General features: G+C 65.2%; 54 protein-coding genes and 1 tRNA gene (2 of these 55 only partly in view). 40 read left to right on the forward strand and 15 right to left on the reverse strand.

All coding sequences use genetic code 11. The annotated features are described in order from the left end of the window. The 21 genes from ACXJ16_RS00310 to ACXJ16_RS00410 form a co-directional block, all read left to right on the forward strand. Positions 1–1,294 carry the 3' portion of a peptidoglycan D,D-transpeptidase FtsI family protein gene (locus tag ACXJ16_RS00310; protein WP_185996795.1) on the forward strand. The gene continues 482 nt to the left of window position 1, outside the view, so only the last 1,294 of its 1,776 coding nucleotides appear in the window; its start codon lies off the left edge, out of view; it ends in the stop codon at positions 1,292–1,294. 10 nt (positions 1,295–1,304) lie between these two features. After that, positions 1,305–2,768 (forward strand): UDP-N-acetylmuramoyl-L-alanyl-D-glutamate--2,6-diaminopimelate ligase, encoded by a 1,464-nt coding sequence (locus tag ACXJ16_RS00315; protein ID WP_324696563.1) that lies wholly within the window; start codon positions 1,305–1,307, stop codon positions 2,766–2,768. Between the two features lie 6 nt (positions 2,769–2,774). After that, on the forward strand, positions 2,775–4,322 hold the full coding sequence (locus ACXJ16_RS00320) for a UDP-N-acetylmuramoyl-tripeptide--D-alanyl-D-alanine ligase (protein WP_324696561.1): 1,548 nt from the start codon (positions 2,775–2,777) through the stop codon (positions 4,320–4,322). A 17-nt stretch (positions 4,323–4,339) separates the two neighbouring features. Beyond that, complete coding sequence (gene mraY / locus ACXJ16_RS00325) at positions 4,340–5,410, forward strand: phospho-N-acetylmuramoyl-pentapeptide-transferase (protein WP_054439234.1); 1,071 nt, start codon at positions 4,340–4,342, stop codon at positions 5,408–5,410. Between the two features lie 10 nt (positions 5,411–5,420). Beyond that, positions 5,421–6,800 carry a UDP-N-acetylmuramoyl-L-alanine--D-glutamate ligase gene (gene murD / locus ACXJ16_RS00330; RefSeq protein WP_443477940.1) on the forward strand — a complete coding sequence of 460 codons (1,380 nt, stop codon included), beginning with the start codon at positions 5,421–5,423 and terminating at the stop codon, positions 6,798–6,800. Continuing rightward, positions 6,800–8,005 (forward strand): FtsW/RodA/SpoVE family cell cycle protein, encoded by a 1,206-nt coding sequence (locus ACXJ16_RS00335; protein ID WP_054439239.1) that lies wholly within the window; start codon positions 6,800–6,802, stop codon positions 8,003–8,005. Before murD ends, ACXJ16_RS00335 begins: the two co-directional genes overlap by 1 nt. Beyond that, positions 8,002–9,291, forward strand: a complete 1,290-nt coding sequence (murG, locus tag ACXJ16_RS00340) for an undecaprenyldiphospho-muramoylpentapeptide beta-N-acetylglucosaminyltransferase (RefSeq protein WP_463920968.1) — start codon at positions 8,002–8,004, stop codon at positions 9,289–9,291. Before ACXJ16_RS00335 ends, murG begins: the two co-directional genes overlap by 4 nt. Next, positions 9,288–10,709 (forward strand): UDP-N-acetylmuramate--L-alanine ligase, encoded by a 1,422-nt coding sequence (gene murC / locus ACXJ16_RS00345; protein WP_463920969.1) that lies wholly within the window; start codon positions 9,288–9,290, stop codon positions 10,707–10,709. Before murG ends, murC begins: the two co-directional genes overlap by 4 nt. Next, complete coding sequence (gene murB / locus ACXJ16_RS00350) at positions 10,706–11,641, forward strand: UDP-N-acetylmuramate dehydrogenase (protein ID WP_463920970.1); 936 nt, start codon at positions 10,706–10,708, stop codon at positions 11,639–11,641. Before murC ends, murB begins: the two co-directional genes overlap by 4 nt. Further along, the gene (locus ACXJ16_RS00355) at positions 11,638–12,609 is read left to right on the forward strand and encodes a D-alanine--D-alanine ligase (RefSeq protein ID WP_463920971.1); all 972 of its coding nucleotides are present in this window, start codon (positions 11,638–11,640) and stop codon (positions 12,607–12,609) included. The genes murB and ACXJ16_RS00355 overlap by 4 nt, the downstream gene beginning before the upstream one ends. Beyond that, complete coding sequence (locus tag ACXJ16_RS00360) at positions 12,606–13,568, forward strand: cell division protein FtsQ/DivIB (protein ID WP_054439245.1); 963 nt, start codon at positions 12,606–12,608, stop codon at positions 13,566–13,568. Before ACXJ16_RS00355 ends, ACXJ16_RS00360 begins: the two co-directional genes overlap by 4 nt. Then, positions 13,568–14,848: a cell division protein FtsA gene (ftsA, locus tag ACXJ16_RS00365; RefSeq protein WP_132469268.1), complete on the forward strand. Its 1,281-nt coding sequence runs from the start codon at positions 13,568–13,570 to the stop codon at positions 14,846–14,848. Before ACXJ16_RS00360 ends, ftsA begins: the two co-directional genes overlap by 1 nt. Before the next feature lie 169 nt (positions 14,849–15,017). Continuing rightward, entirely contained in the window at positions 15,018–16,583 is a 1,566-nt protein-coding gene (gene ftsZ, locus ACXJ16_RS00370) for a cell division protein FtsZ (protein WP_324696548.1), read from the forward strand. A gap of 162 nt (positions 16,584–16,745) precedes the next feature. Further along, positions 16,746–18,713, forward strand: coding sequence for an SPOR domain-containing protein (locus ACXJ16_RS00375; protein ID WP_463920972.1), 1,968 nt, complete (start codon positions 16,746–16,748; stop codon positions 18,711–18,713). 207 nt (positions 18,714–18,920) lie between these two features. After that, the gene (locus ACXJ16_RS00380) at positions 18,921–19,427 is read left to right on the forward strand and encodes a type III secretion system chaperone family protein (RefSeq protein ID WP_054439354.1); all 507 of its coding nucleotides are present in this window, start codon (positions 18,921–18,923) and stop codon (positions 19,425–19,427) included. Positions 19,428–19,569: 142 nt separating this feature from the next. Further along, positions 19,570–20,376: a pyrroline-5-carboxylate reductase family protein gene (locus tag ACXJ16_RS00385; RefSeq protein ID WP_463920973.1), complete on the forward strand. Its 807-nt coding sequence runs from the start codon at positions 19,570–19,572 to the stop codon at positions 20,374–20,376. Between the two features lie 163 nt (positions 20,377–20,539). Then, positions 20,540–21,280: a Bax inhibitor-1/YccA family protein gene (locus ACXJ16_RS00390; protein WP_463920974.1), complete on the forward strand. Its 741-nt coding sequence runs from the start codon at positions 20,540–20,542 to the stop codon at positions 21,278–21,280. Between the two features lie 160 nt (positions 21,281–21,440). Then, a complete protein-coding gene (locus tag ACXJ16_RS00395) occupies positions 21,441–22,139 on the forward strand; it encodes a hypothetical protein (RefSeq protein ID WP_207906118.1) in 699 nt (232 codons plus the stop codon). A gap of 143 nt (positions 22,140–22,282) precedes the next feature. Continuing rightward, positions 22,283–22,358, forward strand: a tRNA-Ala gene (locus ACXJ16_RS00400). A gap of 187 nt (positions 22,359–22,545) precedes the next feature. Next, positions 22,546–23,601, forward strand: coding sequence for a GTPase ObgE (obgE, locus tag ACXJ16_RS00405; RefSeq protein WP_054439254.1), 1,056 nt, complete (start codon positions 22,546–22,548; stop codon positions 23,599–23,601). Positions 23,602–23,699: 98 nt separating this feature from the next. Beyond that, positions 23,700–24,626: an alpha/beta hydrolase gene (locus ACXJ16_RS00410; RefSeq protein ID WP_324696538.1), complete on the forward strand. Its 927-nt coding sequence runs from the start codon at positions 23,700–23,702 to the stop codon at positions 24,624–24,626. Between the two features lie 24 nt (positions 24,627–24,650). Here ACXJ16_RS00410 and ACXJ16_RS00415 read toward each other — a convergent pair whose 3' ends face one another. Further along, on the reverse strand, positions 24,651–25,982 hold the full coding sequence (locus ACXJ16_RS00415; protein WP_324696536.1) for a family 1 glycosylhydrolase: 1,332 nt from the start codon (positions 25,980–25,982) through the stop codon (positions 24,651–24,653). Between the two features lie 218 nt (positions 25,983–26,200). Here ACXJ16_RS00415 and ACXJ16_RS00420 point away from each other — a divergent pair, with 218 nt between their 5' ends. The 3 genes from ACXJ16_RS00420 to ACXJ16_RS00430 all read left to right on the forward strand — a co-directional run bounded on the left by ACXJ16_RS00420 (position 26,201) and on the right by ACXJ16_RS00430 (position 29,305). After that, the gene (locus ACXJ16_RS00420; RefSeq protein WP_463920975.1) at positions 26,201–27,148 is read left to right on the forward strand and encodes a DMT family transporter; all 948 of its coding nucleotides are present in this window, start codon (positions 26,201–26,203) and stop codon (positions 27,146–27,148) included. Between the two features lie 85 nt (positions 27,149–27,233). Then, on the forward strand, positions 27,234–28,364 hold the full coding sequence (gene proB / locus ACXJ16_RS00425) for a glutamate 5-kinase (protein WP_054439265.1): 1,131 nt from the start codon (positions 27,234–27,236) through the stop codon (positions 28,362–28,364). Continuing rightward, positions 28,361–29,305, forward strand: coding sequence for an NAD-dependent epimerase/dehydratase family protein (locus ACXJ16_RS00430; RefSeq protein WP_324696532.1), 945 nt, complete (start codon positions 28,361–28,363; stop codon positions 29,303–29,305). Before proB ends, ACXJ16_RS00430 begins: the two co-directional genes overlap by 4 nt. A gap of 65 nt (positions 29,306–29,370) precedes the next feature. On the opposite strand, the gene fahA is transcribed toward ACXJ16_RS00430, so the two are convergent. Together fahA and ACXJ16_RS00440 are read right to left on the reverse strand one after the other, a co-directional pair. Then, a complete protein-coding gene (fahA, locus tag ACXJ16_RS00435) occupies positions 29,371–30,687 on the reverse strand; it encodes a fumarylacetoacetase (RefSeq protein WP_324696530.1) in 1,317 nt (438 codons plus the stop codon). 60 nt (positions 30,688–30,747) lie between these two features. Next, positions 30,748–31,515, reverse strand: a complete 768-nt coding sequence (locus tag ACXJ16_RS00440; protein WP_324696528.1) for a TonB family protein — start codon at positions 31,513–31,515, stop codon at positions 30,748–30,750. A gap of 188 nt (positions 31,516–31,703) precedes the next feature. Between ACXJ16_RS00440 and ACXJ16_RS00445 the strand changes: the two genes are divergently transcribed. Both ACXJ16_RS00445 and ACXJ16_RS00450 read left to right on the forward strand, forming a co-directional pair. Then, complete coding sequence (locus ACXJ16_RS00445) at positions 31,704–31,973, forward strand: GlsB/YeaQ/YmgE family stress response membrane protein (RefSeq protein WP_054439274.1); 270 nt, start codon at positions 31,704–31,706, stop codon at positions 31,971–31,973. 85 nt (positions 31,974–32,058) lie between these two features. Further along, complete coding sequence (locus ACXJ16_RS00450) at positions 32,059–32,346, forward strand: hypothetical protein (protein ID WP_054439356.1); 288 nt, start codon at positions 32,059–32,061, stop codon at positions 32,344–32,346. On the opposite strand, the gene ACXJ16_RS00455 is transcribed toward ACXJ16_RS00450, so the two are convergent. Further along, positions 32,330–32,656 carry a hypothetical protein gene (locus ACXJ16_RS00455; protein ID WP_443477937.1) on the reverse strand — a complete coding sequence of 109 codons (327 nt, stop codon included), beginning with the start codon at positions 32,654–32,656 and terminating at the stop codon, positions 32,330–32,332. The genes ACXJ16_RS00450 and ACXJ16_RS00455 overlap by 17 nt on opposite strands. Between ACXJ16_RS00455 and ACXJ16_RS00460 the strand changes: the two genes are divergently transcribed. Both ACXJ16_RS00460 and ACXJ16_RS00465 read left to right on the forward strand, forming a co-directional pair. Next, complete coding sequence (locus tag ACXJ16_RS00460) at positions 32,655–33,257, forward strand: superoxide dismutase (protein WP_054439275.1); 603 nt, start codon at positions 32,655–32,657, stop codon at positions 33,255–33,257. The two genes, ACXJ16_RS00455 and ACXJ16_RS00460, sit on opposite strands and share 2 nt — an antisense overlap. Positions 33,258–33,381: 124 nt before the next feature. Beyond that, positions 33,382–34,248, forward strand: a complete 867-nt coding sequence (locus ACXJ16_RS00465) for an NAD(P)-dependent oxidoreductase (RefSeq protein WP_324696523.1) — start codon at positions 33,382–33,384, stop codon at positions 34,246–34,248. 40 nt (positions 34,249–34,288) lie between these two features. On the opposite strand, the gene ACXJ16_RS00470 is transcribed toward ACXJ16_RS00465, so the two are convergent. Together ACXJ16_RS00470 and ACXJ16_RS00475 are read right to left on the reverse strand one after the other, a co-directional pair. After that, entirely contained in the window at positions 34,289–34,879 is a 591-nt protein-coding gene (locus ACXJ16_RS00470; RefSeq protein WP_082370448.1) for a sigma-70 family RNA polymerase sigma factor, read from the reverse strand. Further along, entirely contained in the window at positions 34,872–35,054 is a 183-nt protein-coding gene (locus ACXJ16_RS00475) for a NepR family anti-sigma factor (protein ID WP_132469274.1), read from the reverse strand. The genes ACXJ16_RS00470 and ACXJ16_RS00475 overlap by 8 nt, the downstream gene beginning before the upstream one ends. A 266-nt stretch (positions 35,055–35,320) precedes the next feature. Here ACXJ16_RS00475 and ACXJ16_RS00480 point away from each other — a divergent pair, with 266 nt between their 5' ends. Together ACXJ16_RS00480 and ACXJ16_RS00485 are read left to right on the forward strand one after the other, a co-directional pair. Continuing rightward, positions 35,321–36,979: a CHASE domain-containing protein gene (locus ACXJ16_RS00480; protein WP_132469275.1), complete on the forward strand. Its 1,659-nt coding sequence runs from the start codon at positions 35,321–35,323 to the stop codon at positions 36,977–36,979. A 137-nt stretch (positions 36,980–37,116) separates the two neighbouring features. After that, positions 37,117–37,488, forward strand: a complete 372-nt coding sequence (locus ACXJ16_RS00485; protein WP_054439283.1) for a PilZ domain-containing protein — start codon at positions 37,117–37,119, stop codon at positions 37,486–37,488. A gap of 64 nt (positions 37,489–37,552) precedes the next feature. Here the strand turns inward: ACXJ16_RS00485 and ACXJ16_RS00490 are convergent, their stop codons facing one another. Next, complete coding sequence (locus tag ACXJ16_RS00490) at positions 37,553–38,347, reverse strand: response regulator (RefSeq protein WP_054439286.1); 795 nt, start codon at positions 38,345–38,347, stop codon at positions 37,553–37,555. A 511-nt stretch (positions 38,348–38,858) separates the two neighbouring features. Between ACXJ16_RS00490 and ACXJ16_RS00495 the strand changes: the two genes are divergently transcribed. Together ACXJ16_RS00495 and ACXJ16_RS00500 are read left to right on the forward strand one after the other, a co-directional pair. Further along, positions 38,859–39,539 carry a sigma-70 family RNA polymerase sigma factor gene (locus ACXJ16_RS00495; protein WP_082370454.1) on the forward strand — a complete coding sequence of 227 codons (681 nt, stop codon included), beginning with the start codon at positions 38,859–38,861 and terminating at the stop codon, positions 39,537–39,539. 23 nt (positions 39,540–39,562) lie between these two features. After that, complete coding sequence (locus tag ACXJ16_RS00500; RefSeq protein ID WP_185998701.1) at positions 39,563–39,982, forward strand: response regulator; 420 nt, start codon at positions 39,563–39,565, stop codon at positions 39,980–39,982. A gap of 62 nt (positions 39,983–40,044) precedes the next feature. Here the strand turns inward: ACXJ16_RS00500 and ACXJ16_RS00505 are convergent, their stop codons facing one another. Then, positions 40,045–40,509: a pyridoxamine 5'-phosphate oxidase family protein gene (locus ACXJ16_RS00505; RefSeq protein WP_185996813.1), complete on the reverse strand. Its 465-nt coding sequence runs from the start codon at positions 40,507–40,509 to the stop codon at positions 40,045–40,047. A 97-nt stretch (positions 40,510–40,606) separates the two neighbouring features. Next, positions 40,607–41,089: a hemerythrin domain-containing protein gene (locus ACXJ16_RS00510; RefSeq protein ID WP_185996814.1), complete on the reverse strand. Its 483-nt coding sequence runs from the start codon at positions 41,087–41,089 to the stop codon at positions 40,607–40,609. A gap of 169 nt (positions 41,090–41,258) precedes the next feature. On the opposite strand from ACXJ16_RS00510, the gene ACXJ16_RS00515 reads away from it, so the two are divergent. Beyond that, complete coding sequence (locus ACXJ16_RS00515; protein ID WP_054439290.1) at positions 41,259–42,257, forward strand: DNA topoisomerase IB; 999 nt, start codon at positions 41,259–41,261, stop codon at positions 42,255–42,257. 48 nt (positions 42,258–42,305) lie between these two features. Here the strand turns inward: ACXJ16_RS00515 and ACXJ16_RS00520 are convergent, their stop codons facing one another. Then, positions 42,306–44,855, reverse strand: a complete 2,550-nt coding sequence (locus ACXJ16_RS00520; protein WP_463920976.1) for an HWE histidine kinase domain-containing protein — start codon at positions 44,853–44,855, stop codon at positions 42,306–42,308. Positions 44,856–44,859: 4 nt separating this feature from the next. Continuing rightward, on the reverse strand, positions 44,860–45,024 hold the full coding sequence (locus tag ACXJ16_RS00525; RefSeq protein ID WP_156336691.1) for a hypothetical protein: 165 nt from the start codon (positions 45,022–45,024) through the stop codon (positions 44,860–44,862). 256 nt (positions 45,025–45,280) lie between these two features. Here ACXJ16_RS00525 and ACXJ16_RS00530 point away from each other — a divergent pair, with 256 nt between their 5' ends. The 3 genes from ACXJ16_RS00530 (at position 45,281) to ACXJ16_RS00540 (ending at position 50,253) form a co-directional block, all read left to right on the forward strand. After that, positions 45,281–46,009, forward strand: a complete 729-nt coding sequence (locus tag ACXJ16_RS00530) for a Crp/Fnr family transcriptional regulator (RefSeq protein WP_054439366.1) — start codon at positions 45,281–45,283, stop codon at positions 46,007–46,009. A gap of 150 nt (positions 46,010–46,159) precedes the next feature. Next, the gene (locus ACXJ16_RS00535; protein ID WP_463920977.1) at positions 46,160–48,628 is read left to right on the forward strand and encodes a PhoX family protein; all 2,469 of its coding nucleotides are present in this window, start codon (positions 46,160–46,162) and stop codon (positions 48,626–48,628) included. A gap of 260 nt (positions 48,629–48,888) precedes the next feature. Further along, positions 48,889–50,253, forward strand: a complete 1,365-nt coding sequence (locus tag ACXJ16_RS00540; protein WP_463921742.1) for an aromatic ring-hydroxylating oxygenase subunit alpha — start codon at positions 48,889–48,891, stop codon at positions 50,251–50,253. Between the two features lie 40 nt (positions 50,254–50,293). Here ACXJ16_RS00540 and ACXJ16_RS00545 read toward each other — a convergent pair whose 3' ends face one another. Then, complete coding sequence (locus ACXJ16_RS00545) at positions 50,294–50,755, reverse strand: Lrp/AsnC family transcriptional regulator (protein ID WP_054439292.1); 462 nt, start codon at positions 50,753–50,755, stop codon at positions 50,294–50,296. 107 nt (positions 50,756–50,862) lie between these two features. Between ACXJ16_RS00545 and phhA the strand changes: the two genes are divergently transcribed. From phhA to maiA, 4 genes are all read left to right on the forward strand, one after another. Then, on the forward strand, positions 50,863–51,720 hold the full coding sequence (gene phhA / locus ACXJ16_RS00550; RefSeq protein WP_463920978.1) for a phenylalanine 4-monooxygenase: 858 nt from the start codon (positions 50,863–50,865) through the stop codon (positions 51,718–51,720). Then, positions 51,717–52,856, forward strand: coding sequence for a 4-hydroxyphenylpyruvate dioxygenase (gene hppD, locus ACXJ16_RS00555; RefSeq protein WP_463920979.1), 1,140 nt, complete (start codon positions 51,717–51,719; stop codon positions 52,854–52,856). The genes phhA and hppD overlap by 4 nt, the downstream gene beginning before the upstream one ends. 141 nt (positions 52,857–52,997) lie before the next feature. Further along, positions 52,998–53,564, forward strand: coding sequence for a VOC family protein (locus ACXJ16_RS00560; RefSeq protein WP_185996819.1), 567 nt, complete (start codon positions 52,998–53,000; stop codon positions 53,562–53,564). 4 nt (positions 53,565–53,568) lie between these two features. Next, on the forward strand, positions 53,569–54,204 hold the full coding sequence (maiA, locus tag ACXJ16_RS00565) for a maleylacetoacetate isomerase (RefSeq protein ID WP_054439300.1): 636 nt from the start codon (positions 53,569–53,571) through the stop codon (positions 54,202–54,204). 21 nt (positions 54,205–54,225) lie between these two features. On the opposite strand, the gene ACXJ16_RS00570 is transcribed toward maiA, so the two are convergent. The 3 genes from ACXJ16_RS00570 to ACXJ16_RS00580 form a co-directional block, all read right to left on the reverse strand. Next, on the reverse strand, positions 54,226–54,426 hold the full coding sequence (locus ACXJ16_RS00570) for a hypothetical protein (RefSeq protein WP_054439302.1): 201 nt from the start codon (positions 54,424–54,426) through the stop codon (positions 54,226–54,228). 104 nt (positions 54,427–54,530) lie between these two features. Beyond that, positions 54,531–55,232 (reverse strand): HAD family hydrolase, encoded by a 702-nt coding sequence (locus ACXJ16_RS00575; protein WP_324696500.1) that lies wholly within the window; start codon positions 55,230–55,232, stop codon positions 54,531–54,533. Positions 55,233–55,357: 125 nt separating this feature from the next. Further along, on the reverse strand, positions 55,358–56,106 hold the 3' portion of the coding sequence (locus tag ACXJ16_RS00580) for an N-succinylarginine dihydrolase (protein WP_185996822.1). The gene runs 514 nt beyond the window's last position; the window shows 749 of its 1,263 coding nt (coding positions 515–1,263); its start codon lies beyond the right edge, outside the window — the gene reads right to left on this strand; it ends in the stop codon at positions 55,358–55,360.

Here is a 56,106-nt window from a genome sequence, read left to right on the forward strand (position 1 = left end):
GGGCGAGCCGGCGCTCGAATACCCGCAGGAAGCCACGCGCTTCTACCCGCAGGGTTCGATGGCGGCCTCGGTGCTCGGTTATGTCGATACTTTCGGCAAGGGCCAGGTCGGCATGGAGCAGGCTTTCGACAAGCAGCTCACCAGCCCTGAAGGGCGTGCCAACCCTGCAGTGCTCTCGATCGACTTCCGCGTGCAAAGCGCGCTGGAAGATGAACTGGGCAAGGGCATGGCGCTGAGCAAGGCGAAGGGTGCGGCCGGCGTCATTCTCGACGTGGATACCGGCGAGATCCTGGCGCTGGCGTCGCTGCCCTCGTTCGATCCGAACCACGTCCAGCCCAGCGATCTCGTCATCACCGAGGAGCAGGCGCGGGACGGCAACGTGCCGCGTGGTTTCAACCGCGTGACCAACCAGGTCTACGAACTCGGTTCGACCTTCAAGCCGATCACCGTCGCTGCCGCGCTCGACGCGGGCACGATCACCGACTTGCGCCGTCGCTGGCCGGCAACGCCGCTTCACGTCGGCAAGTTCACGATCCATGACCTGCACAACTACGGCAGTTCGCTGAACGTGCTGGAAACGCTGATCCACTCGTCGAACACGGTCACGGCCCATATCGCGGACGAGCTTGGCGGCGAGCGGCTCAAGAAGACCATGGAATCGCTGGCGATGAACCAGCGTCCCTATGTCGAGCTGCCTGCGCGCGGCTTCCCGCTGTGGCCGCGTGGTGAATGGCCGCGTCTGCGTACGATGACGGTTGCTTATGGCCACGGTATCGCCGTGACGCCGCTGCATCTCGCCTCGGCTTATGCCTCGCTCGTCAACGGCGGCATCTGGCGTCCGGCGACGCTCAAGAAGCTTGAGCCATCGCAGGTTCCTGCCGGTCGCCGCGTGTTCACCGCCGCGACCAGCGCGCGCATGCGCCAGCTCCTGCGCATGATCGTGTCCTACGGCACCGGCCGCAAGGCCGACGCGCCGGGATTCCGTGTCGGGGGCAAGACCGGATCGGCCGAAAAGCCGGGCGTCGGCGGTTACCGCAAGCACTCGCTGGTGGCGACCTTCGCCGCCGCCTTCCCGATGGACCGCCCGCGCTACGTCGTCATCGCCATGATGGACGAGCCACAGGGTACCGAGGCAACCTCGTTCCAGCGCACTGCCGCGTGGAACTCGGCGCCGGTGATCCAGCGCGTGGTCCCGCGCATCGGGCCGCTGCTGGGCATCATGCCCGACGAAACCCGCGACATCGACATTTCCGACCTCAAGCCGCTGATCCCGGCCGGAACCGCTGAAGAGTGAGCCTGGAAGAATGAAATTGACTGCCCTCTGCGCTGCTGCCGATGTTCCTCTGGCCGAGGGCGCTGATGCCAATGTGACCGGCTTTGCCATCGATCACCGCAAGGTCGCGCCCGGCACGGTGTTCGGCGCGTTCCGGGGCGCCAGGTTCAACGGCGAAGATTATATCACCGCCGCCATCGAGGCTGGCGCCGTAGCTGTCGTGGCGCATCGCGATGCCAGGGTCGAAGGTGCGGTGCACTTCGCCGATCCCGAGCCGCGCCGTCTCTTCGCGCGACTTGCCGCGCCGTTCTTCCAGCCCGTGCCGGAGACGCTGGTGGCCGTCACCGGCACCAACGGCAAGACCTCGACCGTGGAACTGACCCGTCAGATCTGGCGCATGGCCGGCCAGCGCGCCGCCTCGATCGGTACGCTCGGCGTCACCACCAGCGACGAAACGGTTTCCACCGGCCTCACCACTCCGGATATCGTGACTTTCCTGGCCAACCTCACTGGTCTTGCGCGCGAGGGTGTTTCCCACGTCGCTTACGAAGCGTCGAGCCACGGTCTTTCGCAGTTCCGCATCGAGGGACCGCGCGTGGCGGCGGGCGCCTTCACCAACCTCTCGCGCGACCATCTCGACTACCACGCAGACATGGACGACTATTTCGCGGCGAAGATGCGCCTGTTCGACGAAGTGGTCGTCGATGGCGGCACCGCCGTGATCTGGGCCGACGATCCGTGGTCCGACAAAGCCATTGCCCACGCCGAGCAGCGCGGGCTCAAGACGTTCACCGTGGGTGCCAAGGGCACCAGCATCCGCCTCTCGGGTCGCAAGCCGGGCGGACTCGGCCAGAAGCTGGAGCTCGAGCATGAGGGCAAAGCCTACGTGCTCGAGCTCCCGCTGATCGGCGCCTATCAGGCGGCAAATTCGCTTGTCGCGGCGGGGCTGGTGCTGGCCAGCGGCGGCGATGCGCACACGACGTTCGATGCCCTGAAGCGGCTCGTGACCGTGCGCGGGCGGCTGGAGCGTGCGGCGATTTCCTCGGTAGGCGCGCCGGTCTATGTCGACTATGCGCATACGCCCGATGCGCTGGAAGCGGCGATCGCGGCGCTCCGTCCCCATGTGGAAGGACGCCTGATCGTGGTATTCGGCGCGGGCGGCGACCGGGACCAGGGCAAGCGGCCGGAAATGGGCCGGGTGGCCAGCGAGGGTGCGGACGTGGCGATCGTCACTGACGACAACCCGCGCGGGGAAGACCCGGCGGCAATTCGCGCCATGATTCTCGCCGGAATGAGCGGCGGCGCGCGAGAAATCGGCGATCGGCGCGAGGCGATCGGTGCGGCCATCGCCGAAGCCGGGCGGGGGGACATCGTCCTCATCGCCGGCAAGGGGCACGAACAGGGGCAGATCATCGGCAGCGGCGATGCAGTGCGCGTCCTGCCATTCGACGACGTCACCGTGGCCAGGGAAATGTCTGGTCCGCAGGGAAGGTAGTAGGCGATGAATGCTGTAGCCCGGATCCTCGAGTGGCCCAGCGATGCGGCCGAGGAAAACCCGCTCTCTCCGTGGCCTCTCGCGCTTTGGGACTCGGCCACGCTGGCGCGGGTTCTGAAGGGTACGGCCAGCGGTGACTTCACCGTTTCCGGCGTCGAGATCGACAGCCGCGACGTCGAGCCCGGCGACCTGTTCTTCGCGCTCAAGGGCGAGGCCATGGACGGTCATCGCTTCGTCGATGGGGCTTTTGCCAAGGGTGCGGCTGCAGCCGTGGTCGATCGGCCGGTCGATGGTCCCCACATCCTGGTGGAGGACACGACCGAGGCGCTGGAGCGGCTGGGGGCCGCCGCGCGCATCCGGTCGCGCGGGCCGATCATCGGCGTGACGGGTTCGGTCGGAAAGACCGGCGTGAAGGAGGCGATCTGGGCTGCGCTCGACCGCGCCAGCCGGGGTGATGCCCATCGTTCGGTCAAGAGCTACAACAACCATGTCGGCGTTCCGCTGAGCCTTGCGCGAATGCCCGCGCGTGCGCGTTTCGGCATTTTCGAGATGGGAATGAACCACGCCGGCGAAATTGCCGGGCTGACCCGCCAGGTCCGTCCGAACGTCGCGGTCATCACTACCATCGCGCCCGCCCACATCGAGATGTTGGGTTCGATGGAGGCCATCGCCGACGCCAAGGCGGAAATCTTCGAAGGGCTGGAGAAGGGCGGCGTGGCCGTGATCCCGGCCGACAGCCCCTATTTCAACAGGCTGAAGGAAGCCGCGCTCGAAGCGGGCGCGCAAGTGGTCTCCTTCGGCAAGGCGCGAGACGCCGACGTGCGGTTGCTGGATGCGGTTCCGGCGATCGGAGGCGGCTCGCTGGTGACGATCGACATGGGGGACCGGCGGGTTTGCTACACCGTCGCCTCGCCCGGTGAACATCATGTGATCAATTCGCTCGCGGTCATGGCCGCGGTGCGCGGGGTCAAGGGAGACCTCGGTGCCGCAGGCGTGGCGCTCGCCGAAATGGGCGGGTTGCCTGGGCGCGGCGCCCGGCTTCAGATCGACGTTCCGGGTGGGGAGCCCGGCGCCGAACCCAATGCTGACGGGCGCCGCGCCGCTTCCGCGAAGGCCTTGCTGATCGACGAGAGCTACAACGCCAATCCCGCCTCCATGCGCGCGACGCTGGACCAGCTTGGCCGCACGCCGGCGCACCGCCGTATTGCCGTGCTCGGCGCGATGAAGGAACTGGGCAGCCACGGCCCTGACTATCACGCCGCGCTTGCCGGCCCGATCCGCGAAGCGGGTGTCGATTACGCCGTGCTGGTGGGCGAGGAGATGGCCCCGCTCGCAAAAGCCCTTGAAGCGGGGGAGAATTCCGGGGAACTGGGGAAATCCGGGGCGCTTCCGCTTGGCAAGGACGTGCCCTTCGCGCATTGCCTGACTGTGCGGGAAGCTGTCGACGCTCTGCGCGAATTCGGTCTCGAACGGGATGACGTCATCCTGGTCAAGGGCTCGAACTCGGTGGGCCTGGCTTCCCTGGTGACCGCGCTCGACAAACAGGAAGGGTAGGGGGGCTCCCCCGCAAGATGCTGTATCTCATCGCAGAATGGTTCCATTTCGAGGGACTGTCCAACCTCTTCCGATACCAGTCGTTCCGGTCGGGCGCGGCGCTGATGACGGCGCTGGGCATCGGGCTGCTGATCGGCCCGCGCTTCATCAACATGCTGCGCGTACGTCAGGGCAAGGGGCAACCGATCCGCGAGGACGGCCCGCAAAGCCACCTTGCCAAGCGCGGCACCCCCACGATGGGCGGGCTCATGATCCTCACTGCGCTGGTCAGCGCGATGATCCTGTTCATGGACGTGAAGAACCCGTTCGTCTGGGCCTGTGTCGCCGTCACGGTGGGCTTCGGCATCATCGGCTTCCTCGACGATTACGACAAGGTGGCCAAGCGCAGCACGGCCGGCCTGTCGAGCAAGCTGCGGCTGGCGCTCGAATTCGTGGTTGCGGGGATCGCCTCGTACATCATCGTCAGCCAGCTCAATACGAACCTCTACGTGCCGTTCCTTTCGGGGCGCTATATCCCGCTCGGCCCGTTCTATTACGTCTTTGCGGCCGTGGTGATCGTGGGCGCCGGCAATGCGGTGAACCTGACCGACGGTCTCGACGGCCTTGCCACGATGCCGGTGGTGATCGCGGCCGGCACTTTCGCGATCATCTGCTACCTTGCCGGCCGCGTGGACTATGCCAACTACCTTGGCATCCCGCACGTGCCGCGCGCAGGTGAACTGGCGGTATTCTGCGCCGGCATCATCGGGGCCTGCCTCGCCTTCCTGTGGTTCAACGCGCCGCCTGCAGCCGTTTTCATGGGCGACACCGGCAGCCTTGCACTGGGCGGCGCACTGGGCGCCATCGCCGTTGCCGCGCACCACGAGATCGTGCTGGCCATCGTCGGCGGCCTGTTCGTGCTGGAGGCTGTTTCGGTCATAATCCAGGTCTTCTGGTTCAAGCGGACCGGTCGCCGCGTGTTCCGCATGGCGCCGATCCACCACCACTTCGAGCAGAAGGGCTGGAAGGAATCCACCGTTGTCATCCGCTTCTGGATCATTTCGATCGTCCTTGCGGTGATCGGCCTTTCGACGCTCAAGCTACGATGAGGCGCCCGACGTGATCGTCTCCCCCGCCTTCGCCGGAAAACGCTATGCGGTCCTAGGGCTCGCGCGCTCGGGCCTCACCGCGGTCGAGACGCTGCTGGCGAGCGGCGCTCACGTCATGGCCTGGGATTCGCGCGAGGAACCGCGCCAGGCGCTCTGCGCACGCAGCCAGGACGAGAGCATCGAAGTGGCCGATCCGGTCACGGCTGATCTTACCGGCTATGACGGCGTCATCGTCTCGCCCGGCGTTCCGCTGAACAAGCATCCGATCGCCGAGGTCGCGCGCCGTCAGGACGTGCCGGTAATCGGCGATATTGAGCTTTTCGCACTGGCGCGCACGATCGCGCCCGGCGAGGGCGGTTTGCCTGCGCACCGCGTGGTGGGCATCACCGGCACCAACGGCAAGTCCACCACGACCTCGCTGGTCCACCACCTTCTCGAAAGCGCCGGAGTGCCCGCGCGCGTCGGCGGCAACATCGGCGTGCCGGTGCTTGGCGAAGTTCCGCTGCCCGAGGGCGGCGTCTATGTGCTGGAACTGTCGAGCTACCAGATCGACCTCACCCGCAGCCTCGATTGCGACGTGGCGGCGCTGCTCAACATCACGCCCGACCATCTCGATCGCTACGATGGTTTCGAGGCTTATGCGGCCTCGAAGGCCCGCCTGTTCGAGATGCAGGATGCCGCCCGTCCGGCCATCTTCGGCACGGGCGACCGCGAGACTTCCGATGTTGCCGAGGCAGAGGAGGCGCGCCGCGCGGCCGGCCTCGTGCGCCGGGTCGACGGGCAGGGTCTCGTCGCGCTGCAAAAGGACTGGCCTTCGCTGCAAGGCCCGCACAACCTTCAGAACGCGGCCGTAGCGGTCGCCATCGTAGAGGCGCTGGGCATTCCCGCCGAGCAGTGGGAACCGGCGCTGCGCACGTTCAGCGGATTGCCGCACCGCATGGAGCGCGTGGCCGAGGCGAACGGCGTCCTTTACATCAATGACAGCAAGGCCACCAACCCGGCCTCGACCGCGCCTGCGCTTGCTGCGTTTCCGCCTGATCCGGCGCCGCGCATCCACTGGATTCTGGGCGGTCTGCCAAAGGGCGACGACCTTGACGAGTGCGCGCCTTTCTTCGGCAATGTGGCGGCCGCCTATACCATCGGCGATGCCGGCCCGCGCTTCGCCGAGATCCTGACGCCATTTACTGAAGTCCATCGCAGCGAGATGATGGCCGAGGCAATCCGCGAGGCCATGGCCCGCGCGAAGCCCGGCGATGTCGTCATGCTGTCTCCGGCTTGCGCCAGTTTCGATCAGTTCCGCGACTATGAGGCGCGCGGCCTGGTGTTCCGCCAGATCGTCGAGGCGCTGCTCGAGGCGCAGGGCGAAGATGCCGATGGGGTGAAACACTGATGGCCACGATCGCGCCCGGCACCGGAGCGGTTCCCGCGAACACACGCTACAACCGCAACCGCCGGGGGCAACTCGCGATCTGGTGGCAGGAGATCGACCGCAGCGTGCTTGCGCTGGTGCTGATCCTGATGGGGATCGGCGCGGTGGCGGTGGCGGCGGGCTCTCCGGCGAGCGCGCGGCGCCTTTCGACGGCGCACGAGAAGCTTTCGCAGCTGCACTTCTTCTGGCTGCACCTGCGGTGGCAGTTCGTGGGCCTTTGCGCGATGTTCTGGGCTTCCAGCCTGTCGAAGGACAGTGCGCGCCGGGTCGGCATCCTCATCGCGGCCGTCATGCTTGTCGGGCTTGTGCTGGTCCCGGTGGTCGGTTCCGAAGTGAATGGCGCGCGGCGCTGGCTGAAGCTGGGGATCTCGATCCAGCCTTCGCAGTTTCTGGGATCGGGCTTTCCGATCCTGCTGGCCTGGATCCTCTCGTGGCGCGCGCGTGATCCGCATATTCCGGTGGTTGCGATCTGCTTCTGCCTGATGGGCCTGCTGGGCGCGCTGCTGATGGCGCAGCCCGATTTCGGTTCGACCATGCTGTTTTCAGGCACGTTCTTCGTGATGATCCTGCTGGCCGGTATCCAGCTCAAGCGCATCGGCATGTTCGCGGGCGTGGGCATCGGCGGCCTTGTCCTGATGTACTTCACCTATGACAACGGGCGTAATCGCATCGATTCCTTCCTGTCGGGCGGGAATGCCTTCGATCAGGTGGACCTCGCGCAGCGCACCTTGCTCAACGGTGGATGGTTCGGACAGGGTTTCTGGATGGGCATCAGGAAGATGGCGCTGCCCGAAGCCCATACCGACTATATCTTCTCGGTGATCGGTGAGGAATTCGGCCTGATCGCCTGCATCATCATCGTTATGATCTATCTTGCGCTGCTGACCCGCGTGATGCTGCGCCTGGTGGACGAGGAAGACCTGTTCACGGTACTGGCGGCAGCCGGGATCGGCTCGCAGTTCGGGGGGCAGGCCTTCATCAATATCCTGGTCAACCTGCAACTCTTCCCTTCCAAGGGCATGACCCTGCCGCTGATCAGCTATGGCGGTTCGTCCACCGTCGCCATGTGCATGACGGTGGGGCTGCTGCTGGCGATCACGCGCCGCAATCCTTTCATCAAGCGCGAGAGGTTCTCGCTTCGCGCCGTTGGAGACTTTTCTTCATGAGTTCGGCCGTAAAAGGCTCGGTAAGCCGCCACTACGTTCTTGCCGCGGGCGGGACGGGCGGGCACCTCATTCCGGCTTTCGCGCTCGCCGCCGAACTGGACCGGCGCGGGCATCATGTTGCGCTCATCACGGACGAGCGGGGCGCGGCGATTCCGGGCAAGCCTGACTATCTGCCTGCCCATGTCCTGCCGCAGGGCCGGATCGCTGGGAAAAACCCGCTGAACTGGCTCAGGGGTGCCAAGGGCATTCTTTCCGGCCGCGCCATGGCGCTGCGCCTGTTCGAAAGCTTCGAACCGACCGCCGTGGTGGGCTTCGGCGGCTATCCCGCGCTGCCGACGATGCTGGCCGCCAACTCGGCTAAAATCCCGACTATCCTGCATGAGCAGAATTCGGTGCTGGGCCGTGTGAACCGTTACTTTGCGGGCAAGGTGGACGCCATCGCCACGGCTTTCGAGCAAGTTGACGTGCTCGATCCGAGGTTTTCGGATAAGGTGACGCTGGTCGGCAATCCGGTGCGGGACGAAGTCCTGGCCCTGCGTGACGCGCCGTTCCCCGAATTCGGCGAGGACAGCCTGCTGCGCATCCTCGTGACCGGCGGAAGCCAGGGCGCTCGCGTGCTGTCGCAAGTCGTGCCCGATGCTCTCGCGATGCTGCCACCCACCTTGCGTTCGCGCCTCCAGGTCATCCAGCAGTGCCGCGCCGAGGATATCGAAGGCGTCCGTGCGCGCTATGTAAACCACGGTATTCCGGCCGAACTTGCGACCTATTTCGAAGACATGGCCGAGCGCCTTGCCGGTGCGCACTTGTTCATCGGACGCTCTGGCGCGTCGACCATCGCGGAACTGACCGATGTGGGCCGTCCTGCGATCCTGATTCCGCTGCCTTACGCAACCGACGACCACCAGACCGCCAATGCGCGCGAGATCGTGGCTGCGGGCGGTGCGCGGGTGATCCGCCAGCCGGCGATCACCACTGAAGATGCGGACACTTACAGCGGCGAACGGCGCAATGCGCTTCTGAAGGAGCAGGCCGACCTGTTCCAGAAGATGGCCAAGGAAGTCTGCCTGCAGATCCAGGCCATCGCCCAGAATCCCGAAACGCTGGCCAATGCCGCGCATGCCGCATGGAACTGCGGCTATCCCAATGCCGCCAGCGATCTTGCCGATCTTGTCGAAGGCTTCGGCGCCACCCCGATAATGGACGTAATTCGAATGGAGAAGGCCATGCCCGCCAAGGGCGGCGAAGCCCTTGCCAAGAGCAAGCTGGTCAAGGAATCCGTGCAGTGAGGGGCGTCGGCACTGACATCGGCACGATCCACTTTGTGGGCATCGGTGGCATCGGCATGTCGGGCATCGCCGAAGTGATGCACAACCTCGGCTACTCGGTGCAGGGCTCCGACATCGCCGAGGGCTATGTGGTCGAGGGCCTGCGCGGGCGCGGGATCAAGGTCATGATCGGGCAGTCGGCGGAGAACGTCGAAGGCGTGGCCGTGGTCGTCACCTCGACCGCCGTGAAGCGCGATAATCCCGAAGTTGTCCATGCGCTCGAAAACCGCATTCCCGTGGTCCGCCGCGCCGAGATGCTGGCCGAGCTGATGCGCCTCAAGAACACCGTGGCGGTGGCCGGCACTCACGGCAAGACCACGACCACGTCCATGGTTGCGGCGCTGCTCGATGCGGGCGGGGTAGATCCCACAGTCATCAACGGCGGCATCATCAATTCCTACGGTTCGAACGCGCGCCTCGGCGCCTCGGACTGGATGGTGGTGGAAGCCGACGAGAGCGACGGCTCGTTCCTGCGCCTCGATGGGACTATCGCCGTCGTCACCAATATCGATCCCGAGCATCTCGATCACTACGGTTCGTTCGACAAGGTGAAGGATTCCTTCGTCGAATTCATCGAGAACGTGCCCTTCTACGGCGCGGCGATGCTCTGCATCGACCATCCGGAAGTGCAGGCGATCATCCCCAAGATCCGCGACCGCCGCGTGGTGACTTACGGCTTCTCCGCTCAGGCCGACATTCGGGGCGAGAACGTGACGCCCATTCCCGGCGGCAACCGCTTCGACGTGGCGCTGCGCCAGCGGGACGGCTCGTTCCGCAGGATCGAGGGCATCGAACTGCCGATGCCGGGCCGCCACAACGTCCAGAACGCGCTCGCCGCTGTCGGCGTCGCGGTGGAGATGGGTTGCTCGGAAGAGTGCATCCAGACCGGTTTCTCGAAGTTCGGCGGCGTGAAGCGCCGCTTCACCAAGGTCGGCGAAGTCGAGGTGGATGGCGGTGTCGTCACCGTGATCGATGACTATGGCCACCATCCGGTCGAGATTCGCGCCGTGCTCGCCGCTGCGCGCGAAGGCGTGCGAAATCGCGTGATCGCCGTGGTCCAGCCGCACCGCTTCACGCGCCTGCGTGACCATATGGAAGACTTCGAAGGCGCCTTCAACGATGCCGACGTGGTCTATGCCGCGCCGGTCTACGCAGCGGGCGAGCAGCCGATCGAAGGCGTCGATTCCGAACACATGGTTTCGGGCATGAAGGCGCGCGGCCACCGTTCCGCGCAAGTCATTGCCGGGCCGGACGCACTGGCCGATGCGCTGGCGACGTCGATCCAGCCGGGCGACATGATCGTCTGCCTCGGCGCAGGTGACATTACCAAGTGGGCGGCAGGTCTCGCCGACGCGATCCGGGCGCGGAGGGCCGCTTGAGCCAAGCCGCGCATCTTCCGCAGGTTTCCGGCAAGCTGAAAGCCGACGCGCCGCTGGCGCCGCTCGTCTGGTTCAAGTCTGGCGGGGCGGCCGAATGGCTGTTCGAGCCGAAGGATCTGGCCGATCTTCAGGGATTCCTGCGCGATCTCGATCCGTCGGTCCCGGTGATGGCGCTGGGCCTTGGTTCGAACATGATTGTGCGCGACGGCGGCGTTCCGGGCGTAGTGATCCGCCTCGGCAAGGCGTTCGCGAAAGTCACCCGCGCCGATGAGGTCACGCTCGAATGCGGCGGCGGGGCCAGCGGCATTCTCGTCTCCTCCACCGCGCGGGACAACGGTATTGCCGGCGTCGAATTCCTGCGCTCGATCCCCGGCACTGTCGGCGGCTTCGTGCGGATGAACGGTGGCGCCTATGGCGGCGAGGTCAAGGACGTGCTTGTCGATTGCGACGTGGTTCTGCGCGACGGTTCGCTGGTCACGCTCGGCAATGTCGATCTCGGCTATACCTATCGCCACTCCGAACTCCCCGAAGGCGCCGTCGTTGTCGCTGCGCGCTTCAAGGGCCGTGCCGGTGAACCGGAAGCGATCCAGGCCGAGATGGACCGCATTTCCGCCAGCCGCGAGGCCAGCCAGCCGCTGCGCAGCAAGACCGGCGGCTCGACCTTCAAGAACCCCGAAGGCCACAAGGCCTGGCAGCTTGTGGACGAAGCCGGATGCCGCGGCCTGACCCTCGGCGGCGCGCAAGTGAGCGAGAAGCACACCAACTTCCTGCTGAACGTCGCCGACGCCACCAGCAGCGATATCGAGGCCCTGGGCGAGGAAGTCCGCCGCCGGGTCAAGGAAAAGTCGGGCGTCGCGCTCGAATGGGAAATTCAGCGCGTGGGCATGTTCGCCGACGCGTCAGACCAAGCACGAGTAGGTATCCAGAAGTGACTCTCCCCAAACTCCACGTCGCAGTCCTGATGGGCGGTTGGTCGAACGAACGGCCGGTCTCGCTGATGAGCGGCGAGGGCGTGGCCAAGGCGCTCGAGTCCAAGGGCCACAAGGTCACCCGTATCGACATGGACCGCGATGTCGCGCTGCGTCTGTCGGAAGTGAAGCCGGACGTCGTGTTCAACGCGCTCCACGGCGCGCCGGGCGAGGACGGCACGGTGCAGGGCATGATGGACCTGATGGGCCTCACCTACACGCATTCCGGCCTCGCCACTTCGGTGATTGCCATCGACAAGGAACTGACCAAGCAGGCGCTGGTCCCCCACGGCATTCCGATGCCCGGCGGACGCATCGTCGAGAGCGCGGAAATCCACAAGCGCGATCCGCTGCCGCGTCCCTATGTGCTCAAGCCCGTCAACGAGGGGTCCTCGGTCGGCGTGGCGATCGTCACCGCCGAGGGGAACTACGGCAATCCCATCGCGCCGGATGCCAAGGGGCCGTGGCAGGAATTCGACCGCCTTTTGGCCGAACCGTTCATCCGTGGCCGCGAACTGACCACCGCCGTGATCGGCGGGCCGAACACAGGGGAACGGGCTCTGCTGGTCACCGAACTCAAGCCGAAGTCTGGCTTCTATGACTTCGACGCCAAGTATACCGACGGCATGACCGAACACGTCTGCCCGGCGGAAATCCCTGATGAGATCACGGCGGCCTGCAAGGATCTCGCACTGCGCTCCCACCAGTTGCTCGGCTGCAAGGGCACCAGCCGCGCCGACTTCCGCTGGGACGACACGCAGGGTATCGAGGGCTTGTTCCTGCTGGAGGTCAACACCCAGCCGGGCATGACCCCGCTCAGCCTCGTTCCCGAACAGGCGCGTGCCTGCGGCATGGAATACCCCGATCTCGTGGAGGCTATCATAGCCGAAGCGCTTGCCGACGCCGGAAAGGTCGCCAAGGGGGGCAAATGAGCCAGACGATCCGGCGCAAGCCGAAGACAGCGCGAAAGGCCGCAGCGGCCCAGAACACCAAGGCCAAGGTGCGCCAGGCCAAGGCGACGAGCGGCACGGCCGTCGACACGGTGATGAGCTGGCTGCCCTTCACCGAGGAGCAGCTTCACAAGATCTTCCTCGTCGCCATACTCGGCGGCGCGGGCTTGCTCGTCTGGGTCGTCGCCAATGCGGCGGGCGTGCCGATGCTTGCGGGCAAGCAGTTTGCGCAAGTTGCCGCAGATGCCGGGTTCGAGGTGAAGCGCGTGGAAGTGCGCGGCGTGAAGAACCTCAACGAGCTGAAAGTCTACGAAAAGGCCCTGGCCGAGCGCGACCGGTCGATGACCCAGGTCGACCTTGACGGGCTGCGCGGCGAGCTGCTTGGCCTGTCGTGGGTCAAGGACGCGCGTGTTTCGCGGCAGCTTCCCGATACGCTGGTGATCGACATCGTCGAACGCGAACCGCACGCCGTCCTGCGCAAGGCTGACCGCTTCGTGCTGATCGACGAGACCGGGCAGGAGCTTGAGGCGATCAACCGCAAGGATGCCAAGGGCAAGCTGATCGTCTCCGGCCCCGGTGCGGGTCAGCAGGTTACGCAGCTCGGGCACCTGCTTGAAGCGGCGCCCGCGCTTCAGCCCAAGGTTCAGGAGGCGGAGTGGATCGGCAACCGCCGCTGGAACCTGACTTTCCAGACCGGACAAGTGCTGGCGCTGCCGGAGGGCGACAACGAATCCGCCGGCGCACTGGTGACATTCGCGCGGCTGGACGGCACTAACCGGTTGATCGGCGGCAAGGTCACTGCAATCGACATGCGGGCGAAGGACCGCATCTATCTGCGGGTTCCCGATGCCGAAGGACAGGAATTGGCGATGAAGGCGGGTGCAGTCCCCCATACCGGCGTTGAAGCCAGCGGCGATGCCGCCGCAGCGGAGGAACAGTGATGGCACCACCTCGCATCACCCGCGTATTCGGTGCGGTCAATATCGGTTCCTTCCGCATTTCCGCCATCGTTGCGGGCATGTCCGAGATGGGCGACATGATCGTGCTGGGTTCAGGCCACCGCGCCTCCCAGGGGATCAAGCGCGGCTACGTCACGGACATGGCGGCGGCGACTTACGCGGTGCGCGATGCCATCGACCGCGCCGAAAAGATGGCCGACACCAGCGTTTCCAAGGTCTGGATCGGCTGCTCGGGCGCAGGGCTCGCCAGCCGCATCGACCAGTTCGATGCCGAGATCGGCGGTCGCCGCATCGAGCAGGAGGATATCGACCAGCTCCTGATCTCGGCGCGTGAGGTGATCCAGCCGGACGGACGCATGGTGCTCCATGCGCAGCCCGCGCAATATCGCCTCGACGGTGCGCACGGCGTTGGCAATCCCAAGGGGCTCCATGCCGAACGGCTGGGTGTCGACATCCACATCATGCTGGCCGAAGGCGCCCCGATCAGGAACCTGACCGAGGCCGTGCAGTGCGCGCACCTCGAAGTCGAGGCGGTGGTCGGCTCGCCGATTGCGGCGGGTCAGGCCTGTCTTTCGCCGGAAGAGCGCGACCTTGGCGTGGCGCTTGTTGAATTCGGCGCGGAAGTTACCAATGTCGCGGTCTATTCGCACGGGCTGCTGATCGACATGATCTCGATCCCGATGGGCTCGGCGGACATCACCGATGCCGTGGCTTCGGCTTTCGGCATCCGCCGTTTCCAGGCGGAGCGCCTCAAGTGCGTGAACGGTTCCGCCATCGCCAGCCCGCATGATCACCGCGAACTGATCCCGGTCAATGCTCCGGGCGAAGAGGGAACCGGCCCGATCGCTCGTCATGCCGACGACAAGAACCGGATACCGCGCGCCGAGTTGATCGGCGTCATTACCGGCCAGCTCGGTATCCTGATGGAAGAGATCAACAAGGCGCTCAAGCTGATGCGCTTCAACGCGCAGCGCGGCAAACAGGTGGTCTTCACCGGTGGCGGTGCCGAGCTTGTGGGACTTGCCGACTATGCGCAGGCCGCACTTGGAAAACCGGTCCGTATCGGCCGTGTCCCGCACCTGTCCGGCCTGGCCGAAGCTCACGTCAAACCGGGCTTTTCCACGCTTGCCGGGCTTGTCCTGTATGCCGCGGCCGACCCGATCGACATTCGTACTTTCGGCAAGAACAGACAAGGTTCAGTGAGTTACAGCGGCCTCGGTGTGGTCAATCGCGTCTATAGAGCATTGAGGGAATACTTTTGAGCACTTTGCCCAGCCGTGCAATCCTTGCGACGGGGATGGCACGATCGGCTGGATTTCGCGGTTTCGGCTGTGGACAACAGGGCCGCATGCTTTGCCTAGATGAAGGCAGGCGTGCAATCAGGCTAGTCAAGGTAAATTTCTTCGCGCACGTGCCTGCCAGGAGAACGAAATGAGCATCAACATCGGACCGCCGGCGATCGAAGAGCTTCGCCCGCGCATTGTCGTCATCGGCGTAGGCGGTGCGGGCGGCAACGCCATCGCCAACATGATCCAGGCCCAAATAGAGGGTGTGGACTTCGTCGTCGCCAATACCGACGCCCAGGCGCTCAACAATTCGATCGCCGAAACCCGCATCCAGCTCGGGCCCGAGATCACGCAGGGGCTCGGCGCCGGCGCGCGTCCGGAAGTGGGCCGTGCGGCAGCGGAAGAAACCATCGAAGAGATCGAACGTCTGCTTGACGGCGTTCACATGGTCTTCATCGCCGCCGGCATGGGCGGCGGCACCGGCACGGGTGCCGCGCCGATCATCGCGCAGGCCGCGCGCGCCAAGGGCGTGCTGACGGTGGGCGTGGTGTCCAAGCCCTTCATGTTCGAAGGCACGCGCCGCATGCGTTCGGCGGACTCGGGCATCGAGGAGCTTCAGAAGCACGTCGATACCCTGATCGTCATTCCGAACCAGAACCTGTTCCTGGTCGCCAAGGCGGAGACCACTTTCAAGGAAGCTTTCCAGCTTGCCGACGAAGTGCTCCAGCAGGGCGTGCGCTCGATCACCGATCTCATGATCATGCCCGGCCTCATCAACCTCGACTTCGCGGACGTCCGCTCGGTCATGGGCGAAATGGGCAAGGCGATGATGGGCACCGGTGAGGGCGAAGGCCAGAACCGCGCGTTGGAAGCGGCTGAACGCGCCATAGCGAACCCGTTGCTTGACGGCGTGTCGATGCAGGGTGCCAAGGGCGTGATCATCTCGATCATCGGCGGCGACGACATGAAGCTGCTCGAAGTCGACGAGGCCGCGAACCATATCCGTGAGCTGGTCGATCCCGATGCCAACATCATCTGGGGCTCGGCTTTCAACCCGGACCTCCAGGGCAAGATCCGCGTCTCGGTGGTTGCCACCGGTATCGAGCAGACGACCGAGATGGCGGAAATCGCCTCGCGCCCGCTCAACCTAGGTGCATCGCGCGGCGTCCGGCCGATGGTCTCGCGTCCTGCTCCCGCCCCGGCGCCCGCGCCTGCGGCGGTGGAAGCACCGGCTCCGGTGGCTTTCACGCCCTCGGCTCCGGCCGCGTCCGAGCCTTTCGAACTGTCCACCCCCGCTCCTGAAGCCGCTCCGCAGGCGTTCGGCGAACTGGAACTCGGTGCCGGTGACGAATTCGGCGCAGAAGCCGAGCCGGAAACATCGAACAATTACGCAAGCCTTTCCGGCTTGCACGGCCAGCGTTCGGAGCCGCTTGATCTCGGCTCGGCACAGGCTCAGCCGGCGCCGCAGCGTCAGCAGGACGAACTGTTGCTCAACGGCGGTCTCGTTCCCGATGCCCAGGCTCCGGTCCCGCCGGTTCGCCAGCGTCCGGTGGAGCCCGCGCCTGCCCGCCCCGCCGGCGGCAGCACGCTGTTCGAACGCATGACCAGTCTTTCACGTCCCAAGGCCGCTTCCAGCGAGCCGACCGGAGAGGATGACGAGGGCGGTTCGATCAGCATTCCGCGTTTCCTCGGACGTCAGAACAACCAGTAAGCGATATAGCGGTTCGGCCTGGTGTCATGCCGGTCCGAACCGCCGTTTTCCGCTTATTCTCTTCGGGTTCAGGAAAGGGGCGGCATAGGCTGCCCCGTTCAGTTACAGGTTCAGGCCCGCCACCAGCCGGGCCTTGCGCGTTTTTGAGAGGTTTCCCGGGTCTTGCGTCTGCGCCAGAGGGTATCGAGCAAGTGGTTGGCCGGCACGGCAGCCTGTGTTGTGCTGGCTTTCCCGATGACGGTACAGGCGCAGGCTCCTGTCGTCTCGCGCCCCGTGGTGCAGGCGCTTCCCAGCGCCGATCAGAAAGCGCTCAACGGTGCGCTGGCCAGGCTGGGTCGTAACCCCCGCGATACCGCAGCCCTCCTCGAAGCCGGCGATTCCGCGAGGAAGCTGGGCGATTTCGATGCGGCCATCGGCTTCTATCGCCGTGCGGATGAAATCTCTCCGGGCAATGGGCGGGTGAAGGCCGGGCTTGCCGCTTCTCTTGCGCAGAGCGGCGATCCGGTTGCCGCGCTGCCGCTGTTCGCCGAAGCCGAGCGGGCAGGGGCCACGCCAGCGCTTATCGCTGCCGATCGCGGCCTCGCTTATGATCTCGTCGGCGACAATGCGACGGCGCAGCGCTATTATGCGATGGTGCTGGGCACGGCCGCCGATGACGAGGTTCGCATGCGGCTGGCGATAAGCCAGGCCATCGCCGGTGACGCCAAAACCTCCGAAGCGACGATCATGCCGCTCCTGCGCAAGCAGGACAAGCCGGGCTGGCGCACCCGCGCTTTTGCTCTGGCGATTGCCGGTGACACCAAGCAGGCAGTGGAAGTTTCGGATACGATCCTGCCGCCCCAACTCGCCCAGAACATTGCGCCGTACTTGCGGTACATGCCGCGCTTGACCCCGGCGCAGCAGGCGGCTGCTGCCAATCTGGGCAAGTTCCCCCGCGCTTCGGAAATCGGCCGGGACGATGCCCGCATCGCTGCCTATGCGCCGACCACACGCGTGGCGACGGCCGACGCCAACCTTGTCCCGCGCGGAGAGGCGCTGGGCGGCGGGAAGGCTTCATCCAAATCGCCGCGTACCACGCGGACGGCAAGCGGTACGGCACGGACGACTTCCGTTGCCGTTGCCGACAGTAACCGCGCGGCCGTGTCCCGCGCGGGCTCCGCTCATGTCCCGGTGCCTGCCAATTCTTCCCGGGAGCAGGTCCGCGTTGCGCCGCCCGAACCCAAGCCGACCATCGAGCGTAACGAAACTGCGGCAGGCGAATTGCCGCCCGTCAGGCCGAAGACGGAGGTGCCCGCAGCGCTTGCGGCGACATCCGCGTCCAAGGCTCCCGAATCCGTTTCGTCGCAACCTGCGCCTGCTGCACCGCTTGCCGCGGCGTCCCCGTCTGTGCCGGAAACGACGAGGCCCGCCGCGGCTCAAGTGGCAGCGGCCTCGCCCGGTTTCGACCTTGCCCGCGTGCCCGGCCAGCAGACCGCGGTGCCGCCTGCCGCGTCGTCTCCGGCTGTCAGGCCAGCCACACCCGAAGCGCCGCCGGTGCCCAGTGCCCAGCAGCTTTCGCTCGAACAGATCTTCGCCGATCTCGGAAAGCCGACGATGCAGATCGTCCCCACTTCCGGTGCGGTCGATATTCGGCAGATCGAACCGGCCCGTCCGGCGCCTCCGCGCATCGAACTTCCCAAGCCGGAACCGGATTCGAAAGCCGCGGACAAGCCTGCCACCAAGACCGATCCGAAGGCGGCCGCCAAGGTCGATCCCAAGCTTGATCCGAAAACGGCCAAGGCAGACGCGAAATCGAGCGCCAAGGCTGCGAAAGCAGAGCCCGCCAAGCCCAAGAAGCCGCTTCCGCCCGCGCATCCGAGCCGCATCTGGGTGCAGGTCGGCGTAGGCCGGGACAAGGATGCGATCGCGTTCGACTGGCGGCGATCGCTCAAGCAGGCGCCAGCACTGCTCAAGGGGCGGCAGCCCTACATCAGCGATATGGGGCGAACGAACCGCATTCTCGTCGGCCCGTTCGAGACTCAGAAGGCCGCCGGCACTTTCATCGCCGAAGCCAAGAAGCAGGGCTTCAGCGATGCGCTACCCTGGACCAGCCCTGCGGGGCAGGTGGTGGACGCTCTTTCGGTCAAGTAACGTTTACGTAAAGCGCTCTTCGGAGAATCTCTCGGTCAATTCCGTGGTCGGCAACCTGTCCGAATTAAGGAGCGGTTAGTCTTATCCACACCCTGTGAACAGGCTAGTGCAGTTTTGCGCAGGCGATCGCGGGTCGCGGATTGTGCTTGCCCCCCCATGCAAAGCATCCATGCCTTCACGCTTCCCGGAGGGCAAATGTCGGAAATCATGAGAACGGTACAGGACGACATCGGCCGGGAGGACGAGTCCGCACCGATCGAGATGCTCGCGTCGCTTTTCGAAGCGCGTGACTGGCCCTTTGAATATTCGGGCGAAGACGAGATTTCCGCAGAAGTGAAGGGCGCCTGGGCGACCTATCAGGTCCAGGCGATCTGGCGCGCCGAAGATCGCGTCCTGCAGCTCCTGTGCCTGCCTGACGTGCGCATCGCCGATGCCAAGCGGCAGGCGATGTTCGAGGCTCTGGCGCTCATCAACGAGCAGATCTGGGTCGGCCACTTCGATACCTGGTCGAGCAGCGGGGTCGTGCTTTATCGCCACGGCCTGATGCTGGGTGAGGACGGGCTTCTCGGCCCGGGGCAGGCGCAAACGGTGGTGGAAGCCGCGATCGAGGAATGTGATCGTTTCTATCCGGTGTTCCAGTTCATCCTCTGGGGCGACAAGACCCCTGCCGAGGCGCTGACCGCTGCAATGATCGACGCGGCCGGCGAAGCCTGAACCCGTCCGAGGCCGGAGCCGTGCCTGAGGGCGTGGCCCGGCCCCGATGAGGGGCATTGGCCCTTGGCACCGGTTATGCGCTGCCTTAAGCGCGGGCAATCAAGGCGCCTCGCAAGGCGTCTTCTCGCGTTAGGGGAATGACATGGACCGCTTTCAGAACATCCTTCTCGTCGGCTGCGGCAATATGGCCGGTGCCATGCTGGAAGGCTGGCTGGCGGGCGGAATTCCGGCCTCCCGCTTCACCGTCGTGGACCCGCACCGTGCGGAAGTTCCCGCAGGCGTGACCTTGCTCAAGGAACTGCCCGATGCCCGTTTCGATGCGGTCATGCTCGGGATCAAGCCGCAAGGGCTGGACGATGCCGCTGCGGCCATAGCGCCGCTGGTGAGCAAGGGGACAGTGCTGTTCTCGATCCTGGCCGGTGTGGAATTCGACAGTCTTGCGGCACGCTTCCCCGATGCGGGCGCCATCGTGCGGATCATGCCGAACCTGGCGGCGGCGATCGGCAAGTCACCCATTGCGCTGGATTCGCGTGGTCTTGACGAGATGGGGCGGGCAGCGGTGACGGCGATGATGGAGAAGCTGGGCACGCCGGAATGGCTTGCCGGCGAGGAGCTGTTCGATTCCGTGACCGCGCTGGCAGGCTGCGGCCCAGCTTTCGTCTATCGTTTCATCGATTCCCTGGCGGCCGGCGCGGTTGCGCTCGGGCTTGACGAGGGACAGTCGCGCCGGCTCGCCGTGGCCATGGTGGAAGGCGCGGCGCAGCTTGCCGCGGCCTCGCCGTTCTCGCCCGGCGAACTGGCTGACAAGGTCGCGAGCCCGGGCGGTTCGACCCGTGCGGGCATGAACGTGCTGGACGAGGGCGGGGCATTGGCGAAGGTCGTCGCCGCGGCGATGGAAGCTTCGCGGGATCGCAATGCCGAGATGGCGGCGGAAGCCCGCAAGTCCTGATATTTCGCACCGGATCGGCAGCATTACTCCGATCCGGAGGCGATCTTTACATTTTGACACAAATCCCTTTGGCCGGTTTTTCTTGAAATCTCCTGCGCCGGAGCCGATATTCAGGAGCGTACGGGGTCCGCATTTCGCAGGAGCCCGTGAAAGGGAGTTTGAAATGGCGAATTGGAACGACCCCCAGCCCCGCACGGGCTTCGGTGCGTCTCCGAGCCTCGATGGACGTACTGCCGGTCAGGCCGCTTACGACGCTGGCCTGCGTCGGCACATGCTGTCCATCTACAACTACATGGCCTCGGGCGTGCTGCTCTCGGGCATCGTGGCGCTGCTGTTCGCCTCCTCCGGAATGGCGATGCAGGTGCTGACGACGCCGCTGCGCTGGGTGATCATGTTGGCCCCGCTCGGTTTCGTGATGGCGATGAACTTCGGCGTTAACCGCATGAAGACCTCGACTCTCCAGATGCTCTACTGGGGCTTCTGCGTCGTCATGGGTCTCTCGCTGTCGACGATTTTCCTGGTCTTCACGTCCACCTCGATCGCGACGACTTTCTTCGCGACGGCGGCGGCATTCGCTGGCCTCAGCCTGTATGGCTACACCACCAAGAAGGACCTGTCGGGCTTCGGCACGTTCCTTATCATGGGCCTCGTCGGCATTCTGGTGGCCATGCTGGTGAACATCTTCGTGGGTTCAAGCGTCCTGGCACTGGCGATTTCGGTGATCGGCGTGCTGATTTTCGCAGGCCTCACCGCCTATGACACGCAGATGCTCAAGAACCAGTATTACCAGCTTCGCGGCACCGACTTCGTTGGAAAGGCCGTGATTCTGGGCGCGCTCAGCCTCTATCTGGACTTCATCAACATGTTCCAGTTCCTGCTGACGTTCCTGGGCGATCGCCGTTAATCCACGGCTTTTTGACAGGTAAATCGAAAATGCCCGGTGCGATTCGTCGCGCCGGGCATTTTCTTTGGAGTCAAGAAGAGTTAGTAATGGCGCTCTGAGAAATGGAGTGTCCGGGGTGGTTAACCTGAAGAAACGAGGCCTTCTGCGCGGCCTCCCGCTGATGGCGGTTTCGCTCGTTGCGGTGCTTTCCAGCTGCGGCCCGAAAGAGGTTGCCGTGGCCCCGCCGCCGCCGCCGCCCGTTATCGTGATCCCGCCGCGCCCGATGCCGCCGCTTGGTGCGGCGCCCAACATGACGGTTCCCGCCCTTGCCGTGGATGGTTCGCGCCATACCGTGAACAGCGGCGTGTCGCAGGCGCAGGCGTTGTGGAATCTCCGTTCGGCCTACAATGTTGCGGCATTGAACTGCCTTGGCCCGCAGTACGAGCCGATTCTTGCAGGCTACAAGGACTTCCTGAAGAAGCATGCCAAGTCGCTGACGGCCACGAACAAGGCACTCGACAAGGAGTTCCGCACCCGGTTCGGCGCGAAATCCGTGCGGGAGCGTGAAGCCTATCAGACGCAGGTCTATAACTATTTCGCATTGCCGCCGGTCGTTCCCGCCCTGTGCAACGCGGCGATGGGGCTTGCGGTTGACCTGCAGGCAGTTCCGGCGGGCCAGCTTGACGGTTTCGCCGTCAGCGGCCTTGCCAAGGCGGAGGCTCCGTTCAAGGAGTTCTTCAACAGCTACGACCAGTATCGCGCCGATCTCGCGGCCTGGGAGTCGCGCTACGGCGCCGCATCGGCCACTTCGGGGGCTGCCGCTCCCGTGGCGGCGGCGGGCACGCAGCCCAAGGTCGCGGCGCAGGCCTTCGCCCAGTAAAGCTCAAGGCACAGGCAGGGCAGGGGCAGGCGCTCCTGTCCTGCAAAATTGGTTCTGCGGCATTTTTGCTCTTTCAAGCGAAAGAGCACTTCGCTATGGGAGCGCCTCGCTGAACGCTGGACGTTTTGCGAAGATACTGGAACGGGGCCGTAGCTCAGATGGGAGAGCGCGTCGTTCGCAATGACGAGGTCAGGGGTTCGATCCCCCTCGGCTCCACCAGTATTCTAGATTGATGCGTGTCCGGCTCGGTGCCGGGCATCACCCGGCCCGAGACATGGCCGGGTTTTTTGTTTATCTGCGTTGCGGGTTCAGCCAGCATCGCCAGGCACTGGAAGAGAGCCGGTGCCGCCCCGGCGGAGCCTCCGCCAGCCCACTTCAGCTCTCAGGATTGCCGGAAAAAAGACCCATGCATTTTCTCGACCAGGCCAAGATCTACATCCGTTCGGGCGGCGGCGGACCGGGTGCCGTTTCCTTCCGGCGTGAGAAGTACGTGGAATATGGCGGCCCTGACGGCGGTAACGGCGGCAAGGGCGGAGACGTGATCTTCGAGGCCGTCGCTGGTCTCAACACCCTGATCGACTTCCGCTATACCCAGCATTTCAAGGCCCCGCGCGGCGGCCACGGCATGGGCAAGAACCGCAACGGCGCGGCTGGCAAGGACCTTGTCGTCAAGGTCCCGGTCGGCACCCAGCTCATCGATGACGACGACCGCGAGACGGTTCTGGCCGACCTTACCGAGGCGGGCCAGCGCGTGGTCCTGCTCGAAGGCGGCATGGGCGGTCGTGGCAACGCCAGCTACAAGACCAGCACCAACCGCGCGCCGCGCCAGCACCAGCCGGGCATCCCGCCGCAGGAGCTGTGGGTCTGGCTGCGTCTCAAGCTGCTGGCGGACGTCGGTCTGGTGGGCATGCCCAACGCTGGCAAATCGACTTTCATCAACAAGCTTTCGAACACCAAGGCCAAGGTGGGCGATTATGCCTTCACCACGCTGCGGCCGCAGCTCGGCGTCGTCACGCACAAGAACCGTGAGTTCGTGCTGGCCGACATCCCCGGCCTGATCGCCGGCGCGGCGGACGGTGCCGGCATTGGCGACCGTTTCCTGGGCCATATCGAGCGTTGCCGCGTGCTGGTCCACCTTATCGACATCTCCAGCACCGACCCGGTCGAAGCGATGCGGATCGTCGAGGAAGAGCTCGAGGCTTACGGCGAAGGCCTTGAAGACAAGCCGCGTCTCGTGGCGCTCAACAAGATTGATCTCGTCGATGACGCGCTGGCGGCGGACTATGCCCGCGAGCTGCTCAAGGCCGGAGCCGACGAGGTCTTCCCGATTTCGGGCGCGACGGGCAAGGGCATGTCGAAGCTGCTCGATGCGGTGATCGACTATCTCCCCGCCGCCACCGTGACCGAGCGTCCGGAAGGCGAGCGCGAGGAAGCCGACGACAAGCCCTGGTCCCCGATCTGACCCAATCCGGGCGAGCGACGCAGCGGCGTCGCTCGCTTTTATTCGTTACTCTTCAGGCGCATATTGGCAGGGCAGGCGGCTCTCGCTAGACCGTGGCAATGAAGATCATCGCCACTTCGCTTGTCATCCCGGGGCTTTTCGCCGCAGGGCTCGTTCTGGCCCCGCAAATCGCAAGCGCGAAGGATGCGGCGCCGCGGGAGATTTCGGGTCAACCTATCGAACTCGGCACGCGCTATGAGCTGCGATCCGCCGTTCTTGGCGACACGCGCGAAGTGAACGTCTGGTTGCCGACGGGCTATGACAAGTCGGCTGACCGTTATCCGGTGGTCTATCTGCTGGATGGCGGGCTGGATCAGGATTTCGTGCATATCGCAGGGCTTGGCAGTCTGGCCTCGCTGAGCTGGACTTATGGGCCGATGATCGTCGTCGGCGTGCAGACGAAGGACCGGCGTGCCGAACTGACTTCGCGTCCCACCGATCCCCGATATCTCTCGGCCTTTCCCGAAAGCGGCGGAGCCGACCGCTTCCGCCGGTTCCTGCGGGATGAGGTCATCCCCTTCGTGGAGGCGCGCTTTCGCAGTGGAGATCGGCGCGCCCTGATGGGAGAGTCCCTTGCGGGCCTGTTCGTGGTGGACACGCTCCTGAACGATCCCACGCTTTTCGGCGACTATGTGGCGGTCAGCCCCAGCCTGTGGTGGGACGATCGCCGTCCGCTGCGCGATCTCGATCGGACCGCGGCAGGGCAGGGTATGTCCGGCGAGCGCCTTTACCTTGCGGTGGGGGACGAGGGCGGAACGATGCAGGATGGTATCGACCGCATGCGCGCCTATCTCGGCAAGCAGCCGCCCGCGCGAATCACGGTGCGCTATGCCGATTTCAGCAAGAGCGCGTCTCACGCCACGGTCTATCACCATGCTGCCGAGGAAGCGCTTCGCTGGCTCTATCCGGCGCCGCCCTATGAGCAGGGGCAGACGCCGTGGTTCATGATCGAAGGGGCGTCTCCACCTGCAGCGCCGGCGCATTGACCGCCGCATTCGGCGTTCTGCCGATCAGAGCGCGTTGCGGCGGGCGATCGCGCCCAGCACGGCGGCACTGGGCTTGGCGGTGCGCTTGAACGTGGTGCGGTCCAGCGTGTGCAATCCGAACTGGGGCTTGTAGCCGAAGACCCACTCGAAATTGTCGACGAGCGACCAGTGCATGTAGCCCAGAACGGGCACGCCGTCTTCCATTGCCCGCTTGAGTTCGGCCAGCGCCGCCGGGATCAGGCGGGCTCGCTTGGTGTCGTCCGCGGAGTTGATGCCGTGCTCGGTGACGACCACGGGAACCCCGCTCACCGCATGGGCATAGCGTACCGCGCCGGCGAGCGAGGCAGGGTATACTTCCGATCCGGCATCGTTGGTTTCGGCGCCTTCCGGCGCGGGAAGCCTGCCCTTGTCGGTCCAGACGGTGCGCTCGTAATTCTGCACGCCGACGAAGTCGTTGCCCCGGGCAGCTTCCAGCCAGGGTCGGTAGAGCTTCGCGCGCATGGCGTCGCGAAGGCTGTTCCTGCCTGCTGCCTGATCGTCGATGACGGCGAGGCTGACGCCTACGGGCAGGTCGGGGCGCACCCCCTTGATCGCTTCTCGTCCGGCCTTGTGTCCGGCAATCAGGTTGGCCTGCACCACTTGCGGATCGGCGACGTAGAGAGGGTTTCCGGGCAGGAACCGGGCGACGGCATGTTCCCGTGCCGCGGCTTCCTGCATGGCCTTGTCCGCCCCCAGCAGGCGCGGGCCGATGTCTCCGGGCAGCACCACGTCGAGGAGGCCCGACAGGTTCGGTTCGTTGAGGGTCGTGGCATAGCCGATGATCGCGGCAAGATGGCGCGCGGCGCGCTCGCAGTAGCGGGCAAACAGCAAGGGCGCTTCCGCGTTGGACCAACCGCCCTGCGCCGCGAACCAGATGGGCGTGGTAAAGTGGTTGAAGGTGACCATGGGCGTGAGGCCGCGCGCATGACAGCCTTCGATTATGGCCTTGTAGTGATCGAGCATGGCGATGGAGAATTCGCCCTTCGCCGGTTCGATGCGGGCCCATTCAAGGCTGAAGCGGTAGGTATTGAGACCCATGCCTTTCACAAGATCGAGGTCCACCGGCCAGAGCGCGAAGCTGTTGGCCGCGTCTCCCGAAGGTTCGGTGTAGACCGTGGGACGGGCATGTTCCATCGCCCAGACGTCGCTGTTGAGGTTGTTTCCCTCCACCTGATACGCCGCCGTGGCCGTGCCCCAGAGGAAGCCCTGCGGGAACTTCGGATCGACCGGTCGTGCCCCGCGTGAAAAGGCGGGTGCGGTGATACTGGCTGCGGTTGCCGCGGCGGCGGCGGCCAGCATGGTGCGGCGATCGATCACGCGTTTTTCTCCCTCGTCGCGCCGATCTCGTTCGAATCGGCCTCGCGCTTCATATCTAGAATCATTATTCTAAAATGAAAGCGCGAAGTCGGAACCTCCATGGCCGCAGCGCAGCGCGGCACCGGCGGGGGCAGGGAGGTTGACGGCATCGGCGATTTCGGGTTGGGCGCGAGGCTGGCGCATCGGGTCCGCCGAGCTTGCGAACTGAAGTTGCGGTAATGGAAAAGATGGAAGCGCATTCGCGAAGGCCGGTCGACGGTGGTGCAGCATTGCTGATGGTCGGGCTCTGCGCGATCTGGGGAATGCAGCAGACCGCGCTCAAGGCGGCCGCGCCGGACATGGCGCCGGTCCTCCAGATTTCGCTGCGTTCCGGGATCGCCGCGCTGTTCATCGCGGCGCTGGTCCGTCTGCGCGGCGACGGCCATGCTCTTCGCGGGGGCACCTGGAAGCCGGGGCTGGCGATCGGAGCGCTCTTCGCGCTGGAATACCTGTTCATGGGGGAGGGGCTGCGTTTCACCAATGCCTCGCACATGGGGATCTTCCTCTATACCGCGCCGATCTTCACGGCGCTCGGCCTCCACTTCGGATTGCCGGAAGAGCGCCTGAGTCCTCTGCAATGGCTGGGCATCGTCACGGCCTTCGGCGGTGTGGCGGTGTCCTTCCTCGGCGGGGCAAGCGCGGGCTCGCAGCACGATTCGGCGTGGATCGGCGATCTCATGGGGATCGGCGCCGGTGCCGCCTGGGGCGCGACGACGCTCACCTTGCGCTTTTCCCGCCTGTCGCAGGCGCCGAGCAGCGTCACGACGCTCTATCAGCTTCTCGGTGCATTCGTGCTGCTGGGGGCGCTGGCGCTCGGCTCGGGGCAGACATTGGTCAGGCCGACCCCGCTGCTGGGGGTGAGCATGGCGTTCCAGATCGTCTTCGTTTCGCTGGTCAGCCTGCTGGTATGGTTCGGGATGCTGCGGGTCTATCTGGCTTCGCGGCTGGGCGTGCTTTCGTTCATGACTCCGTTGTTCGGCGTGGCCTTCGGCGTCGTTCTGCTCGGCGAGCGGCTGGAGCCGGCCTTCATCGCCGGCGCGCTGATGGTCATGGCGGGAATCCTGCTGGTCAGCGGGCACGAGATGTTCAAGGCCCGGCAGGCGCGCCGTCTGGCCGCCACGTCCTGACGTTCCCGCGGCGGGACGGGGTGCGCGGTCCTTTGCAAGCGAGCGCTTTCCTCCGGGCGGCAAGTGTCCTAGAGGCTCGGCCTCCATGCCTGTATCCCGCCTTTCCGATCTCTCCGACAAAGTCCTGAGCCCCCGCCTCGTCGTCAAGGTGGGGTCGGCGCTGCTCGTCGGTAAGGAAGGTGTGCGGCGCGAATGGTTGACCGCGCTGGTCGCCGAGATCGCCGAGGCGCGCGCACGCGGGCAGGACGTGATCGTGGTCTCTTCGGGCGCGATTGCGCTGGGCGCGGCGACTCTGGGGCTCGACAAGGGCGGACGCGGCTCGCTGGCGGACGCACAGGCCGCCGCGGCCGTGGGCCAGATCGCGCTTTCGGGGCTCTGGGCCGAACTGCTGGGCAGCCACGGCATCACCGCCGCGCAGATGCTGCTGACGCTGGAGGATCTCGAGGACCGGCGCCGTTATCTCAACGTCACCGCAACGCTCACGCGCCTGCTCGATGCGGGCGCGGTGCCGGTGATCAACGAGAACGATTCGGTTGCGACTCAGGAAATCCGCTTCGGTGACAATGACCGCCTTGCCGCCCGCGTCGCGCAGGCGGCGCAGGCAAGCGCGGTGTTGCTGCTCTCCGACATCGACGGCCTTTATGACCGCCATCCTCGGGAGCCCGGCGCGAAGATGATTCCGGTGGTCGAAGGCGTGACGCCCGAGGTCCACGCCATGGCGAGTGCGGAATCGAATTCGGGCATGGGCTCCGGCGGCATGGTTTCCAAGCTCCAGGCAGCCGAGATCGCCGAACTGGCAGGTATCTGCCTCGTCATCGGCAATGGCCAACACGCCCGCCCGGTGGCGCGGATCATCGATCAGGGGATCGGCACGCTGTTCCTCCCCCGCCGCCGTGCGGGCGCTCGCAAGGCCTGGCTCGGCGGGCGGTTGCGGCTCAAGGGCAGCATTGTCGTCGATGCCGGCGCGGCCGCCGCATTGCTGCGCGGGTCGAGCCTCCTTGCCAAGGGCGTGACCGCCGTGGAGGGGCATTTCGAACGCGGGGATCCCGTGGCCATCGTCGATGCCGGCGGCCGCGTGGTCGCCCATGGCCTTTCGGAGTACCATGCTGGCGAATGCGCCGCGATCAAGGGGCTCCATTCGAGCGAGCAGGCCGAAGTGCTGGGATATTCGCCGCGTTCCTCCGTGGTCCATCGTGACCAGCTCGTGCTGAAATGACCGCTTTTCCCCAGATGAACGAGATAGACCGCCCCACCATCGCCCTGACCGGCGCAACCGGCTTCGTCGGCCAGTGCGTGCTGGAGGAAGCGGCGGCCGCAGGGTACGACGTGCGCGCACTGACCCGCCGCGAACAAGAGCGGCGCGAGAACGTCACCTGGGTACGCGGCGAACTGCGCGATACCGCCTCGCTGTCCGAGCTGACGCGCGGGGCGGAGGCGATCGTCCACGTTGCGGGCGTGGTGAGCGCGCCCGATGCCGCCGGGTATGAGGCCGGCAATGTCGCGGGCACCCTGAACCTCATCGAGACCGGCGTGGCCAAGGGCATCCGGCGTTTCGTCTTCGTTTCCTCGCTTTCCGCGCGCGAGCCCGATCTTTCGGCTTACGGCGCTTCGAAGGCCAAGGCCGAGAAGCTGCTGCGCGCCAGTCCGCTGGACTGGACGATCGTACGCCCGCCCGCGATCTACGGCCCGCGCGACAAGGAGATGTTCGAACTGTTCCGCGCCGCGCGCTGGGGGCTGGTTCCGGTGCCGAAGGACGGCCGCGCCTCGATGATCCATGTCGAGGATCTCGCCCGCCTGCTGGTGGCGCTGATACCGGGCGGCGAGGACGTGACAGGCAAGCTGTTCGAGCCCGACGACGGAAAGCCCGAAGGCTGGGACAATGCCGAGATGGCCCGTGCCATCGGCGCTGCGGTTGGCCGCCGTGCCAGGGTGATCTCGCTTTCGGCCGGGGCGTTGCGGCTGGCGGCCCGGGCCGACCAGTTCCTGCGCGGCGACGGCGCGAAGATGACCGCCGATCGCGCCGCCTATTTCAGCCATCCCGACTGGGTGGTCGGAGCAGGCGCGGCCGTGCCGCCGACGATCTGGGAGCCGCGCATCGATACGCGGGACGGTCTGCGGGCCACGGCAGAGTGGTACCGCGCGAACGACTGGCTTTAGGCCGCAGGTTCCAGGCCGACGGGGGAAGCCTGAGGGACGATCCCCAGGCTCCCGTAAATTCCGTCCTAGTTCAGCGGCACCGCCGGCTGCACGATCCCGCTGCACGGACCGAACCCGATCGATACCGCGCCATCTGCCACGAAGCGTCCGGAAAGCGCCAGTTCGTCTCCGTCCTCAAGGAAGGTCCGCGTCTCGCCCGTGGCAAGCGTCACCTTCTCCCGGCCGGAGCGGGTGATTTCCATCAGGCTGCCCTGCGAACCGTCCTCGGGACCGGAAATGGTGCCGGTGCCGAGCAGGTCTCCCGGATTCATCTCGCAGCCGTTCGAGGCGTGGTGCGTGACCATCTGGGCGATGGTCCAGTACATGTTGCTGGCCGGCCCGCGGCTGAGGCGATGGGCCGGAACGCCGTCCGCACGCATTTTGGCGGTGCTGAGGCTGACTTCGAGATCGAGGGACAGGGCGCCCTCGTCCTGGTCTTCCCGGTTCCAGAGATAGGGCAGGGGGCTGGGATCGCCCTCGGGCCGCGGCGGCTGGGCGATGCGGAACGGGGCCAGCGCCTCCATCGTGACGATCCACGGCGAGACGGTGGTGATGAAGTTCTTGGCGAGGAACGGCCCGAGCGGCTGGTATTCCCAGGCCTGCACATCGCGGGCGGACCAGTCGTTGAGCAGGGTGACGCCGGCAACGTGATCGAGCGCCTCGCCGATGGGAATGGGCTGACCGAGTTCGTTGCCTTGCGCCATCCACACGCCCAGCTCCAGCTCGTAGTCGAGCCGGCCGATCGGGCCGAACGAAGGGCTTTCGGCATCGGGCGCTTTGGTCTGGCCGTTGGGGCGGATCACCGGCGCACCGCTCGGCCTCACGGTCGATGCGCGGCCGTGGTAGCCGATGGGGACGTGCTTGTAGTTGGGCAGCAGCGGATTGTCCGGGCGGAACAGCTTGCCGATGTTGGTGGCGTGATGGATGCCCACATAGAAATCGGTGTAGTCCGCGATCTTCGCAGGCAGATGCAGCGTGGCCTGTGCCATCGGAACCAGTAGCGGTTCGACTTGCGCGCGCTCTGCGGCGCCTTCTGCCAGCAGGGCGGAGATGCGCCGGCGCAGCGCCCGGCGCGGACCGGCGCCAAGGGCGAGCAACGGGTTGAGGCTTTCGCCCGAGGCGGCCCGCGCGGCTTCCAGCGCCTGGCCTTCGAGCAGTCCCGACCCGGCCAGTGCGGCAAGATCGAGGATCAGGTCACCGATCGCCACGCCGCCACCTGCGGAATTCCCGCCGTTGGAGAACACGCCCAGCGGCAGGTTCTGGATCGGGAAGTCGCCATGGCCGTTCGCACTTTCCACCCAGGAGCGCAGCGCGCTGTCGTGGGTTTCGTCGATCGTCGCCATGGGAATCTCCTCTTCCGTCTGATGTTTGGAGCGCTTCCCTAGCCGCTCGGCCGCGTCAGGTCACGGGCCCTCTTTGCCATCGTCCCAACCATGCGTCTCGGTCATCACGAAAGGCACCGGCTGCCCCTGTGCATCGCGTGCCGGGCGGAAGCGGAAGCGTTCGGTGATGCGCTGGCACGTTCCCGCATCAAGGTCGGGTCGGCCGCTGGAGGAAATCACGGTGCATTCGCTTACTCGCCCGTCAATGTCGATGCGGTAGCGCAGGGTCAGGTCGGCGCCGCTGCGCGCCTTGCGCAAGTCCGCAGGCAGATCGGCATAGTGGAGGCGGCCGGCGATCTGCCGGGGCAGGGTGGCGACCCCTTCGTTGACTCCGCCGCCTCCTCCGCCGCCTCCTCCGCCGCCTCCTCCGCCGTTTCCGTTTCCCCTGCCGCCCGATCCACTGCCGGAGCCGGAGGTTCCGGAGCCTTGTGCCGGCCTGTCGCCATCTCCCGGATGCCGGGCCGCCACGATCGTCACGGGGGGTGGCAGAACGATGCGGGGAGCAGGCAGGACCACCGGTGCAGCCCGCGTTTTGCGACCCTCCGGTGCGGGCGCGCCCCGATGGGCGGATGACGTTGTTTCCTGCGGGCGCTTTTCGGGAGTTTTGCGGGTCTCGGGCAGCAACACCGTCGCGGTAAGGGCGGAGCGCTCGGGAAACGCCGGCAGGTTCACGCCCAGCCCCCATGCAAGCGCGGCAAGCCCGCCGATCACGATTGCGGCCGATGCCGTCGCGGAAATCGCGCGCTCACGTCGGAGGGCGTGGTGAGGGGCGCGTGGAAGGGAATGCACCGGGTGCTCCTTTCATGGACGGCCTTCGCTGCCGACATTGCCGGAACAAGTTGCCGCATCGAAAGCTCCCGCGCTTTTCTCATTGCGGGACAATCGACCTCCCTGCGGCGAACGGTTGGCCGCGCTCCGGAACCTTGTGCGAACAGCGCAGTTAATCCCGCAACGACACAAATTTTTGGAGAAGCACAATGACTCTACTTCTTATTCTCCTGGTCGGCGGCGTTATCGGCTGGCTCGCTTCCATCCTCATGCGCACCGATGCGCAGCAGGGTGTATTCCTGAACGTGGTCGTCGGTGTCGTCGGTGCCCTGATCGCGGGTCTCATCATCACGCCGCTCATCGGCGGCGCGCCCATCACCAGCGGTGCGTTCGACATCATGTCGCTCTTCGCTTCGTTCCTCGGCGCGGTCGTCCTGCTGGCGATCGTCAACCTCTTCCGTCGCGGTTCCATCCGCTAAGGATCCCGTTAGGGTCTGAACGAGGCCGGCGCGTCCTCCGATGGAAAACGCGCCCTTTTTCAATAACAGGGAAAGGATGCCTGCCATGAAAGCCATGACCACTTCGCGCCTCGCCATGATCGCGATCGTTTCCGCCGGTTCGCTCGGCCTCGCCGCCTGCAACAACAAGGCGGACGATGCGACGGAGCAGCAGGCGGATGCCGTTGAACAGTCGTCCGATGCAACGGCCGACGCCATGCGCGACCAGGCCGACCAGATGACCGGCGCCGCGTCCGAGGCTGTCGACAAGAAGGCCGATGCGGTCGAGGCGGCGGGCGAGGCAAAGTCCGACGCGCTGGAAAACAAGGCGGACGAGATCAGGAAGCAGAACTGATCCGACAGCGATCCGGCTTCTCGTCAGGAACGAGAGCAGAAGGATGGCGGGGCAACCCGCCGTCCTTCTTGCGTTTGGCGTTCTTGCATCCGAAGCGCCCGCGCGGATAATCGGATTCGCCGCCAAGCCTTGCTATCAGGCGGTGGAATGAAAATGCCGCCAATAGATGCTTGAATTGTCGGGCAAGAGGGCAGACATAGCCCCCCGAAAGTCCGAGTGCCAGTTCACGCGCCGTCCGGTGTTTGCGCCCGGTCCTTGCGGATGCGTGCCTGTCCAAACCTTTGATAACCTGAAACAGGAAGATAGCCATGACCATTTCCCTGATCCCGCTGCCCTATGCGCAGGACGCGCTGGAACCGCACATCTCGGCCAAGACCCTGGAAATCCACCACGGTGCTCACCACAAGACTTACGTCGACAAGCTGAACGCCGCCATCGAGGGCACCGAGAACGCCGACAAGTCGGTTGAGGAAATCACCAAGTCGGCGTCGGGCCCGCTGTTCAACAACGCCGCGCAGACCTGGAACCACGGCTTCTACTGGCACTCGCTGAGCCCGGAAAAGACCGCGCCGAGCGAAAGCCTGCTCGCCGCGATCAACGCCGATTTCGGTTCGCTCGACGCGCTGCTCGAAGCGCTTTCGAACGAAGCCGTCAATCACTTCGCTTCGGGCTGGGCATGGCTCGTCGTTGAAGCTGGCAAGCTCAAGGTCATCTCGACCCATGACGCCGGCACCCCGATCACCACCGACGTGAACCCGCTCATCACGATCGACGTGTGGGAGCACGCCTACTACATCGACCAGATGAACAAGCGCCCGGTCTATGTGAAGACGGTTCTCGAGAACCTCATCAACTGGAAGTTCGCCTCGGACAACTTCGACCGCGGCACGGCCTGGGTCTACCCGGCCTGAGCCCGGCAGCCCGGCCGGCGCCGGGCACCATGACACGCTGAACCGGGCCGGGTCGCCGCTTAACAGCGCGATCCGGCCCGAAGCATTTTACCGCCTCTCTTTTTCGGTTTTCAGGATTATCACAATGGACATCGGCTTCATCGGTCTCGGTGCGATGGGCACCGCCATGGCACGCAATCTCGCGGCGGCAGGGCACAGGGTGCGGGCATGGAATCGCTCCGGGGGCTCGGTGGAAGGCGTGGAGATGGTCGCCACCCCGGCAGAAGCCTTCGCGGGCGACGCCGTGCTGACCATGCTTTCCGAAGACGCCGCCATTCGCGAGGTCCTGCTTGACAGCGGCGTGCTGGACGGGGCGCCGGCGGGCGTGGTCCATCTCGTTTGTTCGACCATTTCGGTGGCCTTCGCGCGCGAACTGGTGGAGCGCCATGACGCTGCCGGCGTGGGCTATCTTTCGGCGCCGGTGCTTGGCCGTCCCGATGTGGCGGCGGCGGGCCAGCTCAACGTGATCCTCGGCGGCCCGGCCGGACATGCCGCAAGGCTGGAGCCGGTCTTCGAGGCGATTGCCGGTAAGGTCTGGGACATGGGCGAGGACGCCACCGTTGCCAATGCCGCCAAGATCGCCTGCAACATGATGATCACCATGGCCATCGAAGGCATGGCCGAGGCCGTCGTGCTGACCGAGGGCAAGGGGCTCCCGCGGGAGAAGTTCTTCGAACTGATGCTCGGCACCCTGTTCGGCAGCCGGGTCTACCAGAACTATTCGGGCATCATCGCCGAGCGCAAGTACGAGCCGGGCTTCAAGGCGGTTCTTGGCCTGAAGGACCTGCGCCTCGCCCGCGAGTTGGCTGCCGAAACCGCGATCGGCACGCAGGGGAGCCTGCCCATGCTTGATGCGGTGCACGCCCGGATGGGAGCGGCGATAGAAGCGGGCCATGCCGATCGGGACTGGGGTATCATGGCGGAATATACCATCGGCACCGCTAAAGGCTGATCGGCCGCACCGCCGGGAACAGGGCAGGCGGCCGGGCCGATTACAGGTTCCGGCGCCCGCCCACGTCCACCAGTTCCACTTCGCCGTCGAGCATGCGCGCCAAGTCCGCGCGGGCGCGGGCGACGCGGCTCTTCATCGTGCCGATCGGACAACCGGAGATGTCGGCCGCTTCCTCGTAACTGAAGCCGGACGCACCCACGAGCAGCACCGCCTCGCGCCGTTCGGGGGCGAGTTTCTGCAATGCCGTTTCCATGTCGCCGAGGTGAAGCGGGCCTTCCTGGTCCGCGTCCATCACCAGCATCCGCTCAACCGCGCCTTCGTCAAGGTCGGTCTGGCGCTTGCTCTTGCGCAGTTCCGACAGGTAGTGGTTGCGCAGGATCGCGAATGTCCAGGCTCGCATGTTGGTGCCGGGCGTGTAGCGTTCACGCGCGGTCCAGGCCTTTATCGCGGCCTCCTGCACCAGATCGTCAGCGAAATCCGGGCGACCGGAAAGGCCGCGTGCGAAAGCGCGCAAATGCGGCAGGACGCCAAGCAGTTCCCGGCGGAAAGCCTCGTCCTCTGGGCGGCTTGCGCTGGGGTCGGACTTGCGTGCGGTGGGCTGATCGGGGTGCGAAGACTGGCGGTCAGGCATCGTCCGCCCCGTCCAGCTTCTTGAGAAGATCCCTGAAGCTGTCCGGAAGCGGTTCGTCCACCACGGAGTTGTACAGCTTCCTCAGCCCCCCGGCCCAGCCGGGTTCTCCGTCCTTGCGGACTTCAGGCGGCAGACCGGGCTGTGCCGGCTCGCCATGTCCTTCGGGCTGATTCAACTTTGACTCCATCGTAACCTGAACACTTGCTTGCTGGCCGCAAGCGGGTCAAGAGCCATGCTGCAAGCGCGTTGCACGCTGCGACAGACCGATCCGCTTGTGATATTGCCGGCAAGGCAACCGAACGTCGTTTTCGCTGGAACAATCGAGGCAGGTCTTGGTTCCCTTTGTTACGAAGTCTTGTCCTGGGCTGCCACGCAAATGGTCCGGAGCATGGCGATGCTCTTTAGGAATGATGCAGGCCCATTTGATGGCAGGGATTTCCGGTGATTGATCAGGCTCTGCTCGATAGGGTCCAGAAGCAGGCTTGGTTCCACAAGTATCCGCGCGGCTGGCCGTTCCTGCTATTCATTATCGCTTCGATCACCACGGCCGTGTCGGTCATGGCGATCGAGCGGGCTGACCGGCAGACCCGGCAGGTGGAGCTGGATCGCAATCTCACCGAGATCGCTTCCGCGCTGCAACGCCGCACGACCGAGAATATCGCGCTGCTGCGCGCGGGCGCCGCTCTCTTCGCCACCCAGCGCGAGGTGAGCGAGGACCAGTTCCGCGCCTTCGCGCAGGATCTCCAGGGCAAGGGCGACCTTTACGGCTCGCTCGGCATGGGCTGGGCGCCGATCGTGGCGGTGGATCGCCTGTCGGAAATGGAGATGTCCATACAGGCGGCGGGCCGGGCCGATTTCCTTGTCTACCCCAGGCCGACCTTCGACCGGACCACGGCGGCGCCGATCGTCTATCTCGAACCGGACATCAACGGTAACGGGCAGGCGCTCGGCTACGACATGTTCTCCGAGGAAGTGCGCCGCGCGGCGATGGAACGAGCGATGAAGCTGGGCAAGCCGGTGGCGTCCGGCAAGGTTCATCTGGTGCAAGACGAGAGCAATGCCGAGGCTGCCGGTTTCCTGATCTACATGCCGGTCCTGTCAGGGCGATCGGGCCGGCAGGTGAAGGGTTTCGTGTTCAGCCCATTCCGGGCGGAGACTTTCCTGACATCGGCCAGCGAGCTCTATCGCAACAACAATATCGACGTGGCGATCTACGACGGCGAGGTGGCGCCCGACAAACTGCTGGCGGAGCGCCGGGCGGACGGTTCCGCCGGGCCGACGATGGAGCGGCGGATCGACGTGGGCAGCCACTCATGGGTCGTTGTCATCAGTGATCGCAAGGTCGGCGTGCTTTCCACCGCTTCGCGGATCACCCTGTTCTTCGGTGCGCTGGCCTCGCTTATGGTCATGGCGATCGGGCGGCTCATCACGCGCCGTTCGGCGGAAGACCGCATGGTGCTGGAGTGGCTCCAGAGCCAGGCGGCGATCCGCAATTCGCTGACACGCGAACTGAACCACCGCGTGAAGAACACTCTGGCCAACGTCCTGTCCATCGCCGCGCTCACCCGCAGGCGCGCCACCGATATCGACGATTTCACCGAAAGCCTGACCGCCCGCATTCGCGCGCTTTCGGCCACGCATGACCTTCTTTCCCAGTCCGACTGGACACATGCCGTGCTGGGCGATGTCGTGCGATCGGAACTGGCGCCCTACATGGAGGGTAACGAAAGCCACGTGGAAATGTCGGGACCGGAAGTTCGGCTGGCGCCTAACGACGCCATGTCGCTGGGGCTCGCCATCCACGAACTGGCCACGAATGCGGCCAAGTACGGTGCGCTGAGCACGACAGGCGGGCGGATCCACGTTCACTGGATCCTGGTCAGCCCGGAACTTGCCGAGATCGACTGGCGCGAAGAAGGCGGTCCGCCGGTGGTGGAACCGGCCAAGCGCGGCTTCGGGCGAGATCTGATCGAGAAGATCGTGGCGCACGAACTCAAGTCGGACGTGGACCTGCGGTTCAAGCCGAGCGGGGTGGAATGCCGACTCAAGGTGCCGGTACGGGCCAGCCGCGAATTCACGCTGCGAAACGACCGGCGATAAACGCCGGCATCGGGCTGCAGCCGGAAAGTTCCATATGGCCAACGGGTTGCGCGCGGCGCGGCACGAGAGGTGTTCTTCAGGAATTATTAGGCACACTTGTGCAAGTTGTCTGGCGTCATCCATCGAGGGCAAGACGAATGGACGCGCGAGAGTGGGATCGGCATATCGTCGAAAAGAAGATCGACTGCCTGGGGCAAGACCGCAGAGATTCGGTCTTTCTCTATGACCTGTCCGCCGGCGGCTGCATGGTGGAATTTCCTGAGGCTGCCGCGAAACCGGGTGAGCGGATCGAACTTCGACTTTGCAAGGACCAGGTCGTAGCCGGGGAAGTCGTCTGGCAGGTCGGTGGCTGTGCCGGGGTGCGTTTCCTTGCGCCTATCCATGATGCCCTGGTCCTGCATCTCGGCTTCCAGCCGCCGCCGCTGACGTTCGAGGAGCAGGCCCCGCGCGACCGGTTCGGCCGCGCGCTTCCCCCTATCGATGCAGGCGAACGCCCCGCGAATAGCTGAAGAAAAACCCCGCCGGGGCGAACCGGCGGGGCGGGTATGACCGAATGGGTAGCGCCGGAGCCGATCAGCCGAGCGGCTTGCTCGATCCGAAGAACAGGGCCTGGCTGATCGCCGCGCGCACGGTGGCTTCCTGGAACGGCTTGGTGACCAGATAGGTCGGTTCCGGACGTTCCCCGGTGAGCAGGCGTTCGGGATAGGCGGTGATGAAGATCACCGGCACGTCGCCGAACTTGAGCAGGTCTTCCACTGCCTCGATGCCCGAACTGCCATCGGCGAGCTGGATATCGGCCAGGACGAGACCGGCGGGCGAGCGCTCGAAGATCTCCACCGCCTGGGCATGGGTTGCGGCCGTACCGACTACGCGGTGGCCGAGTTCGGTGACGAGCCCTTCAAGCTGCATCGAAATGAGCGGCTCGTCCTCGATGATGAGAACTTCGGTGGTGCTTTCGCTCTCGATCTCGAGAATGGCCTGGGCAACCAGCGCATCCACGCCGTCGGGCGTCACGTCGAGGATGCGTGCGGTATCCTCGCGGGAGAATTCTTCCACCGTGGTCAGCAGAAGGGCCTGCCGGTGCGTGGGGGCAACGATCGCAAGCCGGGTCTGCGCAGCCTGCTCGTGCTGGCCGCCTTCGCCGGACAGACCCGGATCGTCGACATGGCTGGTCGACCAGATGCGGGTGAACGCGGCGTAGAGTGCGGCGCGGCTGCGCGCGATATCGTCGCGCAGCGTCTTGTCGGCCAGCGCGGCCTCGAGAGTGGCGCGGACATAAGCATCGCCTGAATGCTGCGAACCTGTCAGCGCGCGGGCATAGCGGCGCAGATAGGGCAGCTGGATGGCGATCTGGTCAGAGACGGACATCGAAATTCCTCGGATCGTGGGAAGTCATCTTCCCGTGTTTTCATCTCGCATCGGCGGCTCGCGCCCCCTCCCGACCAGCGTTCCTTGTCTGACGCGGCAGATGGGGCAGGGCAACCCGAAAATTTTTCTCGCACACAAACATCACGCGGGAACCAAGTCTGGCAATGCACGTTCAAACGGTATCACCACTGGCTCCCCCACCCCCCGCAAACCGGTGGTGACCCGATCCCGGAGGCCTCCGTTCACCGCAGAGTGGACGGAGGCCTCAAAGTTTCCGGAGCATGGTTGTTCCCGGCGGTCGCCAAAAAATCTGCATGCCACGGAAATTTTCAGCCTGCTCCGGTGCGCTGGGAAGGCGTGATTGCGCGATCGGTCGTGCCGGGGGCTCGTTCCATCGTGTGGCAGGTGCTTCTGAACGGCGTTCAGTGCGGTTTCGGGAACTTTGTGTGCATTAGTCGCGTTTGCCCAACTGACGGATCACGAGCCGTGATCAGCCATGGAGGGAAACACGATGTCCGCAACAACCGAAGCCGGAACCGGCGCCGATAACGCAGCGACGACCGTGCCTGTGGAAGTGGCAGCCCTCAGCGACCGCGATTTCAAGCGCGCCCTTGCCGAAGTGGCCCCGCATCTTCGCGCTTTCGCGCGCGGTCTTTGCGGTTGCCGCGACCGGGCGGACGATCTTGCGCAGGAAGCCATGCTCCGCGCATGGGCCGCGCGTCATCGCTATGCAGCGGGTACCAATTTCAAGGCCTGGACCTTCACGATCCTGCGCAATCATTTCTACAGCGAAGCGCGCCGCGCCCGCTTCCACGGTGAATATGACGAAGTGGCGGCCGAGCGTATCCTGCGCGCCGAAGCGAGCCAGGAAAGCGCCGTCGAACTGGCGGATGTCCTGCGCGCGCTGACCGCCATTCCCGACAGCTACCGCGAAGCGCTGATCCTGGTGGCGGCAGGCAATCTCTCCTATGAAGAGATCGCTCACATTTGCGGCATCGCGCTTGGCACCGTGAAGAGCCGGATCTGCCGTGCCCGCTCGATGCTGTCGAAGGTCATCGAATCCGGCCAGCTCCCCGATTTCCGCCATAACTTCGTCCTTACCGGTGAAGCGGTCGATGCGTTCTTCGCCGAACTGGTCAAGATCGCCAATGCCGACGAGATTGCAGAAGCCCGCGAAGCGGTCGCTGCCTGACAAGGAAAGCCGTCTTGGGCTCCATGATCCCGAATTCTGCCAAAAGTTTCGCCAAGGTTCTTATCGTCGAGGACGAATTCCTCGTGGCATTGCAGTTGGAAGATATCCTCTCCGATGGCGGACATGCCGTCCTCGGCACTTTCCCCGACGCCGCTTCCGTGGCGGCGCTGGGGGAGGCGCCCGATGTCGCGCTGGTCGATCTCAACTTGCGGGACGGATTGACCGGCCCTGCGGTTGCCCGGGACCTGGCCGTCCGGTTCGGGGCCCGCGTCATCTATGTCACCGCCAATCCCGGCCAGATCGACTCTCCGGCTCCGACCGCGATCGGCGTGGTGCAGAAGCCGTTCTCGCGCCAGGCGATCCTGGCTGCGATCGCCTATGCCCTTGCCGATAGCCCGGATAGCGAACGCCCCGTGGAACTGGAACCGCTGGTCCGCGCCTGATCCGGACAATAAAAAGCGCGGGAAAGGTTTCGGCCCCTCCCGCGCTTTTTATTGTTTGAAGATCAGACCGCGCCGACTTCGTGCTCGCCGGCCCTGGAGGGATCGATGGTCCCGCCGGTCGCGAGCTTGAACAGGCCGGTAATTCCGATATCGGAAGTCCAGACTTCGGCATCGTCGATCTCGAAGCGCAGCATCACGATCGACGGGTCGGATTTCCCGTTCGGGAACCAAGCCTCTACCGCATTGCTCCAGTGCCGGTCGCGAACGGCAGCGTCGGTTTCCTCCACCAGGGTGCCGGCGATACAGGCGAACACGTCGTGTCCCTTGGTGATGACCTGCCCCATGGCACGGCCGCCCTGTCCGATGCGGTTGTCGCGTTTGCAGAAGAACCACACTGCGTGATGCGCGTCCCTGTCCAGCAGGGCGGTCATCGGCTCGGCATGGCCATGGGCCGCATCGAGCTTTATCATCATCAGCGGACTGGCCGCGAAGGCTTTCCAGAACTTGTCGCGAACATGGGTTTCCATGGCAGGTCTCCTCCTGATTGCATAAATCCAACGCCGCCTGTGGGCCTGACGTTCCCGAAACTGCGACGGGCCGAGTGGGCCGGCCCGCCGCAGGAATTCACTCCTTGTCGTCGCCGGGCTTCTGTTCGGCCGCGATGGCGAGCTCCTTCGGCTTCCGCTTCTCGAACGTTTGCGCCATCTTCTTCTCCGCTTCGCCGGAAAGGGTCTTGGCCGCCGAAGGGAACATCTCCTCCTCCTCTTCGTCGATATGGTGGAGATAGCGGTGGCGCATGTCCTTGAACTTCATCAGCCAGGCGCCCGAACCCATATCGATGTCGAGCAGCTCGCCGAGATAGTCGTCGATCTCCTTGTGCTCGGATACCGAGTGCCGGGCCTCGTCCCGCAAGTCGGGGCAGGCGAGCATGGTGGCGTAGAGCGCTTCTTCTTCCGCCGCGGCGTGAGCCTGCAGTTCGCGCCGCAGATCCTCGAATAGCTCGCGGCGTTCCGGGCTGTCGCCCTGAGTCTCGCCAAGCTGGGCGAGCATCTTGCGGTGACGGTCGTGATCGGACTTGAGATCCTCGAAGATACGGGCATCGGCCATGGTCATGCTCCTTCCTGTGCGGGGGCCCTCTGCGGGCGGCGCCGGGTATTGCAGGAGCAACGGCCGGTATGCGCGCGGGGTTCCGCCGCGGGACAACTTCGCGCCGTATCGTGCGTTTTGACAGGGCAGGCGCCCGATAACGCGGCGCTCCGACCAAGGGCCCTTTTCGATGGCGCGTCTCACATTTGCCGATGGAACCGAGCCGGGCATCACCCGCAGGCCGATCAGGTCAGGCAAATGGGCCTATCACGATCCCGATGGCGGCCGCATCACCGACCGCGAGGAGATCGACCGGCTGAATCGCATCGCCCTGCCGCCCGCCTATGTCGATTGCTGGTTTTCGCCCGATCCCGCCGCCCACCTGCTGGCGACGGGGTTCGATGCGCGCGGACGCAAGCAATATCGCTATCATCCCGAATACCGCGCGGACCGGGATGCCTCCAAGTTCGACCGCTGCGCCGCTTTCGGACATGCGCTCGCCGGGCTGCGGCAGCGGGTGGCGACAGACCTCGCGCTCTCCACCTTGTGCCGGGAGCGGGCGGTGGCATCGGTTGTCGCCTTGCTGGACAGCGCGGCCATGCGCGTGGGTAACGAGCGCTATGCCACCCAGAACCGCAGTTTCGGGGCAACCACGCTGCGCGGGCGCCATGCCACGCTCAAGGGGCGCAAGCTACGGCTGCGGTTCCGGGGCAAGCACGGCAAGCTGCGCGAGGTTACCTCCAGCGACCGGGCGCTCGTGTCCTGCGTCAGGAAGATGCAGGACCTGCCGGGACAGCACCTGTTCCAGTATCTCGACGGGGAGGGGTGCTCGGTCCCGGTCGGCTCGCAGGACGTGAACGACTACCTGCACGAGACCATGGGCGAGGACTTTTCGGCCAAGGATTTCCGCACGTTCGCCGCGAGCACACTGGCTTTCGCGCGAATCTGGCGGGAGCCGGGCGTGACGCTGAAGGCCGTGCTGGAGGACGTGGCCGAGCATCTCGGCAATACGCCCGCGATTGCGCGAAAGTCCTATGTCCACCCGGCGCTGATCGCATTCGTCCGCCATGCGGAGCCGGTGCCGGAGCTTCCGGCCCGGTTGCCGCGCCGGACCCAGTGGCTCGCGCGTGAGGAGCGGGGGCTGATCGCTTTCCTGGAAGCGGCTCCTGCCGCGGCGAGTTGGGGCTAGTGGCGAACTGGGGCTAGGGGGCAGGGCGCCGATTCCTGCCCTTCCTTTCTAGCCTCGCCGCAATCGCCCAATAGCCGCCCGCACGTCGCGTTCGCCATAAGGCTTGGTCACGACCGGCACGCGCTTGAAATCTCCGGCCATCAACGCGCGTTCGCCGTAGCCGCTTGCGAAAATGAACGGCACGCCGCGCTCGTGAAGGGCGTGGGCGATCGGCTCGCTGGTATCCTTGCCGAGATTGACGTCGAGCATCGCGAAGGAAACGCCGTTGCCTTCGACAAGGGCCATGGCGTCCTGCACCGAACCGGTGATGCGGCAGTCGCCGAAGCCGAGGTCGCGCAGCACGTCTTCCGCCTCCATCGCGATGATGACGTTATCCTCGACGATCAGGGCGATGCCGTCCTGCAAGGTGCCGGCAAGGTCCGAGGCTTCGGGCACATGCGGCGCGGGTTCGCGCTCGGCCGCACTGGGCGTCTCGAAACTGGCGACGTGATCGGCGGGGAGCAGGAACAGGGCCTTCATCCCCTCCACCGGATAGACCACCGAGGCCGAGCCGCCCAGTTCATGCGGGATGGTCCGTTCGATGATGGTGGAGCCGAAGCCGCGCCGGGTGGGTGTCCTTACTGCGGGGCCACCGGATTCGTGCCAGTCAATCTCCAGCGATCCGTCCTCGCCGCGATTGAGCGAAACGGTGACCGTGCCGCGCGAGTCCGAGAGCGCCCCGTACTTGCACGAGTTGGTCATCAGTTCGTGGAACACCAGCGCCAGTGTCGTGAAGGCACTGGGCGCGATGAGGGCGTCGGGTCCGTCGATCACGACGCGATCGGCGCCGTCGCTCACATAGGCTGCGGTTTCGGTGCGGATCAGGTCGTAGAGCGACGAGGGTGTCCAGTCCTTCTGCGTCACCTGGTCGTGCGCGCGGGCAAGGGCGTGGATGCGGCTGCCGACGATCTCGGCGAAATCGTCGATCGTTCGGGCGCCTTCCTTACTCTGGGTAACCAGACCCCGGATCAGGTTGAGGATGTTGCGGACGCGGTGGTTGAGTTCCGCGATCAGCATGTCCTGCTGGCGGGTCGCCTGTTCGCGCTCGATATGGGCGGCGTCGGCGAGCCGGAGGACCACTTCGAGCAAGGTGATGCGCAGGGCATCGGCGGCGAGGGTTTCCTCCTCCGTCCAGGGGCGCGATTGCCCGCGCCGTTCTTCCTTCCAGATCTCGAAGCTCTTGCGCGGGGTGAGCCGGGCGCCGTTCGGGCCGAGTTCGATCGCCTTCTCGGGATTTCCTGCCCAGCTCACTTCGCGAAGCTGCTCGCGGCGGAACAGCACGATATAGTCGCGCGGGGTGCGGCTGACCGGCAGCGCGAGCAGGCCGGCGGCCCTGTCCGTCCAGTCACGTGCGGGCTCGAACAGCGAGCCGATCGAATCGGTGGACCACACCGTGCTTGCGCCGGCCGTATTGAGGAACCGGGCGAGCAGCGAGAACTGCGCCTCGCTCGGCGTCGTACCATGGCTCATGAAGCGGCCATCCACCCAGCCGATCACCCCGTCGAACGGGATGACGCGGCCGATGGATTCCGAGAAATCCTCGAAGGCTTCGAGCAGCGATCCGCCGGAGGCCACGCGGGCCATCATCTCGTCGTGAAGGCGCATCGAGGCGGAGCGTTGCTCCAGCGCGAAGTCGGTTTCCTTCTGCTCCAGCAGATAGGCGAAGAATTCGCCGAACAGCTCGCTCGCGGTGCGGACCGAATAGGACAGTGTGAGGGGCGAATAGTGATGGCAGGCCATCAGGCCCCAGAGTTTGCCGCGTCGCATGATCGAGACCGACATCGACGCCTTCACGCCCATATTCCGCAAGTATTCGACATGGATCGGAGAGACCGCCCGCAGGCCCGACATCGACAGGTCCAGCGGATCGCCGTTCGGATCGGTCGCCGGGTAGATCGGCACGGTGGGGTCGTCCACGTCGCTGATGATGCGCAGCAGGTTGCGGGTGTAGAGCCGGCGTGCCTGGGCGGGAATGTCGGAGGCGGGAAAATGCAGGCCTTTGAAGCTGTCGACCATGCCGTTGAGGCTTTCGGCCACGACTTCGCCGGCCCCGTCCCCCTCGAAGCGGTAGACCATCACGCGGTCGAACCCGGTGAGGCCGCGCAAGTGCCGGGCGGCGCTGGCGCAGAGTTGCTCGATCGAGCTGGACTGGCGCAGGCGGTCGATCATCGGGCGCACGTAGCTCACGAAATCGCGGCGGCGCCCGCCCTCATGCGGTTCGATCTCCAGCACATAGGATCGGCCGGAGGCATGGACCGCCATGTCGAACAGCCGTCCGTCGCCAAGCAGGTCCACTTCGAAGAGGCGCTCTACAGTGGCGGCGCCGCCGAGAACCTGGAGGCGCGTGCGCACGTCGTGCATCGCCTCGGGCGAGAGGAACTGCGTGGCGGGCACGCCCACCATGTCGGCTGGCGTAACGCCGAACAGGGTTTCGCAGTTGAGAGAGACGTGATTGATGATCCAGTCGCTCGAAAACGACAGAAGCCAGCCGAAGCTCTGGATGCGGCCGATGATGTGGATCGGTTCGAGATCGCAGGTGGAAAGGTTTACCTGATGCATGCCGTCAGCCACGCGCTTCGCTTTCGGAAACAATAACGATATCCGCGCTGAGCGCGAAGGCCTGGGCGAAAGCAGGGGCGAAGGCGTCGAAGCCTGCGAGCTCTGCCGTGGCGGCGCGCAGCGCGGTCGGCAGGTCGGTGTCTTGGAAAGTCAGGTCCTCGGTCCGCATTCTCAAATTCGCCTAACATTAATCGTCGCAAGCGGATGGGTGCGCGACCGTCTTTGCGGAACTGCCCCCGTCCAAGGCAGCAGAACGCTTGCGCTGGAGATATGTTCCTCAGGAACGCTTTAGCGAGCTCTCTGCGCGCCGTCTGTTCACTTCTGTACGGTTGAGGCGGGAACCGCAAGCGACCTGCCGCATTGTGACCCTTACCGCCCGGGTCCGCGCGGCAAAGGCATCACGGCAGATCAGGGAGCCGATGAAGATGGAGTTACAGACGAGCCAGGAGCAAAGCGATCTTCTCGCAGCGCTGAGGCCCGCGGACTTCGCCCTGCTGCAACCACATCTTGCGGAAGTGCGCATGAAATCCGGCGAGGTGATCTACCAGCCGGGCGATGCGGTGGAGTATTGCTATCTTCCGCGCGGGGCCTCGGTCTGCTCGTTCTTCGTGGAGCTCGACAGCGGCATCGCGGTGGAAACGATTCTGGTGGGGCGCGAAGGCGCGCTTGGCGGAGTGGTCAGCCAGGGCAGCCTTCCCGCCTATGCCCGGGCCAACGTGCTTCACGGCGGCCTGTTCTGGCGCATCCCGACGCGGCAGCTTGACGAGGCGAAGCGCCAGTCCCCGGTGATCGGCAATCTGTTCTCGCGTTATGCGGACTGCATGATGGCGCAAGTGTTCCAGTCGATCGCCTGCAATGCCGTCCACACGATCGAACAGCGCGCGGCCAAGTGGCTCGGCGCCGCGGTCGACCGGATCGGCCGCAACGACGTGACGATGACGCAGGAGCAGCTTGCCTCCATGATGGGGATCGGTCGCAGCTATGCCAGCCGCGTGCTCCAGCGTTTCAAGCGGGAAGGGCTGGTCCGCACGCGCCGTGGCGGCATAGCCGTGTCCGACCGAGAGAGCCTGCGCAGCAAGGCCTGTTCGTGCAACGATCACGTCGCTGCGCATTTCAATAAAGTGCTCGGCGGAGTCTATCCCTCTGCGGATTGAACCGCAGGTCCGGCCTTCGCGCGGCTATTGGATCCGTTCCGGTCCGGTTGTCGTGAAAGAGACACTGAACTGCCATCGAACTTGCGCTCAATTGCCATGAAGCGCCCCTAGCACCCCCTGTGCGAATGTTACAGGAACAGGGGCAAATCCATGACTGAAGGGCTTCCCGCCAACGGTTACACCGATGGCGATGTCGATACCAATTCCACCACCGAGCGCTCGCTCGAAAGCATGGCGGCAGAGCGCTATTCGCGCCGGCAGGCCCTGTTCCGGGGCGCAGGCGCAACGACCATGGCGTTCATGGGCACCGCCGTGCTCGCCGCCTGCGGGGATGACGACGGCGAAGGCGTGGCCGTTACCGCCGGCGCCAATGCCGCGACCAGCGCCGGACGTGTCGTGACCCTCACCGGCAGCCCGGCGAACGGTTACGCCGGGTTCGACACGGCCTGGGCGCAGACCTCGGGTCCCGATGTCGAACTGACCGGTTCGGGTTCGTCGGTCTCCTTCATCGCACCCGCCGTGAGCGCCGCGACCGATCTGGTCTTCACGTTCTCGGCCAAGGACGTTGTCGGCAAGACCCGCACCGCCACCACGACCATTCGCGTGTCGCCGGCGGTGCTGGGCTTCGCTGCCGTACCTCACAGCCTTGCGGATACCGTGAAGGTGCCGTCAGGCTATTCGGTCACGGTGATGACCCGCCTCGGCGATCCGCTGGCCACCGGCGTCTCCGCCTATGCCAACGACGGCACGGATGACAACTTCGCCCAGCGCATCGGCGACCATGGCGATGCTCTGCACTTCTTCGGGCTTTCGGCGGCCGGCGCACGTGACGAAACCAGCTCGACGCGCGGGCTCATGGTGCAGAACCACGAGAACCTCAACGTCCAGTACCTGCATCCCAACGGCCCCACCAACGTCTCCACCGGCCCCCGCCCTGCAGCGGAAGCGCTCAAGGAGATCGAGGCGCACGGTGTCTCGGTGTCGGAATATATCGATGCCGGCAGCCGCAAGTGGTCCTATGTGCCGACCAGCGCGTTCAATCGCCGCATTACCCCGAACACGCCGATGAGCTTCCACGGCCCCGCCGCCGGCTCGACCCTGCTGGTTACCGCCTATTCTGCCGCCGGCACCGCGGGACGCGGAACGATCAACAACTGCGCCAACGGCATCGCGCCCTGGGGAACCAACCTCACCTGCGAGGAAAACTGGGCAGGCTATTTCCGCCGCGTCAGCACCGACAACGCCGCAAGACCGGTTCGGGAAGTCACGGCGCTGGCCCGCTACGGCGTGACCAGCACAGTGGGCAGCTACGCCTGGTCGACCGTGGCCTCGACCGACACCATCTTCACCAAGTGGAACGCCAGCGCCATCGGCGCTGCCGCTTCGGACGATTTCCGCAACGAGCCCAACCAGTACGGATGGGTCGTCGAAATCGATCCCTACGATCCGACCTCGACGCCGCGCAAACGCACCGCGCTGGGGCGTTTCGGCCATGAAGGCGCTTTCGTGCGTGCCGTCGCCGGGCAAAAGGTCGGCGTCTACATGGGCGACGATTCGCGCCGTGAATACCTCTACAAGTTCGTCTCCACGGCGACTTATGCCGCCGCCGATGCTTCGACGACCAGCCGCCTCGCCATGGGCGACAAGTACCTCGACGCCGGTATCCTCTACGTCGCGAAGTTCGGTGCCGACGGCACGGGCCAGTGGCTGCCGCTGGTGTTCGGTTCGGTTCCCAACCGCCCGGCAAGCGGCTCCACGCCGGAATACGTCTTTGCCGACCAGGCCGACATTCTCGTCAATCCGCGCCTTGCCGCGGACGCCCTGGGCGCAACGCCGATGGACCGGCCGGAATGGACGGCAGGCAACCCGGTGACGGGGGAAATCTATCTCACGCTCACCAACAACAATGCCGCCGGTCGCCCGCTCGCCGGCACCGATCCCGCCAATCCGCGTCATTATGGCGATCCCAACCTTTCGGCCTCGACCAGCTACGGCAATCCGAACGGCCACATCGTCCGCCTGCGCGAAGATGGCGACAATACCGCATCGCTCACCTTCAAGTGGGATATCTACCTGTTCGGCGCCGATGCGACCGATTACGGCAGCGACGCCAACGTCAACGTCTCCGGGCTCACCGTGGACAACGACTTCTCCAGCCCGGACGGCTGCTATTTCTCGCGCAGCACCAATCCGGCGGGCCAGATCAACCCCGTGCTCTGGATCGAGACCGACGACGGCGCGATGACGGACCGCACCAATTGCATGCTGCTCGCCGCGATCCCCGGCCATGTCGGCGATGGCGGGGCGAAGACCATCACGAACAAGGACTCGGCCGGCGCCACGGCAACCCAGGCCACTATCGTTGGCGCGGCAGCGACCGCCGCCAACCTGCGCCGCTTCCTGGTCGGTCCGGTCCAGTGCGAGATCACCGGCATCGACATGACGCCGGATGGGCGCACGCTCTTCGTCGGCATCCAGCATCCCGGCGAGAACGGCACGCCCGCCGCGCCGTCCAGCCACTGGCCCGATAGCCAGGCCGGCTCTCCGGCGGCGACGGTGCGTCCGCGTTCGGCGATCGTGGCGATCACCAAGGACGACGGCGGCGTCATCGCCCTGTGATGACGCGCGGGTGAGTGACGGGCGGGGCGCACATTCACGCCTCGCCATCGCTCTCTGAAAAAGTGGAAGGGGAGGGACGCGCCGCGTTCCCTCCCCTTCTGCGCATCTCCCATGGTTGTATCGCCCGGGCGTTGCGCCTTGGCAGCGCGGCGGCTGGCACTGCCTCGTACGATGGCTTAATGAACACACCTGTTGATAACGGGAGAGGCCACGTGAAAGAGACGGGCAAGTCGCAGTCGGCTACGCTGACCGCCAAGGATATGGATGAGGAACGCCTCGCCACTTACCCCACCGATGCCTTCCTTTCGAAGGAATACCTTGCGGCAGAGAAGAAGCTGCTGTGGCCGAAGATCTGGCAAATGGTCGAGCGGGAGACCGACCTTCCCAATCCGGGAGACTGGATGACCTATAACGTCGCGGACGAATCGGTCATCGTCCTGCGCCGGGAAGACGGCTCGCTGCGGGCCTTCCACAATGTCTGCCCCCACCGCGGCCGCCAGCTCGTCTCCGTTCCCGAAGGTGCTCACGACGTGCGCGGCAGCAATCGCCGCAGCTTCGTTTGCGGTTTCCACGGCTGGACCTTCGATCTCGACGGGAAGAACACCTACATTCTCGACCCGCAGGACTGGCACAACAAGCTCACGCCGGAAATGACCTGCCTGTCGGACGTGCAGGTCGATACCTGGGGCGGCTTCATCTATATCAACATGGACCCGGACTGCGTTCCCCTGAAGGAATGGATGGGCCGCGCGGGCGAGATCCTCGATCACTTCGAACTCGCGAAGATGCGCTACAAGTGGCGCCAGTGGGCCATCTACGATTGCAACTGGAAGACCGCGATCGAGGCGTTCCTGGAACCCTATCACGTTGCCGGAACCCATACCCAGCTTCTGGCCTACGGCAATTACTACGCGCTCTCGAAGCAGTATGGGCTGCACTCGGTGTCCAGCTACGACACGCGCGACAGCAAGTTCGCGATGAGTGAAAGCGCCGGCACCACCCGCGCCGGCAAGGGCGACGATCCGCGCCGCTCGACGTACGAGCTGATCAAGGAAAACTACGAGACGGTGAACTACTCCGCCTCGACGGAAACACTCGTCAACGCGGCCAGCCGCCTGGTCGACGAACTGCCGGAGGGGACCTCGGCGCAGGATGTCATCGCGCACTGGATGGCATCGGCCAAGCGCGACGATGCCGCGCGGGGCGTCGCCTGGCCGGAAGTCCCGGCCGAGATCATGGCCGAGGCCGGGCTCGCCTGGGGCCTGTTCCCCAACCAGAACATCCTGCACGGGGTGACTTTCGCACTCTGCTACCGCGTGCGCCCCTATGGCGACGATCCGAACAAGTGCATTTTCGAAAGCTATGCGCTGGAACGCTTCCCCGAAGGCGAGGTGCCGGAAACGGAGTGGACCTATGCCGATCCGACCGGCGACAACTGGGGTTCGGTGCTGGCTCAGGACTTCTCGAACATGGAGTTCGTGCAGAAGGGCATGAAGTCTTCGGGCTTCCGCGGGCCGCTGCCCAATCCGCATCAGGAGCAGAAGGTCATCAACCTTCACCGCAACCTCGCGAACTTCCTTGGAGGGCGCGGCGCGCCCACCAAGCTCGCCATCGATTACAACTAGGGCCTACATCGCCGGATGGCCCCGCGCCGTCCGGCGGCGCTTATTCGAGAGGAAGGGTGCGGGGCTCCTTGATCGCCTCCAGCACGATGCTCGATTTCACATCGCGCACGCCGGGTATGCGAACCAGCGTCTTCAGCGTGATCTGCGAGAGATGCTCCACGTCCCGGGCGATGATGTGGACCAGATAGTCCATGTCCCCCGTCACGGCGTGGCAAGCGATGACATAGGGATTGTCGCGGATCGCCTGTTCGAAGCGTGTGATGTTCTCGTCGATATGGGCGTTGAGGTTGATGAGCACATAGGCTTCGATCTCGAAGCCCAGCTTGCGCGGGTCGAGCACCGGCGCATAGCCCAGGATCACGCCTTCATCTTCCAGACGCTTGATCCGGCGGCTTACCGGCGTGGCGGAAAGGGCGGTGCGTTCCGCCACTTGCGCCACCGCCATGCGCGCGTCTTCCTGTAGCGATGCGATGATCTTGCGGTCGAAAAGGTCGAGCTGCATGATTCCCCTTCAAAAATCCGGGTTCCTGGTGGATTCCGCTATTATGACATAAGACGGCGCGTGCAAATGCACGAATCTTGCGCGTGGCTTGTGATAATCTCTCCAGAATGAAGAAGCCGTCGACAGAGACATCCACGAGCGGGCTTCGGGGAGAGTACGAAGGCGCCGCCGCCGATTATACCGTCGGCCAGGATTGGCATTCCTACACCCCGGAGATGCACGAACGCTGGCGCCGCCTCCACGCGAGGCAATCGGCGCTGGTGGCGACGCATGCCTGTGCGGCCTTCCGCGAAGGGCTCGCGCGGCTGGACTGTGCGGAGGGTATTCCGCGCTTCGAGGATGCCAATGCGATTCTCGGCCCTGCTACCGGCTGGCAGCTTGTCGGCGTGCCCGGTTTCATTCCCGATGCGGTGTTCTTCGACCATCTCGCCCATCGCCGCTTCCCGGTGACGCGCTGGCTGCGGGAGGAACATGAACTGGACTACCTCGTCGAGCCGGACGTGTTCCATGATTTCTTCGGCCATGTGCCGATGCTGCTGGACCCGACGATCGCCGATTTCCTGGAGCTTTACGGCAAGGCCGGAACGCGGGCGATGGCGATGGACGCGCTCGACATGCTGGCACGGATCTACTGGTACACCATCGAGTTCGGGCTGGTGCGCGAGGATGGCGGGCTGAAGGTCTTCGGCGCCGGGATCATCTCCTCGTCCAGCGAGACGCGCTATTCGATCGAGGATCGCGAGGTCCTGCGCCTGCCGTTCGATGCGGTCCGCGTCATGCGCACGGGCTACATGATCGACTCCTTCCAGAAGACCTATTTCGTCCTCGAAAGCCTGCCGCAGCTGATCGAGGACCTCGTCGGGCTGGACTTCGGCCCGGTCTACGAAACCTGGCGCGCCGCGCCGCCCATTCCCGCCGGAGACCTGCTTTCCGGCGAAACCCCCTTCGGAGAACTGACCCCATGACCGACATCTTCGACAACCCCATCGGCCTCGACGGATTCGAGTTCGTTGAATTCTCCGCACCCGAGAAGGGCGTGCTGGAGCCGGTTTTCGAAGCGATGGGCTTTACCAAGATCGCCCGCCACCGTTCGAAGGACGTTGAGCTTTGGCGTCAGGGCGGGATCAACTTCATCACAAATTACGAGCCGCACAGCCCGGCCTGGTTCTTCAGCCGCGAACACGGTCCCTCCGCCTGCGGCATGGGATTCCGCGTCAGGGACGCCCGCGCTGCCTATGCCGAACTTCTGGCGCGTTCGGCCGAGCCGATCCAGGTCGCGACCGGCCCGATGGAACTGCACCTTCCCGGCATTCGCGGCATCGGCAATTCCATCATCTACCTGATCGACCGTTATGAGCGGATCGATGAAAACGGGGAAAGCGACGGCGCGCTGTCGATCTATGACATCGATTTCGAATATCTGCCGGGGGTGGACCGCCACCCGGTCGGCGCTGGGTTCGACCTGATCGACCACCTCACGCATAACGTCTATGGCGGCCGCATGGCCTATTGGGCGGATTATTACGAGAAGCTCTTCAATTTCCGCGAGATTCGCTACTTCGACATCAAGGGCGAATATACCGGCCTGACCTCCAAGGCGCTCACCGCGCCGGACGGCAAGATCCGCATCCCGCTCAACGAGGAAGCCGAGGGCGGCAAGGGCCAGATCGACGAGTTCCTCCGGGCCTTCAACGGTGAGGGCATCCAGCATATCGCCCTGATCTGCAACGATCTCATCGGCGCATGGGATCGTCTGAAGTCGCTTGGCGTGCCCTTCATGACCGCGCCGCCGGAAACCTATTACGAGATGCTGGCCGAGCGCCTGCCCGGGCACGGCGAGCCGGCCGACGAACTCAAGGCGCGCGGCATCCTGCTGGATGGTACGACCGACGGCGGCCAGCCGCGCCTGCTGCTCCAGATCTTCGCCGAAGCGCGGGTGGGGCCGGTGTTCTTCGAATTCATCCAGCGCAAGGGCGACGACGGCTTCGGCAACGGCAACTTCAAGGCGCTGTTCGAGAGCATGGAGCGCGACCAGATCCGCCGCGGCGTGCTGAAGCCTGCCGAGAGCCCCGCCCGAGAGATGGAAGAACCGGCGGAATAGGCGAGCACTACCGAAAGGGCGGGAGAGAAGAGGAAAACCTCATCCCGCCCATTCCGAGCCCTGGCCCAAGGGCAGGCCTGCCGAAGTGGAAGCTTGTCCAGGCACGACCGGCGCACCACTTCGGATGTACGGAGAGAGAAGATGACTGAACAGAGCCCCCAACCGGCCCCCATTCTCGGCGGAATCCACCATGTCGCCTACCGCTGCCGCGACGCCAAGGAGACCGTGGACTTCTACCGCGATGTGATGGGCATGGATTTCATGCTTGCCATTGCCGAGGACAAGGTGCCCTCCACCGGCGCGCCCGATCCCTACATGCATGTCTTCCTCGACTGCGGCGGCGGCAACGTGCTGGCTTTCTTCGAGCTGCCGAATGCGCCCGAGATGGGCCGGGACGAGGCGACCCCGGCCTGGGTCCAGCATATCGCCTTCAAGGTCGAGAGCGAGGAAGGTCTGCTTGCCGCCAAACAGCGGGCCGAAGCGCGCGGGCTGGAAGTGGTGGGCCCGGTCCACCACGGGGTGTTCAAGTCGATCTATTTCTTCGATCCGAACGGCCACCGCCTCGAACTGGCCTGGCAATTCGGGACCTCCAGCCAGATGGCGAGCCTCAGGGCGGTTGCGGATGACATGCTGGAGGAGTGGTCGCGTACCCGCAAGGCACCGCGCCATGCCGCGTGGCTGCACGAGAAGATCGCGGCGGAGACCTGATCGCGTGCGGCTTCATGGCTACTGGCGCAGCTCCACCAGCTATCGCCTGCGGATTGCGCTGGCCCTCAAGGGGTTGGAATACGAGCAGGTCGAAGTGAACCTGCTTGGCGCGGAGCAGCGCTCCGAGGAATACCGCCGCCTGAATCCCTTCGGCGGTGTTCCGGCGCTGGAGGTCGACGGGCGCATCTACGCGCAGTCGATGGCGATCCTGGAATGGCTCGACGAGCGTTTCCCGGACCGTCCGCTGCTCCCCCGCGATGTCGAGGATCGTTTCGCCGTGCGCGAACTGGCCATGGCGATTGCCACCGAACTTCACGCACCGCTCAACTTGCCGGTGCTGGCTTACCTCAAACATGACCTCGGCCATTCGCAGGACGAGATCGATGTCTGGTATCGGCACTGGATCGCCCGCACTTTCGAGGGCGTGGAGGCGCGGCTGGCGCAGCGCGGGGCGGGGGAGTTCCTGCTCGGCGCGCCCGGCATGTTCGAATGCGTTCTTATGCCACAGCTCTATAATGCGCGGCGATTTTCCTGCGATCTCGGGGCCTTTCCGCATCTGACGCAGATCGAGGCGGCTTGCCGGGAGCACCCGGCTTTCGCCGCGGCGCATCCCGACGTTCAGGCGGCTCGCCCCTCCTGAGGGCGGGGTTTGCGAAAAGGGTCAGGCCTTCGGCGTGACCCAGACTTCGACCGGGGCCGCGAACTTGCCCGGTGCGGGCTTGCCCACATGGACGCGGTCCGCGGTAACGAGTTCGCCGCTCGCGAGGTTGAAGCTGGCCCAGGGCTTGGGCATGCGGCCGAAGGTCATCTTCTGGATGGGCTGGCCGGTGGTCGAATTCATGATGGTGGCGATGATGCTCATCCGCCCGCCCGTAGCCATGTCGGGCCGGGCGGGTCCAGCGCCGAACCGCAGCTATGCACGGCCCAATTCATCGCCCCGGATTTCGATTCGGGACGGCGGCCGGATCAGCTTTCCGCAGGCGCCAGCAGCAGGTCGCGCAGTGCATGGAGGCTCGGCAGAACCTGCGCGCAGACCAGTGTCTGTTCCTCGGTCGCAGGCAGGAGATCGGGTACCATGACCGTGGCGATCCCTGCCGCCGTGGCCGAGCGAACGCCCGCCGGGCTGTCCTCGATGGCGACGCAGTGCGCCGGATCGACGCCCAGACGGCTGGCGGCCAGGAGATAGGGTTCGGGATGTGGCTTTGCCTGCGCCACGTCGTTGCGGGTGACGACGACATCGAAATAGTGGAGCAGCCCGGCCTTCTCCAGCCGCTGCTGCGCATAAGGCGCCTCGGAAGACGTGGCGATCGCCATCGGCACGCCTGCCTTGGCGAAGTGCGCCAGAATCACGTCCGCGCCGGGACGAAGCGGAATTCCGGCTTCTAGCATGGCTTCGAACACCGCGTCGCTCTCCGCAAAGAACCGGTCGAGCGGAAAGTCAGGCCCCATGAAGTCCGCCACCAGCCGGCGCGATCCATCGCGGTGGATGCCGACCATGGAGGCCTGCAGTTCTTCGGCCAGCGGATAGCCCATCGCCTTGCCGGTCTGCGCGAAAGCCCTGCCATGCGCGGCCTCGGTATCGAGCAGGGTGCCGTCCATGTCGAAGATCGCGGCGCGGATCGGATCGGGAAGAAGGGAAGAGCGAACGGTTTCTGAAATCAGGGCCATGCCTTACAATATGAAGGCTGAGTGCGGCGGAACCATTGCAAAACAGGAATGTGCAGTTGCGAAAAGCGCCGGTTGCGCGCGGCCGGATGCTTCTGGCTGGAAAAGGGGCAGTGACGGGTCAGGTGTCAGAACGCATCCCGGTCCAGTTCCTCAAGCCCCAGTTCCTTGCAGAGTGCGGCGCGGGCGGAAAGGCAATCGGCCCAGAGGGCGGGGTTCGACAGGTCTTCCACGGCGATGTGTTCGGGCCAGAGGCGCGCGACGAGGGCTTCGATGCGGTCGAGCTTTTCAGGCGTCGCCATGAAGCGCGGGTCTACCGCCGCGGGATTGGCGACGACGCGAAGGCGCAGGCAGGCGGGGCCGCCGCCATTGGCCATCGATTCGCGCAAGTCATGGACGAAGAGATGGCGGATCGGCCCGTTGCCGGAGACATGGCCTTCCAGCCAGGCCCACACGGCCGGCGTTTCCCGCGCTTCTCCGGGCAGCACGAGCGCAGCCTCGCCCGAGGGCAGCGTTACCAGCTGGGCATTGAACAGGTAGGAGCGGATCGCATCGGCAAGGCTCACCTCGCTTGCGGGGACCTCGACGATTTCCACTTCCGGCAGCTTCGCGCGCAAGTCGGCGTAAAAGCCCTCGCGGTCGGCGAAGGCCTGTTCGTGCGTGAACAGCACGCGCTCGTTGGCGACCGCGACGACATCGTTGTGGAAGGCGCCGGCGGCGATGGCCTCGGCCGACTGGAGGGCAAGGATCGTGCGCTCCGGGTCCAGGCCGTGGCGGCGGGCAACGGCGGCGCTGGCTTCACGGTGCTGGCGGGCGGGGAACGGGCCGCCCGCCTCGCCGTAGACGAAGACCTCCACGCCCGGCGCATCGTGGCGGG

This window comes from Novosphingobium sp. TK71 (assembly GCF_055361505.1).

Coding starts and splice junctions, on each gene's coding strand:
- ACXJ16_RS00315 (WP_324696563.1), top strand. CDS start 1,305: ATGAAATTGACTGCCCTCTGCGCTGCTGCCGATGTTCCTCTGGCCGAG.
- ACXJ16_RS00320 (WP_324696561.1), top strand. CDS start 2,775: ATGAATGCTGTAGCCCGGATCCTCGAGTGGCCCAGCGATGCGGCCGAG.
- mraY (WP_054439234.1), top strand. CDS start 4,340: ATGCTGTATCTCATCGCAGAATGGTTCCATTTCGAGGGACTGTCCAAC.
- ACXJ16_RS00335 (WP_054439239.1), top strand. CDS start 6,800: ATGGCCACGATCGCGCCCGGCACCGGAGCGGTTCCCGCGAACACACGC.
- murG (WP_463920968.1), top strand. CDS start 8,002: ATGAGTTCGGCCGTAAAAGGCTCGGTAAGCCGCCACTACGTTCTTGCC.
- ACXJ16_RS00360 (WP_054439245.1), top strand. CDS start 12,606: ATGAGCCAGACGATCCGGCGCAAGCCGAAGACAGCGCGAAAGGCCGCA.
- ftsA (WP_132469268.1), top strand. CDS start 13,568: ATGGCACCACCTCGCATCACCCGCGTATTCGGTGCGGTCAATATCGGT.
- ftsZ (WP_324696548.1), top strand. CDS start 15,018: ATGAGCATCAACATCGGACCGCCGGCGATCGAAGAGCTTCGCCCGCGC.
- ACXJ16_RS00380 (WP_054439354.1), top strand. CDS start 18,921: ATGAGAACGGTACAGGACGACATCGGCCGGGAGGACGAGTCCGCACCG.
- ACXJ16_RS00385 (WP_463920973.1), top strand. CDS start 19,570: ATGGACCGCTTTCAGAACATCCTTCTCGTCGGCTGCGGCAATATGGCC.
- ACXJ16_RS00390 (WP_463920974.1), top strand. CDS start 20,540: ATGGCGAATTGGAACGACCCCCAGCCCCGCACGGGCTTCGGTGCGTCT.
- ACXJ16_RS00395 (WP_207906118.1), top strand. CDS start 21,441: ATGGCGGTTTCGCTCGTTGCGGTGCTTTCCAGCTGCGGCCCGAAAGAG.
- obgE (WP_054439254.1), top strand. CDS start 22,546: ATGCATTTTCTCGACCAGGCCAAGATCTACATCCGTTCGGGCGGCGGC.
- ACXJ16_RS00410 (WP_324696538.1), top strand. CDS start 23,700: ATGAAGATCATCGCCACTTCGCTTGTCATCCCGGGGCTTTTCGCCGCA.
- ACXJ16_RS00420 (WP_463920975.1), top strand. CDS start 26,201: ATGGAAAAGATGGAAGCGCATTCGCGAAGGCCGGTCGACGGTGGTGCA.
- proB (WP_054439265.1), top strand. CDS start 27,234: ATGCCTGTATCCCGCCTTTCCGATCTCTCCGACAAAGTCCTGAGCCCC.
- ACXJ16_RS00430 (WP_324696532.1), top strand. CDS start 28,361: ATGACCGCTTTTCCCCAGATGAACGAGATAGACCGCCCCACCATCGCC.
- fahA (WP_324696530.1), bottom strand. CDS start 30,687: ATGGCGACGATCGACGAAACCCACGACAGCGCGCTGCGCTCCTGGGTG.
- ACXJ16_RS00445 (WP_054439274.1), top strand. CDS start 31,704: ATGACTCTACTTCTTATTCTCCTGGTCGGCGGCGTTATCGGCTGGCTC.
- ACXJ16_RS00450 (WP_054439356.1), top strand. CDS start 32,059: ATGAAAGCCATGACCACTTCGCGCCTCGCCATGATCGCGATCGTTTCC.
- ACXJ16_RS00460 (WP_054439275.1), top strand. CDS start 32,655: ATGACCATTTCCCTGATCCCGCTGCCCTATGCGCAGGACGCGCTGGAA.
- ACXJ16_RS00455 (WP_443477937.1), bottom strand. CDS start 32,656: ATGGCTATCTTCCTGTTTCAGGTTATCAAAGGTTTGGACAGGCACGCA.
- ACXJ16_RS00465 (WP_324696523.1), top strand. CDS start 33,382: ATGGACATCGGCTTCATCGGTCTCGGTGCGATGGGCACCGCCATGGCA.
- ACXJ16_RS00470 (WP_082370448.1), bottom strand. CDS start 34,879: ATGCCTGACCGCCAGTCTTCGCACCCCGATCAGCCCACCGCACGCAAG.
- ACXJ16_RS00485 (WP_054439283.1), top strand. CDS start 37,117: ATGGACGCGCGAGAGTGGGATCGGCATATCGTCGAAAAGAAGATCGAC.
- ACXJ16_RS00490 (WP_054439286.1), bottom strand. CDS start 38,347: ATGTCCGTCTCTGACCAGATCGCCATCCAGCTGCCCTATCTGCGCCGC.
- ACXJ16_RS00495 (WP_082370454.1), top strand. CDS start 38,859: ATGTCCGCAACAACCGAAGCCGGAACCGGCGCCGATAACGCAGCGACG.
- ACXJ16_RS00500 (WP_185998701.1), top strand. CDS start 39,563: ATGATCCCGAATTCTGCCAAAAGTTTCGCCAAGGTTCTTATCGTCGAG.
- ACXJ16_RS00505 (WP_185996813.1), bottom strand. CDS start 40,509: ATGGAAACCCATGTTCGCGACAAGTTCTGGAAAGCCTTCGCGGCCAGT.
- ACXJ16_RS00510 (WP_185996814.1), bottom strand. CDS start 41,089: ATGGCCGATGCCCGTATCTTCGAGGATCTCAAGTCCGATCACGACCGT.
- ACXJ16_RS00515 (WP_054439290.1), top strand. CDS start 41,259: ATGGCGCGTCTCACATTTGCCGATGGAACCGAGCCGGGCATCACCCGC.
- ACXJ16_RS00520 (WP_463920976.1), bottom strand. CDS start 44,855: ATGCATCAGGTAAACCTTTCCACCTGCGATCTCGAACCGATCCACATC.
- ACXJ16_RS00525 (WP_156336691.1), bottom strand. CDS start 45,024: ATGCGGACCGAGGACCTGACTTTCCAAGACACCGACCTGCCGACCGCG.
- ACXJ16_RS00530 (WP_054439366.1), top strand. CDS start 45,281: ATGGAGTTACAGACGAGCCAGGAGCAAAGCGATCTTCTCGCAGCGCTG.
- ACXJ16_RS00535 (WP_463920977.1), top strand. CDS start 46,160: ATGACTGAAGGGCTTCCCGCCAACGGTTACACCGATGGCGATGTCGAT.
- ACXJ16_RS00540 (WP_463921742.1), top strand. CDS start 48,889: ATGGATGAGGAACGCCTCGCCACTTACCCCACCGATGCCTTCCTTTCG.
- ACXJ16_RS00545 (WP_054439292.1), bottom strand. CDS start 50,755: ATGCAGCTCGACCTTTTCGACCGCAAGATCATCGCATCGCTACAGGAA.
- phhA (WP_463920978.1), top strand. CDS start 50,863: ATGAAGAAGCCGTCGACAGAGACATCCACGAGCGGGCTTCGGGGAGAG.
- hppD (WP_463920979.1), top strand. CDS start 51,717: ATGACCGACATCTTCGACAACCCCATCGGCCTCGACGGATTCGAGTTC.
- ACXJ16_RS00560 (WP_185996819.1), top strand. CDS start 52,998: ATGACTGAACAGAGCCCCCAACCGGCCCCCATTCTCGGCGGAATCCAC.
- ACXJ16_RS00570 (WP_054439302.1), bottom strand. CDS start 54,426: ATGAGCATCATCGCCACCATCATGAATTCGACCACCGGCCAGCCCATC.
- ACXJ16_RS00575 (WP_324696500.1), bottom strand. CDS start 55,232: ATGGCCCTGATTTCAGAAACCGTTCGCTCTTCCCTTCTTCCCGATCCG.